Here is a 42,612-nt window from a genome sequence, read left to right as displayed (position 1 = left end):
TTTTGGTTAAACCTCAAAATACGCCAAAAAATATTAATGTAAATTGTAACATCAATCATTAAAATTTTGGCAGTTGATAGATTTTAAAACACATTTTTAATCATTCAACCATACAACAGTGTAACAATAAAGCCGTGTTCTGTTATTAATGGCGATAAGATTTAAAAATTCAATTTATTGGGCAAATTATTTGTTAATGAATCCTGTACCCAGTGGAGTTTATATAACCCAGCCTCTATCTGCCAAAATGCGTTTGATTTGGGCATAAATCACTGGCGCACTGATGAGTCCCGCCAACCCAAACGTCGCTTCAAGGACCAAAATAAATAACAACAATTCCCAAGCAGACGCTCGGATTTTGTGACCAATGATTTGCGCATTTAAAAAGTATTCAAGTTTATGAATGCTCACCAACCACACCAGCGATAAAATGCTGATGCCAAGCCCGTGAGTCAGGCTAAGCAAGACGATAACAATGTTTGAGACCAAATTACCAACGACAGGAAATAGTCCTGCGCAAAAGGTGATAAGCACAACGGTCCAAGCCATCGGTAGCGGATGACCGAGTAGCGGTAATATCCCTAGCAAAAACACCGAGGTTAAGATGGTATTGATACTAGAGATTTTGACTTGCGCAAAAAATACATCATTAAACCCCATGATAAGTTCATCAAATTTTTGGCGCAAATGTTGGGTAAATGGGGTTTTATGCGCTGCGCTATTCACAGGTACCTGCAGGGCCACAATACAACCAATCACGACACCGGCTAGCACATAACCAAGCCCGCGTAACGTATGGATACCCACTAGCTGTAGTTGTGGCGCATGACTTTTGATAGTGCTCATGAGCATAGCTTGAAATGAACTAACTGAAATGGGTAGATGCTGAGAGATACTTGGAGGTAGTAGGGTATGAAGCTGGTCAAATATATCCAATATCTGTCGAATAAGCTTGTTGAAGACCTCAACACTGGTTTTATCAGCAATCCAATCGCCAAATACATACACAGTAAGTGAAATCAAAGTCGCCAAAACAGCAATAGCAAACCATTCTGCAACTTTACCCATACGCTGCTGACGCGAGGCGCTATGCATATAGGCAATGACATGCCGATGAATCCAGCCGGCAATACCGCGAATCAGCGCATAAGTAATTAAGGTAGCAAAAAGCACTAAAGTAAGGTGGAGCAATAGCACAGGCAGCCAGACAACAATCACACTGCTAATCGCTAACAAAAAACTTTTCATATCTGACCACTGTAACCGATCATTGGTCAAAAAAGGATCGCCCAAATGAGCACTGGTCGAAGTATTGTTTTTATTGTTGAGTGCCGGTTCAGGATTGTTGCCAAGGGGTTCAGCGGTCATAAATAACATCTTAACAAGATAAAAAAAGATGAGATAAAACTAACACAATTTTAGTGATTAAAGTATTAGATTTATGACAAAATTTTGTCAAAATCGCGCGCGCGATGCGCAATAATAACCCGTGAAAATCGCAATCAAACGTAAAATCGGCTACAATATGCCATCTTTTTTATTCTTTCTTTTATCGGTTATCAAGCCTCGCTACTTTTAAGTCAAACACTATGTCACTACATTCTGAAATCGCCAAACGCCGCACTTTTGCTATCATCTCGCACCCCGATGCCGGTAAAACCACCATGACCGAAAAATTACTGCTGTGGGGGCAAGCAATTCAGCGCGCAGGTGAAGTCAAATCACGCAAAACCGACAAACACGCGACATCTGACTGGATGAGCATGGAGCAAGAGCGTGGTATCTCGATTACCACTTCTGTGATGCAGTTTCCCTATGCCGACAACATGGTCAATCTGCTAGACACCCCAGGTCACGCCGACTTTTCAGAAGATACCTATCGTACCTTAACCGCAGTAGACAGCGCACTGATGGTGATTGATGGGGCAAAAGGGGTCGAAGAACGAACCATCAAGCTGATGGAAGTATGTCGGATGCGTGACACGCCGATTATCTCATTTGTTAACAAGCTTGACCGCGAAATCCGTGACCCGTTATCACTGCTTGATGAAATTGAAAACGTCCTCAAAATCCAATGTGTGCCGATGACGTGGCCGATTGGTACAGGTCAGCATTTTGTTGGGGTGTACAACATCAGCGAGGATAAAACCTACTTTTATCAAAAAGGTCATGGTACTGAGATTGTCGAGATTGAGAGCCGTGACGGCTATGACTATCCAGATGTCCGCGAGAGAATCGGTGAAATTGCCTTCCGTGAATTTGAAGAAAGCCTAGAGCTTGCAAAAATGGCACATGAAGATTGGGATGTCGATGAATTTTTGACCGGTAAACAAACGCCTGTGCTGTTTGGTACGGCATTGGGTAACTTCGGGATTAACATGGTGCTTGATGTACTGACCCAATACGCCCCAGCGCCTAAAGACCATGACACAGTCGAACGCACCGTCAAAGCCGATGAAGAAAAATTCTCGGGCTTTGTCTTTAAAATTCAAGCCAACATGGATCCAAAACACCGTGACCGTATTGCCTTTATGCGAGTGTGTTCAGGCAAGTACGAAAAAGGCATGAAAATGAAGCATGTGCGCTTGGGCAAAGAAGTACGCATTTCAGATGCCTTGACCTTTTTGGCAGGTGACCGAGAAGCGCTGGAAGAAGCATATTCGGGCGATATCATCGGCTTACATAATCATGGCACCATCCAAATTGGCGATAGCTTTACCGAAGGCGAAACTTTAAACTTCACAGGCATTCCCCACTTTGCGCCAGAATTGTTTCGCCGTGTGGTACTCAAAGACCCACTAAAATCCAAGCAACTGCAAAAAGGCCTACAGCAGCTATCAGAAGAAGGTGCCACCCAAGTATTTATGCCGCAAATCAACAATGATTTGATTTTGGGCGCGGTAGGGGTGCTACAGTTTGAAGTGGTCGCGCATCGCCTGCTTGAAGAATATAAAGTGCAATGTACCTTTGAGCCTGTGTCGATTGCGACGGTGCGCTGGGTGCATTGTGATGACAAAGTGGCGTTTGAGAAGTTTAAGAAAAAAGCCCACGACCAGTTATCTGTTGATGGCGGTGGGTATTTGACCTATCTTGCCCCAAGCCGGGTTAATCTTAAATTGATGGAAGAACGTTATCCAGAAATTACCTTTAGCGCCACCCGTGAGCATTGATAAATTGATACAGTCATCACCATAACCGCAGAGAAGCTGACAAACCCTGTCAGCTTTTTTTTAACCTTAAAAGGATTTTACCCAATTTACCAAACGATAACCCAATGAGGGCAAATAATAAATATTGGTAACCTAATTACTTTAGTAAAACGCTTAAGTTTTGGCTACAATAAATCCATTAGCGATAATTATTAATTTAAAATTTTAACAACTACAACAAAAGTGAGGATACTATGCAATTTCCTAATGGTGTAAACAAATCAAACCTTATTAAACTTGGCGTACTCGGTGCCGCTTACTATATGTTAAAAGGTCGTAACAAAACCCAGCCGACCATTGAAAACAAAGCAAATAATCCAGCACCGGTTGATAATGAACCTGCTGACAATGCTGCGGCAAATTCAAATGGCAAGAAACCTGCCAAAACTACGGCATTTACCATGGGTAAAGAGCTAGCTGCTAAAGTATTAGGTAAAAAATTCTAATAGTTATCGAATACTTATCGAATTACGTTATTATATAACAGCTATTTACTATAACGGCATTTGAAAAAAGCCCATTAGTCCACCATTAAACGGGTATCGACTGATGGGTTTTTTTATGGCAATACTGTTAAAAGCTAAGGTTTAAAAACTAAGGCAGGGAAAGGAAAGGTATGAGAATGTCGAGGGTAATTAAACTAGGGGTTGCTGCCACAGCTTTATTGCTGCTACCTAGACGTAGTAGACCACGGGCTGATAAAGTTACCAAGTCGCCTAAAAGTCTATCCGCTAAAAACACAGTTGAGCCGCCTATCAATAAAAATACTGAGCAGGATAACCATAACTAAAACAATGGCTAAAGTTTTTATGTAAACCTATGGGTAGATAACAAATAAAGGATAAATAGATGACGTGCGTGGGCTGCACCGCAATTGACGGTGCCTTACAGCGAGCTAAAAGGCATTGTCAAACCACAGTATTTGAAATGATATGACATGAAAAATGACACGGCTTGCTCGTTTGATTTGCCATTACCATTACCATTACCATTAATTGATACGCACACCCATTTTGATGTGGGTAGCTTCGATCATGACCGCGAAATGCAATCCCAGTTAGCATGGGATAACGGCGTTCGTCATCTGGTTTTGATAGGTTTCTTAGCAAAGTATTTTGCACAAATGGTGGCGTGTCAACAGCAAATGCAAGGCTATGGGCAGCAAGGCAAAGCCACACCTTTGGCACATTTAGCCTTTGGCTTGCATCCTTTTTATATTACTGAGCATAAAGACAGCGATTTGCAGCGGCTAGAGCAGTTTATTCAGCAATATTCACCCATCGCGATTGGGGAAATCGGGCTTGATACCTTTACTGCGCCGATGAAAACTGCAGAGAACTATACTCGCCAGCAGGATTTTTTTGGTCAGCAACTTGAATTGGCAAAGCAGTACCAACTGCCTGCGCTGCTACATATTCGCCGCGCGCATGGCGATGTGATTAAGATGTTAAAAGCACAAAAATTTACCCAAGGTGGGATTGCCCATAGTTTTAGTGGCGGTATCCAAGAAGCCAAAGCGTTGGTCAATCTGGGCTTTAAAATCGGCATCACCGGGCAAGTGACCAATCCAAATGCCAAAAAACTGCGCCACACCCTTACAGAGCTTGTCAAAACTGTCGGACTTGATGCTATTGTGATTGAGACGGACTGCCCAGACTTTACGCCGCTGCCCTGTCATGGGACGCACGGTAGGCGTAATGTACCTGCCAATCTGCCGTACGTGTTGACAGCGTTATCAGACTTATTAAAAAAAGATCAATCCCGGCTTGCCGAACAGTTGTGGCAAAATAGCTGCGCTGCACTACAAGTCAGCTGGGAGTATCCTATCCCAAACAAATTGAACATAAAACCTGACCAAGATTAAGATAAACCATGACAATGACAGCTGATATGATGCCTGATGTGACATTAATTGACACCCAATACCAACGCCGTTTTGCTGGCACCCAAAAGCTGTATGGTGCCGCGCAATTTAGTAAGTTTGAGAATCTGCATGCGTATGTGGTGGGCGTGGGCGGGGTGGGCTCATGGGCAGCTGAGGGACTGGCTCGTACAGGTGTGGGCGAGATGACATTAATTGACATGGATGTGCTAGTAGCTTCCAATGTCAATCGACAATTACCCGCTACCGATAGCAATTTTGGTAAAAGCAAAATTGAAGCCATGGCCGCACGTATCAAAGAAATCAATCCCCACATCAAATTACATTTGATTGACGATTTTTTGAGCAAAGATAACGTACAATTATTAATGCCTAATCGTGCTTTGCAATCACAGCTTAAACAGTCAGGTAAACAGCTTGTGGTGTTAGACTGTGTCGATGATATGAATGCCAAGCTTGCGCTTGCCCTGCATTGCCGATTCAATAAATTAAAGTTAATTATGGCGGGCGGGGCAGGTGGCAAGACGGATCCGACCCAAATTCAAGTGGCAGATCTTAAGGATACTTACCAAGATCCGCTACTGGCTAAAGTCAGACAGCGACTTCGCCAAGATTATGGTATCAATCGTGCGATGAAAGAAAAGTTCGGCATTCGTTGTGTATTCTCATCACAGCCACCGATTGTTGATAAGTCCTGTCAAACAGGTGGTTTGCATTGTGGCGGTTATGGGTCAGCCGTTGCCGTGACCTCAGTGGTGGGGATGATGTTGGTGGCTGAAGCGTTAAAATAACCTCAGTTTTTGAATTTTATCACGTAGTAGGAAGCTGTTAATGAGATGATATCATATCCTATAGCAAGCAATGAAAAACAGCGTCTAGCGGTATTGGATGAGTACCATATTATCCAAACAAATACAGAAGCCGAATTTGAGCGTATTAGCGCATTGGCTAAGGCGTTTTTTGGTACTAAGATTGTCGCTATTACTTTTTTGGATGCTGATATCCAGTTTTTTAAGTCAAGAATTGGTCTAAAAGAACCTTCAACCAGCCGTGATGTTGCTTTTTGCAATTACACTATTACACAAAATGACACCTTTGTCACGCTCGATACTCACCAAGATACGCGATTTAAAAACAATCCTTTGGTTACCGGTTACCCTTATATTCGGTTTTATGCTGGCGCACCCATCATAGTTCACGATAGTCAAGGTAGGGAATTTGCTTTGGGCGCGCTGTGTGTGATTGACGACCAGCCGCATCAAGATTTTGATGCCAATCAACAACGCGTGCTAGCAGATTTGGCAGCGATGGTGAGTGATACCTTAAAATTACGTCAGCAGCGTTACCAAGCTGAGCGTGCTGATGAGGTGAAGACCGCATTTTTGGCTAATATGAGCCATGAAATTCGCACGCCGATGAATGGTATCATGGGCATACTTGAATTACTTGAGCAGACACCGCTCGATACGCAGCAGCAACACTATATCAAATCGATTAAAACATCCAATGAGCATCTGCTTACCATCGTCAATGATATTTTGGATTTATCCAAAGTAGAATCAGGTAAGATACGTTTTGAGAGTATTCCGGTTGATTTAGCACAGCTATGCCAAGACGTGTATCAATGCTTTTTAGCCACTGCAAAAGACAACAGCGTGGAGCTAGTCTTCGATTACTCTGACAACTTGCCCAAATATGTCAACACTGATCCTGTGCGGGTGCGACAGATTTTAATCAATCTAGTCAATAACGCCATCAAATTTACCCCAAAACTGGGTAAAGTGACCATGCAAGCCATGAAGGGCTGTGATAAGCACCAAATCAAATTCAATGTGATTGATACAGGTGTTGGTATCAAGCCTAAATCATTGGCAGTGATTTTTGATGCGTATAATCAAGCCGATAAGTTTACCCATCGTGTATATGGTGGTACAGGGCTAGGGCTATCTGTGTGCAAAGCGCTGGCAGAAGGGATGGGTGGTACGATTAAGGTAACCAGTGAAAAAAATAAAGGCGCAACCTTTACCCTAACTTTACCAATGATAGCAACCGATGAAATCAGCTATCAGCAGTGGCACCAACGTCATGATGAAACCACAATACAACCGCTAGAACGTCTGCCTGCCCATGTTCTGCTAGCAGAAGACAATGAGCTAAATGCCATGGTCGCGGTCAAAAGCCTAAAAAAATATGGCTATGAAGTCACCCGAGCCAAAGATGGGCTTGAAGCCGTCAATTTTTATAAAGCTGACCCTAGCAAATATCATATCATTTTGATGGATCATCAAATGCCCATCATGGATGGGGTGGAAGCTACCAAGATGCTCAAGCAATCGTACAATGAGTTGCCGCCTATCATTGCGGTGACAGCACACGCCATGCATGGGGACAAAGAAGTATATCTTAAAGCGGGTATGCAAGATTACTGTACCAAGCCCTATAAGCCTGAAGCACTCGATGTGATGATTCAGCGCTGGCTGCATCATGTCGCCAACACGGTTTAAGAGATATTAATCAAAAAATTTGCTTGCATTTGCGCAAACAATTGCTTACGGTAAAACCCTACCACAGTTTGTGGTAGGGTTTTCTTTTTGTTGAAGTATTTTTGCTTGGTCATGGCTAAAAATGGCTTTGGCGACAGTGTTTTATAGAATTAAGAGCTAAAAAAACGCCTATGGGAAATTTTATTTTTTTACAAATTTTGGCAGCCGTCTGTGCCTTGTCCATCATTACCACGCTATTTAACAAGCGGATTTTGGACTTTCCACAAGCCATTGGGGTGCCCATTGTGTCGGCGGTACTGGTTTTTATTTTGCAGTGGAGTGCAAGCCTGCTCAATGGCAACGAGTTTATTACCATCAATATCACCAGTATCCAAAATGCGGTGCGTGATATTGATTTTTACGATTTTCTAATCAATGGGGTGATTTGTTTTATTTTGACGGCATCGGCGCTGACGTTTAAGGTGTCCGATCTCAAAAACTATTGGAAACCGATTGGGATTTTGGCAAGTATCGCATTGGCACTGTGTGCGCTGTTTTTTGCAAGCCTTATGTTTGGCTTTCAGTGGCTTATAGGGGCAAGTATTCCGTTTGCGGTGTTGTTGTTACTGGGTGCAGCACTGGGCGCGACTGACCCAATTGGCATCAAAGGCGTGCTTAGCTCTATCAAAGCGCCGCGCCATTTGATGATTAAGCTAGAAGGTGAGTCGCTGTTCAATGATGCAGTGTGTATTGCGCTATTTATGACTATTTTGCATGGTCTGCAAGGTAATGGCTTTAGCATCGTGACCACAGTAGAAGTATTGTTGTATGAAATCGTAGTTGCAGGGATTATTGGTTGGTTTTTTGGGCAGATGACGCTGCGGATTTTAAGCGGTAAACACGAGATGGAGTCACTGATTTTGACTACGGCATTTTTGGCGTGTGGGTCGTATTTGGTGGCATTGTATGCGCATGCTTCCGCGCCGATTGCTTGTGTGGTCGGTGGCTTGATTGTTGGTAACCGTTGGCACCAGATTTTAGACGAAGGGGAAATCACCTATGTGAATCACTTTTGGCACGCCATTGAGGGGATTATCAATTCATTCTTATTCACCCTTATCGGTCTGGAGCTATTTATTTTAGAGCTGAATACCTCGTTGATTTTGGGCGGTGTGGTGGCATTTATTTGTCTGCATTTATCCCGTTTTTTGGCAAATTTTGCGTCATTTAGCCTATTATCCGATGTTCGAAAAACCAGTTATAACGGCAGTTTGACGATTTTATCGTGGGGCGGGGTACGCGGGGCGATTTCTTTGGCGTTGATTTTATCGGTTTCTAACGTGCCTGAATTGCAGCCTTATAGCAGCTTTTTGGTGGGTTATACCTTTATCGTGGTATTGATGTCGGGCGTGGTATGTGGTCTTGGGCTACCTGCAGTGATGAATGCGTTTTATCATAACCCCAACGAACCCACGACAGGTTTTGCGGGTTGGTATCAAAGGCTAGTTAAACGCTTTAATCGCAAAGGCTACCAGTATGTGCTCAGCGAGGATGAGCAGGGCAATGAAGTCATTACCCGTTACCAGCCGCCGCCTGTGGTGATTCAAGAGACGCCTAGTAGTGTCGGTATGGCATTGCCACTGCCAAAAGTGATTGATAAAGATGGGCATGATGAATTGGCCCATCCCAATGGTTTTTAACTGTTGCTACCACAAAAAAAGACCTAGCCAATCGCTAGGTCTTTTTTTATAGCATTAGATGATTAGATAGCTGCGCGCAAAATCCGCTCAGACACTGCCAAATCATTGCTACGATGTTCACCCAGTTTGACCATATTATGTTCTTCTAATTGGCTTAAAATTGGCGCGATTGCAGACGCATCAAGGTCGGCATCTGACAATCTCACCGGTAAGCCAAGCTCGCGGAAAAAGTTTTCGGTGTTAACAATCGCTTGCTCGATTTTATCCTCATCGCTACCTTCAGTGAGATGCCAAACGTTTTTGGCGTACTGTAGCAACTTGTCTTTTTTGCTATCTTTGAGCTCACGCATCACTCCAGGCAACACAATGGTCAAGGTGCGGGCGTGGTCAATGCCGTGTAGGGACGTGAGTTCATGCCCAATCATATGGGTGGTCCAGTCTTGTGGTACGCCAGTGCCAATGAGACCATTGAGTGCCATTGTCGCTGTCCACATGATGTTCTTACGCGTTTCCATGTCGTTAGGGTTGGCTTTGACGGCACGGCCTTCTTCAATCAAGATTTTGAGCAGACTTTCAGAGAAACTATCTTGGACTTTGGCATTGACTGGGTAAGTAAGATACTGCTCCATCACATGCACAAACGCATCGCCTACACCATTCATCACTTGACGCTCAGGTAGCGTTAAGGTTTTGGCAGGGTCAAGAATCGAAAACTGCGGGAATACTAGCGGGTTACCAAAAGGCAATTTGGCATGACGCTCACTATGATTGATAACGCCGCCTGAATTCATCTCTGAACCTGTTGCAGGAATAGTCAATACAGTACCGAGCGGTAGCGCATTTTGAATATCACGGGTATATCCTTTTAATGCTTCCCACGCTTTTTCATGGTCTTTGTCGTCATCTAAGGTGGCAGTCAATGCAACAAATTTGGTGCCATCAAGTACTGAACCACCACCGACAGCGAGCAAAAAATCAATGTTGTTGGCATGTACCATATCGACGGCTTTCATCAAGGTATTAAATTCTGGATTTGGCTCAATACCGCCAAATTCAAAGATTTCACGCTGTTTACCTTGTAGCGCGGTTTTCACCTCATCGAGTGTGCCGGTTTTTTTGGCAGAGCTACCACCATAGGTGATAAGTACGCGGGCATTATCAGGGACAAGATTGGCGAGTTCTTTGATTTGACCTTCGCCAAATACGATACGCACAGGGTTGTAATATTGGAAATTATTCATGCCGATCCTTAAGAATTTGTTATTGTTAATACATTGCCACTTGTAAAAATGCACCATGGCACTTATTAAGTAAACGTTACGCTCAAACACAGCGCTATCATAGAATAAAATACTGAAAGCAATTGCAATAATTTGTCTAAAACTCGCAACAGCTTTTTAAAAACAAATGTGTTTTAGAAACAGATGCTTGCTAAAACGTAGTCTTTGCTCAAGCTTCTAACAGCAGATTAACCTGTGAAAATTACGCTGTGACGAAGTTTGATAGCAACGTATATAAGTCTAAAATCCTTATAAACAAGGATGCTGCAACAATTTTTTTATCAAGTTTGTTATGACTTGAAGCTAGCAGCGTCCAATAACTCAACGAAAGATGAATCAACCATCCCGAGGAATGTATGTCTTACTCCGCTCTTTTATCACCGATTAACGTAGGCGCGATGCGCTTGCCAAACCGCGTCTTTATGGCGCCATTGACCCGTCTGCGTAGTGCTGATTTGCCAAATGGAACAAAAAATATTGGTGGCTTGCCAACGCCACTCATGGCAACCTATTATACCCAGCGCGCTAGCAGTGGTTTGATTATCACGGAAGCCACGGATATCGCAGCCGATGCCAAAGGCTACGCAGGTGCGCCCGGTGTTTTTAGTGACGCACAAATTGCAGGCTGGAAAATGATTGCTGATAGCGTACACCAAGCAGGCGGTCATATCGCTATGCAGCTATGGCACACAGGGGTAGTATCGCATTATAGCTTGCGCCCACAAGGTCAGCCGCCTGTATCAGCATCAACCGTGGATTTGGGTGATGCGGTACGCACTTCGTTAAGAGATGACGAAGGCAAAGTATACCGTGTGACTGCCACGCCAGCGCGTGAGATGACCACCGCAGAAATCAAACAAACCGTCGATGATTTTGCCAGCGCCGCGCGTAATGCGATTGAAGCGGGCATGGATGTTATTGAAATCCACGGTGCACACGGCTATTTGATTCATCAATTCTTGTATGAGAGTGTTAACCAACGCAGCGATGAATACGGTGGTAGCTTAGAGAACCGTATGCGCTTTTTGAAAGAAATTCTAACCGCAGTCACTAGCGCGATTGGCAGTGACAAAGTGGGTATCCGTATCTCGCCACTGGGTCAATTCAATGGTGTGGATGCCGGTAGCGAAGACGATGCATTAGCAATCATCAAACTGATTGATAGCTTTAACCTAGCCTATTTACATATTTCTGAGCCAGACTGGGCAGGTGGAAAACCCTTTACCGCAGAATTCCGTCGCCAAATTCGTGATGCTTATCACGGCGTGCTTATCGGTGCTGGCGGCTATACCGCAGAAAAAGCAGACACGCTAATTCGTGATGGCTTAATTGATGCGGTCGCTTTTGGTCGCAGCTATATCGCAAATCCAGATTTGGTTGAGCGTTTTCACCAAAATGCGCCGCTTAATCAACCAAACCCAGCCACTTTTTATGGTGGCGACCAAGAAGGCTATACCGATTATCCTGCGTTAGCCCAATAATCCTACTAGCGAAAATAATCGTATTAGCGAATATGAAAACCCCGATTGTGTGATGACATGAGCGGGGTTTTTATTGTGCCGATAAAACAAACAAATGTTTTTTACTAAACTTATCATGAAAGTGACTAGAAAATCTGCTAATAATAATCAAGCGGCAATAGGAAATTGTCATATTAAAAAATAGTCAACCAAAGACAAGGAGAATAAGATGAAAAGACGTTTTACAGCCCCCTTATTTGGAGCTATAGCCATGCTATCGGTAGCGGCAACCACCCAAACTGCCACTGCCGCGACAGCTACCAAAATTATTTTTCCAAAGGGTAGCTACTGCGCCAGTTATTCAGGCGATTTTAGCAAAACTAAAACTTATAGCCTGTATCTGCTAAAAAATCAAGATTTTGAAGTGAAAGCCGCCAATATGGAAGACGGTATCCACATTAGAGATGCACGGGGTGTGCTGCGAGGTCAATGGATTGACGACAACACCTATCGTATTCACACGCGCATGAAAGGTCTGCATTATGTGACAGTACGCAGTCCGTATGGCGACCAACAAGTTGAGTTTTGCGCGTATTGATTTAATAAGGGTTGTGGGTTGTGCTATTAGCCAAAACTTGAAAATACCACCATTAACACCGGTGAGATGATATTGACCAAAAATCCAAAGCTCATGGCAAGCGGTACCACTTCATTTCCCCCTGAGCTTTGGATGACCGGCAAGGTAAAATCCATGGTGGTCACCCCGCCCAAACCCACCGCCGTGGTTGGGTATTTGCGAATCAGCATAGGGATAAACAGTAGCGCCGTGAACTCACGTAACAAATCATTGAGCAATGCCACACTCCCCCAAACGGCGCCATACGCATCAGTCATGATAATCCCCGACAACGAATACCAGCCGTAGCCAGAAGATAGTGCTAAGCCTTGGGTGAAGGTCACATCAGGCATTATCAGTGCGTACAGTAAACCACCGACTGCCACACTCAGACAAAAAATCACACAGGCTTGTACGCCGCGTTTGTTGACCAATACCTGCCGTAACGTCATTCCTGAATGCGACAACTGAAAACCCACCAATAAAATCAGCAAAATCAACAAGCCCTTGATGATGCCATCAATCGGCAAATCCGTTATTGGCATCAATTTGCCCAGTACAAAACCCAACACCACACAGCACAACTGAACGAGGCTTCCGGTGATGCTAAAACCTGCTTGACTATGCTCATGGGGAAGGGCTCGTTGCCAAGGATGCAGCCTGTCAAATATCAGCAAACTGATAAAACCTGCACCTAGGGTACAAATCGCCAATACCGCCACATTGGTGCCAATAAACCCAATCTGCGCGCCTAAGTCAGGAATCTGCGACAACGAAAGACCAATAAAGGTTAAAATCACAAACACCAAGTTGGTCAGTAGCTTGTCTACCAGCGGCATGAATCGTTGCGGTAATGGCAGCAAAAACCCGACCACCAATGGGGTAAGAATCAGAACAAGGGTGATAAAGTTTTCTAACATGCCGCGACGCTTCCAGACAGGGTTTAAACACAGGCTAATCGCAATATTTTGCAGTTAGCGCTTGGTTTAAAAAATTAAAAGTGGCTATTGTACCCATAAATGCATCAAGTTGGCGAATATTTGCCATAATGCGTGATTTAAGCGTGCAATCAATTGCTTAGTAACACATTTGTAGTATGATTGAACAAATAGTTGTGTAAGATAGTCACATCCAATCATCTTATGCGTTAGATGACTCCATAAAACGTTAATTTTTTCAATTTGTAGGATTGTTATGAGACATTTTTATTTTGATATTGTCTTTACCACGATTGCATTGGCAATTGCAGCGTGGTGGGGTTTTTCGCATGGTGGTGTCAGTGCCATGCTTTCAGCGTTATTTATCACCTTGATTCTGGCAGTGATGGAAATCTCGCTGTCGTTTGACAATGCCGTGGTTAATGCCTCGGTACTCAAAACGTGGGATAAGTTTTGGAAAATGATTTTCTTGACTGTGGGTATACTCATCGCGGTATTTGGTATGCGTCTGGTATTCCCGATTGTCATCGTCGCAGTGACTGCCGATATGGGCATGATGGATGTCATCAACATGGCGCTTAACAGCCCGAAAGAATACTCTGCCAAACTGATGGAGCATCATGCAGAGATTGCCGCATTTGGTGGGATGTTCTTGTTGCTCGTCTTTTTAAACTTCATCTTTGATGAAAAAGAAGTGATGTGGTTTGAATGGCTAGAGCGTAAATTGGCACGATTTGGCAAGGTCGATGCCATGAGCGTGTTTGTGGCATTGGTACTATTAATGACCGCCTTATATTGGGTGGAAGACGCCAAAAAATCGGTGGTGTTAACCGCAGGGGTATTTGGTATTTTGATTTATCTAGCCACCAATGTGTTATCAAGCCTTTTAGAAGGGGCGGACGATGATGATGAATCAACCCCCAATGTGATTGAAGGCAAAGAAGTAGCGGGCGCGATTGCCAAAGGCGGTATCGCAGGTTTCTTGTATCTAGAAGTACTCGATGCATCGTTTAGTTTTGATGGGGTGATTGGTGCGTTTGCCATTACCAATGACGTGATTATCATCATGCTAGGCCTTGCCATTGGTGCGATGTTTGTGCGATCCATGACCATTTTCTTGGTAGAAAAAGGCACGCTTGATGAGTTTGTTTATCTAGAACATGGCGCGCATTATGCGATTGGTGCGTTGGCGGTCATCATGCTATTGGCAACCGTGCATATCGAAGTGCCAGAAATTGTGACGGGTTTGATTGGGATCGCCTTTATCGTATGGGCAGTGATTAACTCTATCAGCTACCGTAAGCGCGAAGAAGCCTTGGCGAAACACTAAAAAGAATGGGTCTCATGCCTAACAGTAAAGGCATTTAGGATGCTGGCCTGAGCTTAATATCCCTTAAGCTTTTGACACATAAATATAACAGCTTAATGTAGCCGAATGGTGGACAAATTCTATCACCAAAGGTATAGTTAAAACGTGGGTTTCGGCTCACGTTTGGTTTTTTTAGGCGATTTTTTACGGTGTTTGAGTCTTTTATTCTGGGCGTTTTTAGTCTGGGCGCACTTTTGGTCTAGGCACTTGTAGTCTGAGCGTGAAAGGCGCAGCGCATGACAACGGACATCGATTTTCTTATTTGATTTCAAAAATTTATTACAAAGGATAAAACAATGGCAATTAGCTTAACCAAAGGTGGTAATGTTAATTTATCAAAGGAAGCACCGAATTTAACCAACATGGCCGTTGGTCTTGGCTGGAACCCACGTGCCACTGACGGGCAAGCCTTTGACTTAGACGCGGTCGCGTTTTTGGTCAATGAATCGGGTAAAGTACGGGCCGATGCAGATTTTATTTTCTTTAACAACCTAAAATCATCTGATGGCTCGGTAGAGCATACGGGTGATAACCGCACCGGTGAAGGCGATGGCGATGATGAAGTCATCAAAGTAGATTTAACTAAAGTCCCAGCCGATGTAAGCAAAGTGGTATTTTGTGCGGTGATTTATGAAGGTCAAGCGCGTAACCAAAACTTTGGTCAAGTAGCAAACGCTTATATTCGTATCGTCAATACCCAAGGCGGCGCTGAAGTGGCTCGTTATGATTTGTCAGAAGACAGCAGCACTGAGACAGCGATGATTTTTGGTGAGCTTTATAAGAACAATGGCGAGTGGAAATTCCGCGCGGTTGGACAAGGTTTTGCTGGCGGTTTAGGGCCATTGGCTGCGTCATATGGCGTTGCTGTTTAGTTTTTTGGCTAAAATTTTTTAACATTTTTTTAACAATGGGGTGGCATCGGCTTGCCCCTTTTTTTCAGCATAACCATTTTTTCAGCCTAAGCGCTTTTTAAGCTTGAGCGTTTTTTTAAGCCTAAGCACTTTTTTCAGTGCAGCTGCTTTTATTATCATTTTTGCCACCTAGTCTATAAGGATACATTAACCTATGGCAGCGACGTTTAGTATGATTGGGACGATTGAGCCATTTTTGCATTGTAATCTCAAAAAAGGCGATTCGATTTATTGCGAATCCAATGCCATGGTCATGATGGAGTCAAATCTTGAGCTCAAAGGTCAAATGCGTGGCGGCGTCATGCAAGCTTTGATGCGCCGATTTGCCAATGACGAGTCGATTTTTCAACAGCAAATTGAAGCGGTCAATGGTGAGGGTGACTGCTTACTGGCGCCTACACTTGATGGCGATATGCAAATTTTGGACGTCGGCGCCAATCAGTATACCCTTAGTGACGGTGCCTTTGTGGCAGCCACCCATGGTGTTGATTTGCGTGCCAATATCCAGCGCAATTTAGGCGGCGCTGTATTTGGGGATACGGGTGGCTTTATGGTCATGCAAACGCAAGGTCAAGGTCAGCTCGTGGTATCGGGCTTTGGCTCTTTGTTTGAGATTGATGTCACGCCTGATAAAGATGTAATTATTGATAATGGTCACGTGGTATGCTGGGATAGCCGACTGCAATATAGCCTGTCAATGGCAACGAGCCAGAAAAAAGGCTTTTTGGGCAATATCATCAATTCAGTCACGAGCGGCGAAGGCATGGTGCTAAAGTTCTCAGGTCAAGGCAAAGTAGTGATTTGCTCGCGTAACCGTGATACTTATCAAGGCTGGATTCAAAGTTTACTGGGGTCAAACTCAGGCGGACGCGGTGGCAATGAAGGTATTTTAGGCGGTTTTTTATAGTCAGTTTCTGCCAAGCCTTTATGAACCGCTTAAAACATAGCTAAATAGAATAGTAAAAAATATAGTAGAAAATAAGGAAACCAACATGGCAGTGAATTTATCGAAAGGTCAAAAAATCTCGTTAGAAAAAGAAGCAGGTGGCGCACTCAGCCAAATCAAAATGGGTCTGGGTTGGGATGTCGGTGCTGCGCCGCAAAAATCAGGTGGATTTTTGGGTGGCTTGTTTGGCGGTGGCGGCAGCGCAGGCGGCAGCATTGACTTGGATGCGTCGTGTATCATGCTTGATGCCAACAAACAAATGGTGGATGCGATTTGGTTTGGACAATTGCAGTCAAAAGACAGTAGCATACAACACACAGGCGACAACCGCACCGGTGCTGGCGAGGGCGACGACGAAGTGATTAATGTCAATTTATCTCGTATCCCTGACCATGTGCAAGCCTTGGTTTTTACTGTCAATAGCTTTACAGGTCAAACTTTTGCCACGGTCAATAATGCGTTTTGTCGTTTGGTGAATGCCAGCAATAACAGTGAAGTTGCCCGTTATGATTTGTCAGCCCAAGGCAGTCATACCGCGCTGATTTTGGCAAAAATTTATCGCCATAACGGTGAGTGGAAAATGCATGCCATTGGTGAAACCGCGTCAGGTCGTACCTTTCATGATTTGATGCCTGCGATTTTACCGCACGTGTAACCGCGCTTTTTAATCTGAAGCCATAAAAAAAGCCCTGTGACATACAGGGTTTTTTATTTTGATAGCTATTTTTGACAAGTTTGTGTGGATTTTGCGTTGGTGGGTTTTGCATACGGTGTGGGTTTGCTAAAATAGCGGCGATTTAGTTTTGCACTGTTGAATTTTACAGTCATTTTTTTACAGTCAGTTTTTTCAAAGTCGTTTTTTTTAAGTCACTTTAGCGAATTGACTCAAATAATTTTATGACAACAACCCACCGCTACAAAGGAATCCAACACCATGCCATTTAATCGTTTACAGCCGATTTTGATAGCAAGCTTGCTGCCGCTGCTGGTTTTTACTTGGTTTAGCCGTGACTACATTGGGCAGATTGATTTTTGGTTGTTGTGGCTGGTGGCGATGACCTTGGTCGGGTTGCCATTGGTGTTTGCAGAGATTGGTTTGGCGCATCGTAGTGGTACGTCGCCGCTGGTCGGTCTGCCCATACTAACCCGTGAAGCTGACGTGTCAACGGTTTGGCGCGGGTTTGGTTGGCTGACTATTGTGCTGTTGCTGGCGGTTGTGGGGCATTTACTGGCGAGTAGTGGCGAGATTATCCATCCGCTGGTGAGCAATATTGCTCTGCCTGCTTTGTTAGCCATCATGGTGCTGATAGTGATTGGTTTGAGTTTTATCAAGCATTTGGCAGGTTGGTTGGCGGTCGGTTTTGCCGTTGCCGCGTTGGTTGTCAATGTCATGCAAGGTGGGTTTGTGGCGTGGCAGATGACAGCGACCTCCTTGACGGAGTGGGCGGGGGCGGTCGTGTTGGCGCTGGTCTGTGTGGGCGCAGGTACAGGATTATACTGGCACGCGCGCACCCACCAAATGCTCACGATGAACACTACGGCGACAGATCAAGTACGCGAATCCGCGAGTCGGTATGTATTACCGGTGTGGAGTTTTCAGTTACTAGCGGGTGCGCTGATTGCCATAACTTTATCGCCAAACAGCGCGATGGCGGCAGTGCTGAATGGATTGGCAATGTTGGCAGGCGCGGCGTATTTACTGCATATCTTGACCCACCAAGTGTCACTACGCTGGCAGCAACAGCAATTTAACTTTTTGGCATTGGTGGTATTGGCAGTGCTTAGTCTTGCGCTAGCCATGGTGCCAACCGCTTGGCTCAATCAGCTGATTATCGTGATAAGTTTAGTCACGGCGGTATGGCTAGCCGTATTTGCAGGCTGGCAAATGAAAATCAGCCATTTGCGCAAATCATTGAATTTTAGCTCAGAAGGCTTATATAACCTTTGGCGCATTGCGGTGCGTATCATTGTGCCATTGGCGGTGATTTTGGCGATGGTGGGGTGGGTGCTAGGATTGGCAAAATGATTACCGTAGATATAGCGTTTGCGCCCGATAGCCAAACACAATTGCGGTTAACCCTGCAACTCGCCGATGATAGCCGAGTGATTGATGCAGTCAATGCCACAGGCTGGCAACAGCAGTATCCGCAGATTTTTAGCTATAGTGTCGGTGTGTTTTCCCATAAACTAGACTGGCAAAGTGCGATCAACACAGGCGATAGAATCGAAATCTATCGCCCTTTGACCATCGACCCGCAAAACAAACGCAAATTACTGTCCAAAAAATCCAACCGATGAGGGCGTGACCCAGTATTATTGTGTAGCGCACAAAAAAAGCCAATCACAGCATCACGGCAATGATTGGCTTTTTTAATCAGAAAAATTTACTGAGTCACCGCTGGGCGCTCGATACGGGTGACAATACCATTTTGGTCAAAATAAATTTTGGCGTATTGTTGGGCGTTATGAATCGCTGGCTTGTTGGCGCGTTTGGCGTTAGTACCTGGGGTAAAATCGTACAGATAATCCCAACGTACCGGATTTAGGGTGTCTCTAAAAGTTGGGCTACCTAGTATATACAGCACTTGATTGGCATTCATACCCACTTGCACTTGGCTTAATTTGTCTTCATGAATCGGCTTGCCTTGTGGGATATCGATTTTGTACACGCTAAACCATGAGCAACCTGGTAATACGGTGACGCTGCTAATTACGGCAACCAAAGGCAGGACTGCCAGTTTTTTTGATACTGTTGTGATAGATGTCATTTGTCAAACCGCTTTGAGATGGTGAACGATAAAATTTACGACTTATCATACGTGATTTGGTTTTTTTTGCCTACCTATTGACCCCAAAATTTAAATTATTTTACATACAGTTAAAGTTTGGGTGTAAAAAACTGCGGTGTTTTGGTGTTTGGCGTTCTGGTGGTTGGCATACGTTGTCTATAGCCTGCATTCGCCTGTTAACTGTCAACGGGCGCTTTTGCCAGTGGTTTCACGTTTTTTTACTGTGGGATTTTATCGAATTTGTTATTATAGTCATAATGTTCAGTTTATAAGCGACACCTGATAGGTGCGAGGATTTGTATGTCGTCTTTTACCAACCAAGATTTGCGTCGTGCCGGTTTGAAAGTCACGTTACCGCGTTTGAAAATTTTAGAATTGCTAGAAAAAGCCGAATCCCATCACATGAGCGCAGAAGATGTGTATAAAGCCTTGATGGAGCACGGTGAAGACGTAGGGCTTGCGACTGTTTACCGCGTGTTAACCCAGTTTGAACAAGCGGGGATTGTCGAGCGTCATAATTTTGAAAACAATTTGTCGGTGTTTGAAATCGCCAAAGATGAGCACCATGACCACTTGGTATGTGACCAATGCGGCAAAATCATTGAATTTCACAATGAAGAAATCGAAGCATTGCAAGAAAAAGTCGCCAAAGACTTTGGCTTTACCCTAGCAGGGCACTCGCTGGTGCTATATGGAATTTGTGATAATAAAGACTGCCAAAATTCAGTAAAACGCTAATGCCTTGGCGCTTTAATGGGTGAATGGGTTAAAAAACTAAAGTCCACAGATCAGTCACAAAACTCAATTACAAACTTCAGTTAAAAAAAGCGGCTAGATAAATTTTATTTAGCCGCTTTTTTTGTCCGTCGTCTATTGTTTATTGTTTATTGAACGCTATGATGTGGCTTTAGTTCTGATAGCTTAAAGCCAGCGATTAGTAGCGCTGCGCCATACACCACAGCGCCCACCACACACAGCGCCAATAGTGCAGCAATGCGAACACCTTGATGCGCGGTGATGGGGAAAAAATGAATACCAGCGGCAAGTGCCAATCCCATTGCCCCATTTGCGATGGCAAAGATAACCGCTAATCGTCGCCAAGCCGCACCAAACCGATAAATACCTTGGGTGTGTAAATAAAAATATAACAGCGCCGCATTGATAAAAGACGCCAGTGTATTGGCAAGTCCTAGTCCGGCATGGGGTGCGATTTGCCACTTTTTAAATAACCCAGCCAGTATTAGGCTTAGCACGACATTGGCAATCACGCTAATCACACCGACTTTGACAGGGGTGCGACTGTCATGACGGGCAAAAAAAGCCGGGGCAAATATTTTTATCAGCATAAATGCCAAAATGCCACCCGCTAAGCACTGTAGCGCAAGCCCACTCATCATGGCATCTTGCCGCACAAATTCCCCATGTTCAAACAGGGATATCATAAGCACATTACTAATCATACCAAGCCCGATGGATGCAGGTACGCCGACCAACACCGTTAGCCGCGTCGCCCAATCTAGGGTATGTCCAAATTGTTGATGGTCGTCGCTTGCGATACTTTTGGATAGACTGGGCAAAATCACCGTGCCAATCGCCACCCCAATCAGCCCTAGCGGCAGCTCACTCATCCGCTCGGCGGTATATAGCCAAGAGACCGAGCCATCGACCATGGTTGAAGCCAGTACCGTGTTGACCAGCATATTGATTTGGGTAACCGATACCCCAAACAGCGCAGGCAGCATGAGTTTTAAAATCCGTCGCACGCCAGGATGACGAAAGCTAACCTTTGGCATCACGAGCAGCTGATGGCTGTGCAATTGCGGTAAGTGAATCAATAGCTGCAGCAAACCTGCCACCGCAACGGCATAACCGACCGCCAAAATTGGCTTGGCAAGCAGCGGCGCTACCCAAATCGCGCCCACAATCATACACACATTTAAAATCACCGGTGCAAAGGCAGGCAAGGCAAACCGCCCCACGCTTTGCAAAATACTACTAGCAAACGCGGTCATGGCGATAAATAACAAATAAGGAAAAGTGATACGAAGCAGCTCAACTGCCGTTAAAAATTTGTTAGGCTCATGCAGATAACCGACCGCAAACACAGCAATCACGGCGGGCGCGAAGATGACTATCACGGCAGTTAGACCTGATAAAATCAACAATAACGTACCTGCCACACGACTGATTAGAATTTGAATACCAAGCAAGGCTTTTTTGCTATCGGTCATGTCGTTATTTTGGGCTTGGTGTTGATAATCGGATAGTACAGGGACAAAAGCTTGGGCAAATGCGCCTTCCGCGAACAGCCGCCGCAAAAAATTGGGCAATTTGAATGCCACCAAAAACGCATCCATCATGCCCCCCGTGCCAAACACACTCATCAATACCATGTCGCGAATCATGCCCAAGATACGTGAAAATAAGGTAAAAAAACTAATAATAGCGGTGGATTTGATAAGTTTTGACATGAAAGAATCGCTGCAAGTTCTGCCGAGAAGTGGGTGTGCTAATTGGATTTTATAGCTTGATTTGGGCACTATTATCTTGCAAAATCGTTATTTTGCAAAATTGTCATCTTACAAAATCGTTATCCTACAAAATTGTAATACGATAAATTTTGGAAAATCATCTAATGGCTGATGTCATTTTTATTGACCATGTTTCTATTGACCATGCTTCTTAATTTCACCCAATCAAAATACAGCCCCGGGTCGGATTTGCGGCCGCGCGCGATATCGCTGTGACCGGCTAGATGATTGATGGTTTTGGGATAAGCTTGATAAATCGCGGCAATCACGCCACTTAACGCTTGGTATTGCCTGTCATCAAACTCGCTATAATCATCACCTTCTAGCTCAATCCCAATCGAATAGTCATTGCAGTTTGGCACGCCCAAATAACTAGATTTGCCAGCATGCCAAGCACGCTCATCAAAGCTCACAAACTGCGTGACCCTACCATCGCGCTCAATAAACAAATGCGCGGAGACCTGCTGCTGATAGATGGTTGCAAAATACGGATGCGCTTTGGGGTCTAACTGATTTTGAAAAAATGCACGAACAAAATGCTCGCCTTGGTCATCTTTTAGACCAAATTCACTCGGCGGCAAGCTGATATTATGAATCACAATCAGGTGAATATCGTTAGGGTCGGGGCGCTCACCAAAATTGGGTGACGCCACAAACTCGCATGGGCTTAACAAACCCTGCTCAATGCTAAATTCCGACATAACTATACCCCGCCCAATCATCAAAATGGTGTTTCAAATAGTTGGTAAAACGCTACTCAATGCTGTGGCTAATTTAGCATAAAATGGGCTTATCATCACCTTAACCGAAAGACACAGTTAAAAAAAAGCAATTTTGCAAAAAAATGGTATGCTATCGCTAAGCTGACAACAAGGGTAGGACATCTGATGGATACGATTATAGCGGCGTTGATAGTGGCAGTGGTGGGGGCGCTTTGTAAAATTTTTGCCCAACAAAAAGCAATTACCCGGCTTGAATCCAAGCTCGACAACCTGCAAAAACAACTCGCTGACGTCATGGCAACTGTGTATATCCTAAGCAGCAAGGCAAAGCCATCATCTACCCAACAATCGGCAAGCGATATTCGCCAAAATCAGCCTGTCACTGACCCTGTTACTGACCCCATCACGCAGCCCATGGGTCAAGCCCCTGTCCCAGCACCCCTTCCAGTGCCCCTCCTAGCCCCCCTCCCAGCGGCTGAATCTTTGCCAATGACGAACACGCTTGACGCTTCGGTTAGTTCAAATCCGCCAACGGCAACACAGCCGTCAGTGAATGACTCAGCCCCACCGCATCAACCCACTTTGTCACAGCCATCATCTCATGCTTCTCATTCTTTAAGAGATGATGAAAGCGCTACCAATGTTGTGACCTCGCTTTGGGCAAGTGCCACCCAATGGTTTTTTGGGGAAAACTTGGTGGTGCGTGTCGGTGCACTGGTGTTGCTAGTGGGCGTGGTGCTATTACTCAAACTTGCCAGCCAATATATTGAGGTATCGATGCCCGTGCGCATGGCGCTGGTAGCGTTGGGCGGCTTGGTGATAACGGTAATCGGTTATCGCACCACTGCCAAAAAACGCAGTTACGGTTTAACCTTGCAAGGTGTCGGCTTTGCGGTGATTTATTTGACGGTGTTTGCAAGTTTTAAATTGTATGGACTACTGCCATCAACCTTAACCTTTGCCGTGCTCGCGTTACTGGCAGGGTTAACAGTGATGTTTTCGGTGTGGCAAAATGCGCTGCCGCTTGCGGTCTTGGCGTTCGGTGGGGCGTTTTTTGCGCCGATACTGGTCAGCCGACCTGACGGTAGTGTGGTGATGCTATTTAGTTATTATTTATTACTCAATATAGCGGTTGCGGTGATTGCCCATTATCGCACTTGGAAATTGCTCAATGCGCTCAGCCTAGCAGTGACTTTTGGGCTTGCGTATGTGTGGGGATTTCGTGCATTTAGTGGCAATAGTGCAGGTGCAGGCTGGCTGTCATTACGCTGGCAACTGCTGGGATTAGTGGTTGGGCACATGGCGCTATATCTGTTTATTGCGGTTAGATACTCTCAGCAGGTCGTGAGTTATAACCAAACGCTGCTACAAATGAACACTGGGGTAGCCAAACGCCCGATTCTATCGATAGATTCAGGCTTGTTGTTTGGCACCGCGTTACTGGGGTTTGGGCTGATGGCAAGCTTGCTCAATGATTTGCCTTATTATCTGGCCTTTGCGAGCAGTGCGTTATCAGCTATTTATTTGAGTCTAGGATTGTGGCTGCTCAAACATCATCGCCGTAGCATCGCAGGTGACCCACAAGCCAACAACCAATTTGATAACAGCTTTGAGCTGCTCATTGAAGCCAGCCTTGCGCTCGGCTGTGGGTTTTTGGCTTTGGTGATACCACTGGCGCTATCAGCCAAATGGATTAGTATCGGTTGGGCAGTACAGGGTGCTGCATTGGTGTGGCTCGGTGCGCGTACCCAAAGACGCTGGACGGTATATTTTGGGTTGGCATTGCAAGCCTTTAGTATCGTGTTATTGGTGGGCTTTGATACCCTCATGCGGCATTGGTATGGGCTACTGGATCAATTATCTGTCCCGCACCAAACGTCTATAGTGGCGGCTTCATCCACCTTGCCACTGACCGTATTGACAGCGTGTGTGCTGCTGTCTGCTTTTATTTTGCGTCACCGCAGGGTCAATATCGCGGCAGCCACATCCCAAACGGCAGCCACACTCCAAGCTAAAGCCCAGCCTCAACCTCAGCCTCAAACTCAACCTGCGACAGTCAAAACGACGCATAAAAGGGTTCAAAAAATTGCTGATAATGCCAGTCACAGCTTTGTTGCGACCGCGCTTGTGGTTGTCGGGTTTGTGCTGTATCTGTCGGCGATTTTATCCGCTGACCCCTTTTGGAACAACGGTGGCAAAACCACCACTATCAAACTTGCCGTAGGTATGGCGGTATTTTTAATTGTGGGGCAACTGATGCATCAGCGTTTTGTTTGGCGCAGTATGCGTAAGGTGAGCCGCTTGATTTTACCGTTCGCGATGATGAGCTGGGTGCTAGTCTGTCTCACCCATGTTAAGGTCGAGACGGTTGTAGACCTAAACGATTATCACATCAAAGCATTTAGCGGGTTGGGGCGTTATTTGCTTGCCATGCTCGGCTGTTTAGCCATCGCAAAATTGCTAGGGGGGTGGCTGCTTAGTCGCTGGCACCGCGACCGACTCGATACAAGCGTTGACGCGCTCGTTTGGTTTTTGACACTGATTGCCATGCTAACTTGGATGCTGCAACAAGTGCCATTTAACTATTGGCAGCATGCCCAAGAGCTTCGAGCCATTATCACTATTTTACCGACCGTGCTGGCTGTGCTTGGGCTGATGAGTTTGTTGTTGCTGCCAAAACTTCAGGTGCTCGGTAATCGTTTGCTTGGTTGGTTAGAGATTGATACGCTACTTAAACACAGCGCTTATATTTTGGTACCGATAACTTTTATTTGGAGTTTATCTGCGAATTTCTCGTTAGACGGTCAGCTATTGGGCGTTTATCTGCCGCTGCTCAATCCGCTGGATTTGACCTTAATCAGTATTTTAATGTACCAATCTTATGTGGCACTCAAAGTTGATACCAATTATCGTACTATCGTTTTGGTGGCTTGTGGTCTAGGGGCATTCGTGACGGTCAGTAGTATGTTAGTGCGTGGATTTGCCAGCGTTTGGGGCACACCGACGTGGGAACATGGGGCTTGGTCAGTCAGTATGGTACAGACGGGGCTTACTATTTTATGGACCGTCATTGCGATGGTATTGATGTTCTTGGCAAACAAAAAAGCCATTCGCTTGGTATGGTTTGCTGGTATCGCATTATTGACCATTGTGGTTGCCAAGTTGGTATTGATTGATATGTCGAATACCAGTGCGGTACTGCGTGTGGTGTCTTTCATTGGGGCAGGCTTGTTGATGCTAGTCATTGGCTATCTTGCACCCTTACCGCCTAAGTCAAGTAAACCTAAGGCAGGTAAACTCAAGTCAGATAAACTTAAGTAAGACAAACCCAATGCAGCCAAAAAAAGATAAGTAGACCCCTGCTAAAGCTCGTGAATAACGTGGGTTATTTTTCGTATTTACGGCAGGCGGGCTTAGCTAAATGCACAAGGGCTTGCCGCCTAATTGTCTTTAAATTGTAACATCTGGCTAGAATTTATCCAAAATATCGGTTCTCTTGTTAGTGGTTTGTAGCACGGTATAGAAGTTTTGAGTGGGTATTGTTAATATCGTTATAGGGCAAACGTTCATATCAACTAAATTATAAATCTAATTACTATCAATAAGTTAGAAAAACACTTATCGCGTTTCTAACATAAAAAATTAATGTTGTTACTGTCTACTGATGCTTACAATGCGAGGCCATGGTTTTTTTAAATTTTTTTAGATTAACTGCAACTGATGGCTTTATGTTGATATCCAAACATACGCTACGCTGCTTCTTGGGATGATTAATCTGGTAGGTCGGGGTTTTGTCAATGTGCTTCGCAATTTGCTAAGGTATAAAGCAACATAAATTATCAAGTAGCTATGCAGCTAAAATGAAGTAACAATGAAGCTAAAATGAAAAACAATAAGCACTGTCCCGTTAAATTAGCCAAACACCGCGCCTGTATTTTATCGGCAACTTTAGTTTCGCCGCTATTGTTGATAGCTATCATTTACACGCAAGCAGATGCCCAAAACCCCACGCAAACGGCATCCGTCACTGTTGCCTCGCAAAAAGCCACCACGACCACGGTAGCGCCTGCCATCGTTGACAATTCAGAGCAAGAGCATGACACTGACAGTATCAACTATGGCTTTGAGGCATTGCAAAATAGCTTTGCAATCGACATTGATTTACCGGGAGAAAATCAAGAGGACAATCCCAACAGCGCCCAACTGGTAAAATTTTCATCGTTAACGCCCAGTTTGTTAGCTTTAATCATGCAGCAAAATGGGGCAACTATTAGCGATAAACAAAATTACCGCTTGATTGATGCCAAAGGTCATATTATGCCGATGGCGATTCGCCCTGTCAGTAAACAATCATCTGTCAATCAAGTATTGCAAGTAGTGAGCGTAGAGACAGATAACCCCAATGCGGTGGAAAAATTACGCCATGCGTTGACCGTACAGCTTGATAATCCAGACAACCAACAATCGATTAATATTGACCTTAGCAATCTACCCTCAAACCCAGTCGCCGCCGTTACCAATAGCCCTGTCAGAACTTGGTGGTTAACCAATCCCAACTTTGCCAAAAACCAATCTACTTTATCAACCGAGCAAGCGGTCAATCTTTGGCTAAAATTTTTACCAGTGAATTCAGCCCAGCCCAGCAAGCGCCCACTGCAACTGCAAATTTATGGCAGTGATGACTTGCAAAGCTGGCAGATGGTCAGCCAAACGGTGGTCAGCCCCTTTGACCCTAGCCAACGTGGTCAACCTAGCCAGGCTACTCAACATAGCCAAATGGTAGCGCCGCACGCTGACGGTACTAATCAGCCGATAGCGACAGGCAATGCTATTGCCATCGAGCCACAGCAAGCCAATTATCGGTATTGGCAAGTGGTGGCAAATCAGCCTATCAATCTTGAGGCAGCAAGCTTAAATCGCATGGTGAGTGAGGCAAGTTTCTTCTTGACCCGTGCCAGTTTTTCAAAAACCAAAGATGACGCCAACCAATGGCGGCTTAGCCTTGCTCAGCTCATGTTGACCACAGGGGTGAGTTTTTTTGTCCCCGAAAATCAGCTGTGGCAAGTGAGCATCAATGTACCTGAGCAAGAAGCCAATCAATTGGCTAAAATCAACAAAACCGCCAATGTGAGTAATGATAAAACTTTAGCCAATTCACAAATTGATAAAAACCATACCACGGTCAGTTGGCAACCCACATTGACCAAGTCGCTGCAATTGGGTGGTCAAATGCAGCAAGATGATTTGCCAGTTGATTTATTAACGCCCATGTATGAGATGTACTTTTTAGCACAAGGCACAGCGCCTTACCGACTGGTGATTAACGAGCCACGCGTATTACAACAACCCAATATCACGCTATCCAACCAACAACTTACCAGCCTCGGCAACACCGTTGAAGGACAAATGCAAAATATCGAGGCATTGAATAATCCCAACGCGTCGTTTGGACGCTACAAAACATGGGCGCTGTGGGGTGTACTCGCCGCGATTGTAGCGGCTTTGGCGTTGATTGCCCTGCGTTTATATCAACAAACTACTACCCAAGTCCCCAAAGAATAGGCGATAATACAATTAAACATACCTCATCGAAAATGCCCCATCGACAATAAGGGATTATTTGCATGCCTGCTGCTAGCCAAACCATTAGTGACACTTCGACCACCACACCCCAAATCACCTCACTACTACGTATTGAAATCGCCAAACAAGTCGCACTTGCGCTGCAAGAAGACATCGCCACTGGTGATATTAATGCCCAGTTAATACCTGACACACAGCGCGATACGGCAACCATTATTTGTCGTGAACCGATGGTGGTTGCGGGTAAGGCATGGGTGGATGAAGTATTTCGCCAGCTTGATCCCAACATGCAGCTTGATTGGGCAGTCAAAGATGGTGATGCTGTGGCAGCCAATCAAATTTTGGTGACGCTCATCGGTAACACCCGGGCGCTACTGACGGGTGAACGTACCGCGCTCAATTTTTTACAGACTTTATCATCCACTGCCACTGTGGTTGCCAACCATGTGGCGGTTATCGCGGACCTGCCGACCAAATTGTTAGACACGCGTAAAACCCTCCCAATGCTGCGCCATGCGCAAAAATACGCCATGTTATGTGGCGGCGGCAATAATCACCGTATCGGGCTATACGATGCCTTTTTGATAAAAGAAAACCATATCATGGCGTGTGGCGGTATCGCCCAAGCAGTCAGTCAGGCGCGTCAGATTGCCAATAAGCCAGTAGAAGTTGAAGTAGAAAATTTTGATGAGTTGCATCAAGCCATCGCTGCCAATGCTGATGTCGTCATGCTCGATAATTTTACCATTGAAGATACCCAAAAAGCGGTCGAGCTGGTTGCTAGTCTTGGCAAGCCTTGCCAGCTTGAAGCTTCAGGTGATATTAGCCTTACCCATCTACGCCAAGTGGCAGAAACCGGGGTGGATTTTATCTCAATGGGTGCATTGACGAAGCATATTAAAGCCATTGATTTATCGATGCGTTTTCAGCAATAAATCGGTTAAAAATAAATCGATTAAAAATAGTCAGCTTTTTTAATGCCATTCACGATAGGCCATAGCATGATGCAAACCATTTTAATGATTGGACTGGGCAAAATTGGTTTACCTGTTGCTAAGCAATTAGCGGCGCAGGGCCATTGCGTGATTGGTGTCAGCCGCTCCACACCTACAGATTTGGCTTTCTGCAGCCCCGTGACAGCCAAGCTGCCACCCGATAGTGATAATCTATATCAGGAAAATCTACATTTTGTTGCTAGTGATGCGCGCACGTTAGCTATTGCGCAGCTAAGTCAATGGTCAAGCCAAATCAGCCAAATCTGTATCATTGTCAGTCCAGATACCTTGTCGCTACAAGGTTACCGTGACAGTTATTATGCGATTGCCGAGCATGTGGTGCGATTGGGTGACCATCTGCCAAACCTTAAGCGTGTGGTATTTATTTCTTCGACAGGCGTTTACGGACAAAACGCGGGCGAAATCATTGATATCAATACGCCTGTGTTCGCGCCAGCGAGTGCAACGTCTCAAGTGATTTTACAGACTGAGCAGTTGTTGCAGCAGCACTTTGAAGATGAGAGTGTTATCATTCGCCCAAGTGGGATTTATGGGCAGTCACGGCTGCGTCTACTGACTATGGCGAAACAGTTAGCAGCGCAGTCGCCAAATACGGCTAGCGATTATCCTAATAACACATGGACTAATCGTATTATGGATACAGATTTGGTGAGTATCATTGTCACTGTCATCAATGCAGGTCAAACCGTGCCAGTTTACTTGGCGACAGATAACGCGCCAGTCCCGCTCTATACTGTGCTAAACTATTTGGCGACTGCACAGGGCTTGAACTTATCGCTGCCCTGTATGGAGCCAACAACGGGCAAACGCATTATCACTAATTTGCCAGCTAGTTGGTTCAACTACCCAGATTGGCAGTCAGGCTATCAGCATATTTTGTCGACTTTAGGCGATTAGTGATGGGTGGTGGGTTTCAACAAAAATTTTTCAGCATTTACCTATTAGTGATTTTATAGCCGTGTATGCCATGACGTATTCCAACACCGAGCGCCACGCCGCAAAAAACCAAGTGGTTAAAGACAGAGACCAGCTACGCCATCCCAATGTGATGACTGAGGCAGAAAGATTGGCTTTGCCCGATCCTTGTCGCCCGATTGATAAGCGCGTCATACCCGCGCGTCATACCATTGACGTCTATATGCAAAAACCGCTTTCATTGCCAGTGGCGGATACCAACAACAACCTCACCGCTAGTGTAAAAGACGTTGCCAAGCCATACCCAATGAGGGATAACACAACAAAAATCGCTAAAAAAAGTCCGCAAAGTCATCAATCTGACATGCTAGAGCAGTTATTATCTGAGCAAAGCATTGAGATGCGGCACTTTATCCAGCAGCAGCAACAGCAGGCCAATAGCAGCCAAAGCAAACACGCGTCATTGCATTTACCGCTGTCTTTGTTGCCACAGCTCGTCAATGACAGTAGTATTTCACTGATGAAAGAGGTGATGGGTCAATACCCACATTTAGCGAGTATGAACACGCTTACAACATCCTTGTCACAGCAGACATTGCAAAATTCCTGCGCACATCAAGCTAACGATACCCCCAGCACACAGTCTGACGCCACCTATAACCAAGCGCTACTCAATATCGAAACCAAACTGTATCTGATGGGACAAATGTACCATATTATGCTTTGTGTGTTTTTGCTATGCCAATGCAAATCACGCAGATCACTCAACCCACAAATCACCTTGCAAGACTTGGCTGATGCTATCAATCAATACATCGAGGCGCATCGCACGCAATTGCATTTTTTGACCCGGCATAACGATTTATATATCGAGCCGACGCATGTTGCACTCGCTGCGCTTGCCATCGACTGGCAAGTGGGTAAGCAAACAGCCATCAGCAAACGTACTATTACCATTAGCTCGCAAAACCCAATCACAGGCGGCTAATGGTATTTTTTAACTTGTTCTTTTTTGGAGTGGCGTATGTCGCAATTATCTCAAGCCCAATCATCTCATTCACCGCAGTTTATTCCCCAGCATTTTATTGAGGTGGCACTCAAAAACAATGTATTAAAATTTGGCGAATTTACCCTAAAATCAGGTCGTATAAGCCCGTATTTTTTTAATGCAGGTTTGTTATCAACAGGTGAGCTATTGTCGGTGTTGGCAAATGGTTATGCTGATGCGCTTGCCAAGCAGCTACAATCTACCGAAAGTAGCGATTTGGTAATTTTTGGGGCAGCATATAAAGGTATTCCGTTTGTAGCGGCGACTGCGCAAGCACTGTGGAACAATCACCAAATCAATGCCGATTGGGGCTACAACCGCAAAGAAGCCAAAGACCACGGGGAAGGCGGTATGCTGGTTGGAGCCGATCTCAAGGGCAAATCGGTTTGGGTGATTGATGATGTGATGACCGCGGGTACGGCGATGCGCGAAGTCGTTGCGCTCCTAGAAAAATCAGACGCCAAAGTCGCGGGGATTATCGTTGCGCTAGATCGTAAAGAAAAAGGTCAAAGCGAACAGTCTGCCATTCAAGAATTGGCGCAAAGCCTCAATGTACCGGTACTTGCCTTGGTCACGATGGATGACATTACTGAGTATGTCGCCAAAAATGGCACGCAGGAGGAACTTGCCAAAATGCAAGCCTACCGCGAGCAATACGGTGTTCAATAAGCGGTTGCCATCATCGTGGGTGATGATTATTTAACAAAATAGTTTTTTACATCATGTTATATAAACGTCATCACCCAACCCCGCTAATCATAGATTGTTTTTAAATTAACCATTGAAGAGGACGGCTATGTTGACAAAAGCCTTGCCCACCACACTAACAACGGCACACCTTTTGCGTGTTGGCACAGGACTTACCTTATCGGCAATATTATTTGCGCTTGCCGGTTGTAGCAGTATCAATGAACTGATGGGGGAGGGTAGTAAACCGCCTGCGATTGTCAATGTGGCAACTGACCAACAGCCGTTTTATGATGCGTTAAATAGCCTTATCTTGCCGCCAAAATCGCCACAAGCTGCGCCACAAGGCATTGCCGATGGTCCTTATAATGGCGTGATGCCAGAAGGCGAGCAATTTACCACCTTTGTGAAAAACGGTTACTTCGATGAATTTTTGGTGGTGTACTACCCAAACTTTGTGACCCAGCTTCGCACCGATTTGGTTAACGGTTTATATAATGGTTGGGTAACGTATCGATTGTCCGATAGCCGTATCAAACAAAAAGTGTTATTCCGTCAGGGTGTGGTACAAGAAGCAATTGTTTACAGCCAAGCCGGAAATCCTGAATACCATTTTTGGTTTACCAATGAACAACCGACCAGCGGTATGCGCTACGATAGTAATGGCAATGCGGTCGAATCGATGTTTTAATAGCAAAACAAACAATTGATAAAAATTGAACAAGGATCATAATGAAACCACTGAATTTTCTGATCGTCATGGACGATATCCACACCATCAACTACAAAAAAGATACCACGCTCGCGATGCTATGGGCGATTGCAGATCGTGGTCATACGGCGCATTATTGCCAAATTCACGATTTGTGGCTCGATAATGGCGCATTGCAAATTGATAGCCAATCGCTCAAAACGTTTAAAGACCCTGCGCATTTTTATGAGCTGGGTGAAAAAACCACGCAGCCTGCTACGGCGTTTGACGTCATCTTGATGCGTAAAGACCCGCCGTTTGACATGCAGTTTTTGTATAGCCTGTACTTGCTAGAATACGCTCAGCGAGCAGGCGTATTGCTAGTCAATAACCCAGAAAGCGTACGTGACTGTAACGAAAAACTGTTTGCGACGCAATTTCCTGAGCTGATGACACCGACGATTGTGACCAACAAACAGACCCATATCCGTGATTTTATCAAAACCCACCAAGATGTCATCGTCAAACCGCTTGATGGCATGGGGGGGATGGGTATTTTTCGTCTGACCGCCGATAGCCCTAATATCGGCTCAACCCTTGAGATGCTAACCCAGCTTGAAAGCTTGCCTGTGATGGCGCAAAAATACTTGCCTGAAATCAAGGACGGCGATAAACGCATTTTAATTGTCGGTGGTAAGCCCGTGGATTATTGCTTGGCGCGTATTCCAAGCCAAGGCGAAACGCGCGGTAATCTAGCCGCAGGTGGTCGTGGGGTCGCCATGCCACTGTCAGCGCAAGAGCGCCAAGTTGCTGAGCAAGTGGCGCCTGTGCTACTACAAAAAGGCTTGTACTTTGTCGGACTCGATGTGATTGGTGGCAAAGTGACAGAGATTAACGTGACTAGCCCCACTTGCGTGCGTGAGATTGACGACCAATGTGGCACGCATATCGCAAAGGATTTTATTGCGTTTATTGAAACTCAAATTAATTAAACTAATTTACGTTAAAAAGAGGGTAACTTTATGAATATGGTTATCCTCCTTTTAGTTTGATTATTTAATAACTGATGCAGAAATAATGCATTTTTAAGGCTTGTAATACCAAAGGTATTGTTAAAAAACACATACCTTTGCCCTTTAAAATCTTCAAACTTTTTAGCCAAAGCTGTCGGTTCATCTTCGCAATATTCCAATTTGAACATTTTTGGCATGCCATGCATCCCATAATATAATGTGTCGTCATTGTTGATAAGGACATCATCAGGGATTTGATTATCCACACTTTTAAGCAGAATCGACACCCCAGCCATCACAATATTGGCTTCTTTAAGTGCGATTTTAACCTCATCACATCATCAGCGCACAAGACGAAATTCAACTACATTGATAAATCTGCTGTCGATAGTAGCAACTACCTTTTGCAGATTTTCGTCAGTATATTTGAACGAGGGCGGCAGCTGAAACAACAAGCCCGCCAATTTATCCTGCAATCCTGCATAAATATGCTCGCAAAACTCAACCGTCATATCGTGGGTATCAACCAATTTTTGCAGATGGGTGATGGTTTTTGGCATCTTAATAAAGAATTTGAAGATAGTAGGGGTGGCGTTGTACCAGTTTTGTAAGGTCTTTTGGGTCGGTTTGCGATAAAACGTGGAATTGATTTCGACTGCGCTTAAGTGCTGCGCGTAATAGCTTAAATACGCTTTAGTGGCTAATGCTTCGGGATAAAAAAAGCCTTGCCATAGTCGCTCAGAAAATCCTGAGCAGCCGATATAGTTCATGATGTGTTCTCTATTATTTTTATCAGATAGCTAAGTCGCTAAAACCCTGTAATTCGTATGGCAAACTGTATTAATTATAAAGGATTTAATCAACCTGTCATATAACGGTCAATGATTTGTCACATTATCTTGCTACTCTTTTTCCATAATTTTATAAGTGTGTCTAACAGCTTACTAACTTATTTCATGAATTTATCAATTATTAGCTTGAGGTATCGCCATGACCCAATATAACCATTTTGACCATGACTTTGTAGAAGATTCTAACACATCAAATAACCCAGAATTTAGCCAAATTGTTGCCAAACGGATGAGCCGTCGTACCATGTTAAAAGGTGGTACAGGTCTGACTGCAGCAGCGTTTTTTGGTACATTGCCGCTCGTAGGCTGTGGTAGCGATAACGATAGTAATACAGGTTCAACGGGTAATGGTACAAGCCCTGCTATACCCGCTACTGGCGACATGAAACGTCCTACGCAGCTGAATTTTACTGCTGTGGCTCATTATACCGGTAACGATATGATGGTTGCTGACGGCTACAATGCTGAGGCTATCTTACATGTTGGTACACCTTTTATGAGCGGTATCGAAGATTGGAAGGATAACCGTGAACAAACTGGTGAATCTTTCCAATATCGTATGGGTGATAATCATGATGGTATGTGGTTCTTTGGTAAAAACGGCGAAAAGTATGATCCAAAATCGTCAAACAATGCTTTATTAGTCATGAATCACGAATATACCAATGAGACTATTAACCCTGCGGGTACTTTTTCTACACCAAATCCAGATACCACTGCGCCAGCTATTTTCAAAAATATCCGTAAGGCAACTGATGTACGTCGTGAGTGCTATGCCCATGGTGTGAGTGTTGTTGAGATGAAGCGTCGCGCCAATGGTGTCGGCTATGAAATGGTTAAAGATTCAAAATTTAATAAACGCTATACCAGTGCCTCAGAAGTTAAATTGTCAGGTCCAGCCGCTGGTTCAGATTTGTTGAAAACCAAATATGATCCAACAGGTACAAAAACCCGCGGTATCAACAACCAATGTGGTGCAGGTCTTTCACCTTGGGGTACTTACTTAACCACCGAAGAAAACTTCTTAAACGTCTTTGCCCGTGGTGCAGACAAAGCCATTATTAGTGCGAAAGAAGATACTTCTCGTGTGCGTTATGGTTTACCAGAAAATGGTTTGGGCGGTGGTTACTTATGGCATACACCATCTAAAGTTGATGAAAAATTTACAGATGAATTTGCACGTTGGAACAGTGCAGCCACGGGTGGAAACGCGCTAGAAGACTATCGAAACGCATTTAACACCTTTGGTTATATCGTTGAAATTGATCCATTTAATCAGTCAGCAATGGCAGTTAAACGCACAGCGCTAGGTCGTTTTGCGCATGAAAACTGTGCCTATGCACCTGTCGTTGAAGGCAAACCAGTTGTGATGTATATGGGTGACGATGCGCGTGGCGAATATATCTATAAATTTGTCTCAGACGCAAAATGGTCAAACGCTGATATCGGTGGTGGTCTAAAAGCAGGTGATAAATACTTAGACAAAGGTACTTTGTACGTTGCAGTATTTAAAGATGATGGTACAGGTGAATGGAAAGCGTTAACGCACGGTCAAGGTGCATTAACCAATGCGAATGCAAAATATGCCTTTGCTGACCAAGCCGATGTTTTAATCCATGCGCGCTTAGCGGGTGATGCATTGGGTGCAACCAAAATGGACCGTCCAGAATGGGTATCAGTAAGCCCAGTAACGGGTGAAGTGTATGTAACACTGACCAATAACTCAAACCGTACACCTACAAAACATGGCATGAATGCTGCTAACCCACGTAACTACGCTGGCGATAAGGGTAATCGCAACGGTCATATCATTCGTTGGGCTGAAAAAAATAACGACCATACAGCTACCAGCTTTAACTGGGATATTTACCTATTTGCAGCGCCAAATGACTTAACCGCAGAAAATCTGTCTGGTTTAAATGCCAATAACGATTTGTCTTCTCCAGATGGTCTATACTTCGACCCACGTGGCGTATTGTGGATTCAAACCGATGACGGCGCTTACACTAGCAGAACCAACTGTATGCTACTAGCTGCGTTGCCTGGTAAAGTCAATGATGGTAAAGAAATAACTACATCAGCGGGTATCAAAACTCGCGTCGGTATGCAAGCCAATGACCAAAACATCAAACGTTTCTTTGTGGGTCCAAAAGGTTGTGAAGTGACGGGTATCACCTTAACCCCAGACTTTAAAACCTTATTTATCAATATCCAACATCCAGGCGAAGATCAACCAGGGGTCACATGGGGCGCGATTTCTGGTGGTACTACACCACGTTCAGCGACGGTGATGATTACCAAAAAAGACGGCGGTGTGATTTTAGGTGAGTCATTAAAATAAGTTAAACACGCAACAAAGTTATCAAAAACCCTTGAACAGTGATTCAAGGGTTTTTTTATTAAATAACCTTTTATCTTTTAAAGGTATAAAAAAAATGCTATGATTTTGCCATTTTTATGGTGATTGTTTTTCCCGATAAATGGTCAGGTATGCGGGGTTTTCTAATCCCCACCTCACCTAAATTGGATTGGATTGGATTGGTCAAGGATAATAAGATGAGTGAGCCAACGATGCAAAAACCGCGCGTGCTAATGATGGCAGCAGGCACGGGTGGGCATGTGTTTCCAGCGATTGCGGTGGCTCAAGCGTTACAACAATCAGGTGCCCAAGTGCATTGGCTCGGCACCCTAGTCGGTATGGAAAATGAGTTGCTACAACATTACGACTTTACCTACCATGCCATCAATATGCAGGGGTTACGCGGTAACGGTATCAAACGCTTATTTAAAGCCCCGTCAACCTTACTCAAAGCAACATTAGCGGCTATCAAAATCATCAAAACCAATAAAATCGACATCGTGGTGGGGTTTGGTGGTTATGTGACCGCACCCGGCGGATTGGCTGCCAAATTTTGTAAAATACCAATTTTGATTCATGAACAAAATGCCATCGCAGGCATGAGTAATAACTATCTATCTAAGCTTGCTAATCAAGTGTTAGAAGCCTTCCCAAATACCTTCACCGAACTACCTTCTAGTAAAGTGATGACAGTGGGCAACCCCGTACGTGAGGCTATCGTACAAGTACCGCCACCAAAAGCCCGTATCGATGTCAATGATACCAGTCCTTTAAAGTTATTGGTCATTGGCGGTTCTCTGGGTGCTCAGGCGCTAAATAATCATATCGCGCCCACGCTAAAAAAATTAGAAAGTATGCCAGATGCCAAGTCATGGCAAGTGCGGCATCAATGTGGCAAAAACAACCAAGAGGCTACCCAAGCGGTATATAGCGAAGCACAACTCCAATCAACCCAGTATGAGATTTTGCCATTTGTCAAAGATATGGCAGAAGCATACAGCTGGGCAGATGTCATTGTCTGCCGTGCTGGGGCGCTCACGGTCACAGAAGTTGCCACGGTTGGATTGCCTGCGGTGTTTGTGCCGCTGCCCCATGCGGTAGATGATCACCAAACGGCAAATGCCAAAACCCTATCACAACATGACGCCGCGTTTTTAATGCCGCAAAAAGAATTAACGGCAGAGAGTTTAAGTGCCATTTTAGCCAAGCTCGACCGTCATCAAATCTTAGCGATGGCAGAAAAAGCACGTGAATTTGCCAAACCCAATGCCACACAGCTGGCTGCCGATGCCATTTTATCCCAGTTAAAACCTTAATTATTTTTTACAACTTATAAGTCATTTATCATTGAGCCTGTCTATGTCAAAATCAGCCAAAACTGCCACTGCCCAATCCACTGAAAAACCTGAAAAAACCAACCGTGTCACCAAAAAAATTGCCAAGCGTTTGGTCGAAATCCCAGAGATGCGCCGTATTCGCCACGTGCATTTTGTCGGTATTGGTGGGGCAGGAATGTGCGGTATTGCCGAAGTTGTCCATAATCATGGCTATATGGTTAGCGGTTCAGACATCAAACAAAGCCCAGTGACCGACCGTTTGACCCAAATGGGCATTCAAGTGTTTATCGGGCATGATTCCAAAAACATCAGTGAAGCCGATGTGGTCGTGGTGTCATCAGCCATTGATCATACCAATCCAGAAATCCAAGCTGCCTTGTCAGGACGTATTCCTGTGGTACGCCGCGCCGATATGTTAGGTGAGCTGATGCGTTACCGTCATGGTATTGCAGTAGCGGGCGCGCATGGCAAGACTACCACCACTAGTCTGCTTACCATGATTTTAACCGAAGCGGGTTTGGATCCTACTTATGTGATTGGTGGTAAACTTAACGCGTCAGGCAAAAACGCGTCATTAGGTCAAAGCCGTTATTTGGTGGCAGAAGCGGATGAGTCAGATGCGTCATTTTTATCGCTGCGTCCGATGGCAGCGATTGTCACCAATATCGACCAAGACCATATGGAAACCTATGGTGGCAGTTTTGACAAACTAAAAGCCGCGTATGTGCAGTTTTTACAAAATATGCCATTTTATGGGTTGGCAGTATTGTGCGGTGATGACAAAGAGTTGTACGGACTGATTGATAAAATCGCGCGCCCTGTGTTGACTTATGGGTTAGAAAAACATAACGATGTGCAAGCCATTGATGTGGTGGCAGACGGCACCAAAACCCATTTTACCGTACTGCGTAAAGACCGTGAGCCACTGCCGATTACTTTGAACATTCCTGGTATTCATAATGTCTATAACGCCTTAGCGGCTATCACCATCTCCACCGATGAAGGTGTCAGTGATGAAGCCATTTGCCAAGCGGTCAAAAAATTTGCCGGCGTGGGCAGACGTTTTGAAAACAATGGTAACTACCCTGTAAAAGATGGCGCAGGCGATGTGCTATTGATTGACGACTATGGTCACCACCCAACCGAAGTGGCAATGACTATCAAAGCGGCTCGTCAAAGCTATCCCGATCGCCGCTTGGTGATGATTTTCCAGCCTCACCGTTTTACCCGTACCCGTGATTGCTTCGATGATTTTGTGGACGTATTGTCACAAGTCGATGTGTTAATGCTACTTGATGTGTATAGCGCAGGTGAAGCGGTGATTGAAGGCGCGGATAGTCGTAGTCTTGCCCGTACCATCCGCACCCGCGGACAAGTTGAGCCAATTATGCTGAACATCAATGACATGGATCAAATCCGTCAGGTGCTAGGTAGTATGTTAAAAGGCAATGATTTGCTGATTACCCAAGGGGCGGGTAACGTGGGTCAACTTTGTCTAGATTTGGCAAAAAACAATTTATTTCTCGCGGACAAATAACCGTTTGATTGAACAACCGCTTGACTGAACAATCACGCGGTAAACGGTTAGCAAACTTAAGGTATTGAAAAGCTATTTTAGCTTGCCCCTACTGCCAGCAGACGATTATTCTATGGGTGAGCTAAAATAGCCAAGTCATAGACAAGTTATATCCAAGCCATAGCCTAGAAATTTGGGTGAAATAAATATAGCAATAAATTCGGTTAACAAAAGATTAGGAATCAATATGTCAGAGCTTATCGATGTCAAACAATTTGGTAAAGTGGCGGTCGTCTGTGGCGGCTGGAGTGCTGAGCGTGAAGTGTCACTGACGAGTGGTCAAGCCGTGCTTGATGCGCTACTCGCTAAAGGCGTAGAAGCCCATCACTTTGACCCCAAAGAAACAGATATCTCACAACTGCGCGACTATGACCGCGTATTTAATGTGCTGCATGGCACTTTTGGCGAAGATGGCAGCCTACAAGGGGTGCTAGACGGTTTTAATATTCCGTATACCGGTTGTGGCGTGTTAGCCTCTGCAATTGCCATGGATAAGTTTCGCAACCGCCTAGTTTGGCAAGCGTTAGATTTACCAAACGTACCTTATGTCGTGCTTGACGACAATACCGATTTTACCGCTATCGAACAGCAGCTAGGTTTACCACTGTTTGTCAAACCTGCCGCTGAAGGCAGTAGTGTCGGTGTCTTTAAAATTAAAGAAGCGGGCGAGCTTGCCAAGACCTACCCACAGCTCAAACAATACCACGGCGCTATTTTGGCAGAAAAAGCCATTACAGGTGGTGAGTATGCTTGCTCAATCCTCGGTGATGAGGTATTGCCTAGTATTCGTATCATCCCAACGACCGAGTTTTATGACTACGAAGCCAAATACAATCGTGATGATACCGTCTACCAATGCCCATCAGATTTGAGCGAGGCGCAAGAACAAATCATGCAACAAATCGCAAGAAAAGCGTTTGCCGCCATTGGGGGCAAAGGTTGGTCACGTGTGGATTTTTTACGAGATGACGAAGGCACGCTATATCTGCTTGAACTCAATACGGTGCCAGGTATGACGAGTCATAGTCTGGTGCCGATGGCAGCAAAAGCGCGTGGCATGGATTTTGCGACACTATGCGTGCGTATCTTAGAACAAACGTTGAGTGAATAAGTCGTTTTCGTTTATATTTGTTTACAAAAAAAGTACTTGAATTGTCTAGAAGCGTATTATCTATTTACCATTCATTTCATTGAATTTGCTATGATATGCTTCTAAACATAAATCCTTGTAATATTTTTATTTATTTTGATTTTTGTTGTTGAGATTTTAGTAATTAATAATTTTAGACCGAGTTATGATTGGTCAATATGGCAAATTCATTTGTGGCAACTGCTTCTCTAGATACTACGCTCCCTAATCGCTTTCATCAGCTGCTGCCAAAGTTGTTAATGCTTGGCGTTGTGTTATTGTTGCTGATATTAGCGGCTTTCGCGATTAATGTGTTCAATAAATTACCCAATGCAGCCATCAGTTTGCAGCATAAAGGGTTAAATACCCAGCAAACCCTGCAGCTTCAGCAATTATTGGGCGAAAAAGCAGACACAAATTTACTCAAGGCTAATTTGCAAAGCTATGTGGCAAAACTTGAGACGGTAGATTGGGTAGGGCAAGCCGATGTGCGCCGCGATTGGCAACAAGGTATTGTGGTTAATGTAGTACCGCGCCAAGCCGTTGCCAAGTTTGGTAGTGAACGTTTAGTCGATGCCAATGGCACGGTATTTAAGCCCGCCGATAGCAATGACCTAAATAATACCAGCCTAATGCAGCTACAAGGCGATAGCCAAAATGCCGTTGTCATGATGCAGCAAATCAAGCAAGTCAGTGATTGGTTTATGCCACTGGGTATGAAAATTGAAGAAGTCATCGTAACGCCTAGAATGGCATGGCTATTTCGCTTTGATAACGGACTTCGGGTACTGGTTGATAATGACAATACGTCAGAAAAACTGTATCGACTAAGCATCATGTTACAAAATCAGCTTAAACCACAGCTTAAAACGCTGCAAACGGTGGATCTACGCTATAAAAATGGCATGGCAATTACCAAACGACCTTTGATACAGCAAGCAAGTGATACAACTGCCGTCAATGCCAAATCCGCTGATACTAAACCCGTGACCGATGCCAACTCAGCAACCGATTCGAAAACTAACGCCTTAAAAACCCCAGCCATTAGGTGAAACATAATTTTGTAGTGTTCTATGAAAAAGCCAGATCTGATCGTCGTCGTCCACCTAAGTGCTACCGCTATTCATACTGTGATTGGTCAAATCCACAGTGCGCAAGATATTCGTATTATCGGTTTATCTACCGTTAAAAACCATGATTTCGCGCAAGGTACCATTCGCCACCGCGAACGTCTAAAATCTGCCATCAAACAATCTATTCAGAACGCTGAAGACATGGCAAATTGCCGCGTAAACAGTGTTTGGCTGAGCTTTTCTACCCCAGATTTGCAAAGCGTCAATAGTGTGGGCGAAGTCAAAATCAAACACGATATCGTACAAGCCAAAGACGTGGTCGCCGCGCTGACCCAAGCCAAAAACAAACATCTCCAAGATGATTTGTATTTGATGCATTATGCCCAGCAAGGTATTGCTTTAGATGGCAATGCTGAGATGATTGATGATGCGATTGGGATGCAAGCGAGTGACTTGATGGTACTCTATCATCTGATGATGATGCCGGTCAAAGGTCGC

At 44.7% G+C, this 42,612-nt stretch carries 37 protein-coding genes (1 of these 37 running past the window's edge); 29 read left to right on the top strand and 8 right to left on the bottom strand.

Annotated features, from left to right (window positions below; all coding sequences use genetic code 11):
* Positions 1-219: 219 nt before the first annotated feature.
* Positions 220-1,368 (bottom strand): AI-2E family transporter, encoded by a 1,149-nt coding sequence (locus RT143_RS00725; protein WP_313090429.1) that lies wholly within the window; start codon positions 1,366-1,368, stop codon positions 220-222.
* A gap of 221 nt (positions 1,369-1,589) precedes the next feature.
* Between RT143_RS00725 and RT143_RS00720 the strand changes: the two genes are divergently transcribed.
* The 6 genes from RT143_RS00720 (at position 1,590) to RT143_RS00695 (ending at position 9,274) form a co-directional block, all read left to right on the top strand.
* A complete protein-coding gene (locus RT143_RS00720) occupies positions 1,590-3,170 on the top strand; it encodes a peptide chain release factor 3 (RefSeq protein WP_007115798.1) in 1,581 nt (526 codons plus the stop codon).
* 233 nt (positions 3,171-3,403) lie between these two features.
* On the top strand, positions 3,404-3,655 hold the full coding sequence (locus RT143_RS00715) for a hypothetical protein (protein WP_313090428.1): 252 nt from the start codon (positions 3,404-3,406) through the stop codon (positions 3,653-3,655).
* A 491-nt stretch (positions 3,656-4,146) separates the two neighbouring features.
* Complete coding sequence (locus RT143_RS00710; RefSeq protein ID WP_313090426.1) at positions 4,147-5,073, top strand: TatD family hydrolase; 927 nt, start codon at positions 4,147-4,149, stop codon at positions 5,071-5,073.
* A gap of 29 nt (positions 5,074-5,102) precedes the next feature.
* Positions 5,103-5,882, top strand: a complete 780-nt coding sequence (locus tag RT143_RS00705) for a tRNA threonylcarbamoyladenosine dehydratase (RefSeq protein ID WP_472796609.1) — start codon at positions 5,103-5,105, stop codon at positions 5,880-5,882.
* A gap of 45 nt (positions 5,883-5,927) precedes the next feature.
* The gene (locus tag RT143_RS00700) at positions 5,928-7,595 is read left to right on the top strand and encodes a GAF domain-containing hybrid sensor histidine kinase/response regulator (protein WP_313090422.1); all 1,668 of its coding nucleotides are present in this window, start codon (positions 5,928-5,930) and stop codon (positions 7,593-7,595) included.
* A gap of 170 nt (positions 7,596-7,765) precedes the next feature.
* Positions 7,766-9,274 (top strand): cation:proton antiporter, encoded by a 1,509-nt coding sequence (locus RT143_RS00695; RefSeq protein WP_007115790.1) that lies wholly within the window; start codon positions 7,766-7,768, stop codon positions 9,272-9,274.
* A gap of 62 nt (positions 9,275-9,336) precedes the next feature.
* On the opposite strand, the gene RT143_RS00690 is transcribed toward RT143_RS00695, so the two are convergent.
* Positions 9,337-10,515: an iron-containing alcohol dehydrogenase gene (locus RT143_RS00690; RefSeq protein WP_313090420.1), complete on the bottom strand. Its 1,179-nt coding sequence runs from the start codon at positions 10,513-10,515 to the stop codon at positions 9,337-9,339.
* Between the two features lie 395 nt (positions 10,516-10,910).
* Between RT143_RS00690 and nemA the strand changes: the two genes are divergently transcribed.
* Together nemA and RT143_RS00680 are read left to right on the top strand one after the other, a co-directional pair.
* Complete coding sequence (gene nemA / locus RT143_RS00685; protein ID WP_313090419.1) at positions 10,911-12,035, top strand: N-ethylmaleimide reductase; 1,125 nt, start codon at positions 10,911-10,913, stop codon at positions 12,033-12,035.
* A gap of 208 nt (positions 12,036-12,243) precedes the next feature.
* Positions 12,244-12,612, top strand: coding sequence for a hypothetical protein (locus RT143_RS00680; RefSeq protein WP_040403396.1), 369 nt, complete (start codon positions 12,244-12,246; stop codon positions 12,610-12,612).
* A gap of 26 nt (positions 12,613-12,638) precedes the next feature.
* On the opposite strand, the gene RT143_RS00675 is transcribed toward RT143_RS00680, so the two are convergent.
* Complete coding sequence (locus tag RT143_RS00675) at positions 12,639-13,550, bottom strand: LysO family transporter (protein WP_313090417.1); 912 nt, start codon at positions 13,548-13,550, stop codon at positions 12,639-12,641.
* A 274-nt stretch (positions 13,551-13,824) separates the two neighbouring features.
* Between RT143_RS00675 and RT143_RS00670 the strand changes: the two genes are divergently transcribed.
* From RT143_RS00670 to RT143_RS00645, 6 genes are all read left to right on the top strand, one after another.
* A complete protein-coding gene (locus tag RT143_RS00670; RefSeq protein ID WP_313090415.1) occupies positions 13,825-14,898 on the top strand; it encodes a DUF475 domain-containing protein in 1,074 nt (357 codons plus the stop codon).
* 335 nt (positions 14,899-15,233) lie between these two features.
* On the top strand, positions 15,234-15,809 hold the full coding sequence (locus RT143_RS00665; protein WP_007115783.1) for a TerD family protein: 576 nt from the start codon (positions 15,234-15,236) through the stop codon (positions 15,807-15,809).
* 193 nt (positions 15,810-16,002) lie between these two features.
* On the top strand, positions 16,003-16,755 hold the full coding sequence (locus RT143_RS00660; protein WP_313090413.1) for a TIGR00266 family protein: 753 nt from the start codon (positions 16,003-16,005) through the stop codon (positions 16,753-16,755).
* Between the two features lie 85 nt (positions 16,756-16,840).
* The gene (locus RT143_RS00655; RefSeq protein ID WP_313090411.1) at positions 16,841-17,449 is read left to right on the top strand and encodes a TerD family protein; all 609 of its coding nucleotides are present in this window, start codon (positions 16,841-16,843) and stop codon (positions 17,447-17,449) included.
* A gap of 279 nt (positions 17,450-17,728) precedes the next feature.
* Complete coding sequence (locus RT143_RS00650; protein ID WP_313090409.1) at positions 17,729-18,820, top strand: hypothetical protein; 1,092 nt, start codon at positions 17,729-17,731, stop codon at positions 18,818-18,820.
* Positions 18,817-19,092 carry an RnfH family protein gene (locus RT143_RS00645; RefSeq protein ID WP_065262955.1) on the top strand — a complete coding sequence of 92 codons (276 nt, stop codon included), beginning with the start codon at positions 18,817-18,819 and terminating at the stop codon, positions 19,090-19,092. Before RT143_RS00650 ends, RT143_RS00645 begins: the two co-directional genes overlap by 4 nt.
* A gap of 86 nt (positions 19,093-19,178) precedes the next feature.
* Here the strand turns inward: RT143_RS00645 and RT143_RS00640 are convergent, their stop codons facing one another.
* Complete coding sequence (locus tag RT143_RS00640) at positions 19,179-19,562, bottom strand: outer membrane protein assembly factor BamE (protein ID WP_313090407.1); 384 nt, start codon at positions 19,560-19,562, stop codon at positions 19,179-19,181.
* Between the two features lie 321 nt (positions 19,563-19,883).
* Between RT143_RS00640 and fur the strand changes: the two genes are divergently transcribed.
* The gene (gene fur / locus RT143_RS00635; protein ID WP_076775118.1) at positions 19,884-20,321 is read left to right on the top strand and encodes a ferric iron uptake transcriptional regulator; all 438 of its coding nucleotides are present in this window, start codon (positions 19,884-19,886) and stop codon (positions 20,319-20,321) included.
* A gap of 146 nt (positions 20,322-20,467) precedes the next feature.
* Here the strand turns inward: fur and murJ are convergent, their stop codons facing one another.
* A complete protein-coding gene (gene murJ / locus RT143_RS00630; protein ID WP_313090406.1) occupies positions 20,468-22,054 on the bottom strand; it encodes a murein biosynthesis integral membrane protein MurJ in 1,587 nt (528 codons plus the stop codon).
* 161 nt (positions 22,055-22,215) lie between these two features.
* Entirely contained in the window at positions 22,216-22,815 is a 600-nt protein-coding gene (ampD, locus tag RT143_RS00625; RefSeq protein WP_313090405.1) for a 1,6-anhydro-N-acetylmuramyl-L-alanine amidase AmpD, read from the bottom strand.
* Positions 22,816-23,001: 186 nt separating this feature from the next.
* On the opposite strand from ampD, the gene RT143_RS00620 reads away from it, so the two are divergent.
* The 8 genes from RT143_RS00620 to gshB all read left to right on the top strand — a co-directional run bounded on the left by RT143_RS00620 (position 23,002) and on the right by gshB (position 33,768).
* Positions 23,002-26,157 (top strand): DUF2339 domain-containing protein, encoded by a 3,156-nt coding sequence (locus tag RT143_RS00620; protein WP_313090403.1) that lies wholly within the window; start codon positions 23,002-23,004, stop codon positions 26,155-26,157.
* Between the two features lie 561 nt (positions 26,158-26,718).
* Positions 26,719-28,398, top strand: a complete 1,680-nt coding sequence (locus tag RT143_RS00615; RefSeq protein WP_313090401.1) for a DUF3999 family protein — start codon at positions 26,719-26,721, stop codon at positions 28,396-28,398.
* A gap of 62 nt (positions 28,399-28,460) precedes the next feature.
* Complete coding sequence (gene nadC, locus RT143_RS00610) at positions 28,461-29,354, top strand: carboxylating nicotinate-nucleotide diphosphorylase (protein WP_313090398.1); 894 nt, start codon at positions 28,461-28,463, stop codon at positions 29,352-29,354.
* Between the two features lie 66 nt (positions 29,355-29,420).
* Positions 29,421-30,332 carry an NAD-dependent epimerase/dehydratase family protein gene (locus RT143_RS00605; protein WP_313090396.1) on the top strand — a complete coding sequence of 304 codons (912 nt, stop codon included), beginning with the start codon at positions 29,421-29,423 and terminating at the stop codon, positions 30,330-30,332.
* 70 nt (positions 30,333-30,402) lie between these two features.
* Positions 30,403-31,338, top strand: a complete 936-nt coding sequence (locus tag RT143_RS00600) for a hypothetical protein (protein WP_313090394.1) — start codon at positions 30,403-30,405, stop codon at positions 31,336-31,338.
* Positions 31,339-31,374: 36 nt separating this feature from the next.
* Positions 31,375-32,067, top strand: a complete 693-nt coding sequence (gene pyrE / locus RT143_RS00595; RefSeq protein WP_313090391.1) for an orotate phosphoribosyltransferase — start codon at positions 31,375-31,377, stop codon at positions 32,065-32,067.
* 127 nt (positions 32,068-32,194) lie between these two features.
* A complete protein-coding gene (locus tag RT143_RS00590) occupies positions 32,195-32,776 on the top strand; it encodes a hypothetical protein (protein WP_313090389.1) in 582 nt (193 codons plus the stop codon).
* A gap of 41 nt (positions 32,777-32,817) precedes the next feature.
* Positions 32,818-33,768: a glutathione synthase gene (gene gshB / locus RT143_RS00585; protein WP_313090387.1), complete on the top strand. Its 951-nt coding sequence runs from the start codon at positions 32,818-32,820 to the stop codon at positions 33,766-33,768.
* A gap of 11 nt (positions 33,769-33,779) precedes the next feature.
* Here gshB and RT143_RS00580 read toward each other — a convergent pair whose 3' ends face one another.
* Positions 33,780-34,085, bottom strand: a complete 306-nt coding sequence (locus tag RT143_RS00580; RefSeq protein WP_313090385.1) for a DUF72 domain-containing protein — start codon at positions 34,083-34,085, stop codon at positions 33,780-33,782.
* Positions 34,086-34,130: 45 nt separating this feature from the next.
* Positions 34,131-34,559 (bottom strand): DUF72 domain-containing protein, encoded by a 429-nt coding sequence (locus RT143_RS00575; RefSeq protein ID WP_313090383.1) that lies wholly within the window; start codon positions 34,557-34,559, stop codon positions 34,131-34,133.
* A 220-nt stretch (positions 34,560-34,779) separates the two neighbouring features.
* Here RT143_RS00575 and RT143_RS00570 point away from each other — a divergent pair, with 220 nt between their 5' ends.
* From RT143_RS00570 to ftsA, 6 genes are all read left to right on the top strand, one after another.
* Positions 34,780-36,981 (top strand): PhoX family protein, encoded by a 2,202-nt coding sequence (locus RT143_RS00570; protein ID WP_313090382.1) that lies wholly within the window; start codon positions 34,780-34,782, stop codon positions 36,979-36,981.
* A 215-nt stretch (positions 36,982-37,196) separates the two neighbouring features.
* Complete coding sequence (gene murG, locus RT143_RS00565) at positions 37,197-38,315, top strand: undecaprenyldiphospho-muramoylpentapeptide beta-N-acetylglucosaminyltransferase (protein ID WP_313090380.1); 1,119 nt, start codon at positions 37,197-37,199, stop codon at positions 38,313-38,315.
* Between the two features lie 148 nt (positions 38,316-38,463).
* Positions 38,464-39,873 carry a UDP-N-acetylmuramate--L-alanine ligase gene (gene murC, locus RT143_RS00560; RefSeq protein WP_060995614.1) on the top strand — a complete coding sequence of 470 codons (1,410 nt, stop codon included), beginning with the start codon at positions 38,464-38,466 and terminating at the stop codon, positions 39,871-39,873.
* A 226-nt stretch (positions 39,874-40,099) separates the two neighbouring features.
* Entirely contained in the window at positions 40,100-41,023 is a 924-nt protein-coding gene (locus RT143_RS00555) for a D-alanine--D-alanine ligase (protein WP_313090378.1), read from the top strand.
* Between the two features lie 197 nt (positions 41,024-41,220).
* Positions 41,221-42,093: a cell division protein FtsQ/DivIB gene (locus tag RT143_RS00550; protein WP_313090376.1), complete on the top strand. Its 873-nt coding sequence runs from the start codon at positions 41,221-41,223 to the stop codon at positions 42,091-42,093.
* A gap of 21 nt (positions 42,094-42,114) precedes the next feature.
* Positions 42,115-42,612, top strand: partial view of a cell division protein FtsA gene (gene ftsA, locus RT143_RS00545; protein WP_007116179.1) — the start only. 783 nt of this gene lie beyond the right edge of the window; 498 of the gene's 1,281 nt are visible here — the first part of the coding sequence; its start codon is at positions 42,115-42,117; its stop codon lies off the right edge, out of view.

Source organism: Moraxella sp. CTOTU48268 (genome assembly GCF_032069585.1).
Classification (GTDB): Bacteria; Pseudomonadota; Gammaproteobacteria; order Pseudomonadales; family Moraxellaceae; genus Faucicola; species Faucicola cinerea.
This window is presented reverse-complemented; position numbering and strand designations above follow the sequence as displayed.

Excerpts from the sequence above, each read along its gene's own strand:
- RT143_RS00725 (WP_313090429.1), bottom strand. The coding sequence starts at position 1,368 with ATGACCGCTGAACCCCTTGGCAACAATCCTGAACCGGCACTCAACAAT.
- RT143_RS00720 (WP_007115798.1), top strand. The coding sequence starts at position 1,590 with ATGTCACTACATTCTGAAATCGCCAAACGCCGCACTTTTGCTATCATC.
- RT143_RS00715 (WP_313090428.1), top strand. The coding sequence starts at position 3,404 with ATGCAATTTCCTAATGGTGTAAACAAATCAAACCTTATTAAACTTGGC.
- RT143_RS00710 (WP_313090426.1), top strand. The coding sequence starts at position 4,147 with ATGAAAAATGACACGGCTTGCTCGTTTGATTTGCCATTACCATTACCA.
- RT143_RS00705 (WP_472796609.1), top strand. The coding sequence starts at position 5,103 with ATGCCTGATGTGACATTAATTGACACCCAATACCAACGCCGTTTTGCT.
- RT143_RS00700 (WP_313090422.1), top strand. The coding sequence starts at position 5,928 with ATGATATCATATCCTATAGCAAGCAATGAAAAACAGCGTCTAGCGGTA.
- RT143_RS00695 (WP_007115790.1), top strand. The coding sequence starts at position 7,766 with ATGGGAAATTTTATTTTTTTACAAATTTTGGCAGCCGTCTGTGCCTTG.
- RT143_RS00690 (WP_313090420.1), bottom strand. The coding sequence starts at position 10,515 with ATGAATAATTTCCAATATTACAACCCTGTGCGTATCGTATTTGGCGAA.
- nemA (WP_313090419.1), top strand. The coding sequence starts at position 10,911 with ATGTCTTACTCCGCTCTTTTATCACCGATTAACGTAGGCGCGATGCGC.
- RT143_RS00680 (WP_040403396.1), top strand. The coding sequence starts at position 12,244 with ATGAAAAGACGTTTTACAGCCCCCTTATTTGGAGCTATAGCCATGCTA.
- RT143_RS00675 (WP_313090417.1), bottom strand. The coding sequence starts at position 13,550 with ATGTTAGAAAACTTTATCACCCTTGTTCTGATTCTTACCCCATTGGTG.
- RT143_RS00670 (WP_313090415.1), top strand. The coding sequence starts at position 13,825 with ATGAGACATTTTTATTTTGATATTGTCTTTACCACGATTGCATTGGCA.
- RT143_RS00665 (WP_007115783.1), top strand. The coding sequence starts at position 15,234 with ATGGCAATTAGCTTAACCAAAGGTGGTAATGTTAATTTATCAAAGGAA.
- RT143_RS00660 (WP_313090413.1), top strand. The coding sequence starts at position 16,003 with ATGGCAGCGACGTTTAGTATGATTGGGACGATTGAGCCATTTTTGCAT.
- RT143_RS00655 (WP_313090411.1), top strand. The coding sequence starts at position 16,841 with ATGGCAGTGAATTTATCGAAAGGTCAAAAAATCTCGTTAGAAAAAGAA.
- RT143_RS00650 (WP_313090409.1), top strand. The coding sequence starts at position 17,729 with ATGCCATTTAATCGTTTACAGCCGATTTTGATAGCAAGCTTGCTGCCG.
- RT143_RS00645 (WP_065262955.1), top strand. The coding sequence starts at position 18,817 with ATGATTACCGTAGATATAGCGTTTGCGCCCGATAGCCAAACACAATTG.
- RT143_RS00640 (WP_313090407.1), bottom strand. The coding sequence starts at position 19,562 with ATGACATCTATCACAACAGTATCAAAAAAACTGGCAGTCCTGCCTTTG.
- fur (WP_076775118.1), top strand. The coding sequence starts at position 19,884 with ATGTCGTCTTTTACCAACCAAGATTTGCGTCGTGCCGGTTTGAAAGTC.
- murJ (WP_313090406.1), bottom strand. The coding sequence starts at position 22,054 with ATGTCAAAACTTATCAAATCCACCGCTATTATTAGTTTTTTTACCTTA.
- ampD (WP_313090405.1), bottom strand. The coding sequence starts at position 22,815 with ATGTCGGAATTTAGCATTGAGCAGGGTTTGTTAAGCCCATGCGAGTTT.
- RT143_RS00620 (WP_313090403.1), top strand. The coding sequence starts at position 23,002 with ATGGATACGATTATAGCGGCGTTGATAGTGGCAGTGGTGGGGGCGCTT.
- RT143_RS00615 (WP_313090401.1), top strand. The coding sequence starts at position 26,719 with ATGAAAAACAATAAGCACTGTCCCGTTAAATTAGCCAAACACCGCGCC.
- nadC (WP_313090398.1), top strand. The coding sequence starts at position 28,461 with ATGCCTGCTGCTAGCCAAACCATTAGTGACACTTCGACCACCACACCC.
- RT143_RS00605 (WP_313090396.1), top strand. The coding sequence starts at position 29,421 with ATGATGCAAACCATTTTAATGATTGGACTGGGCAAAATTGGTTTACCT.
- RT143_RS00600 (WP_313090394.1), top strand. The coding sequence starts at position 30,403 with ATGACGTATTCCAACACCGAGCGCCACGCCGCAAAAAACCAAGTGGTT.
- pyrE (WP_313090391.1), top strand. The coding sequence starts at position 31,375 with ATGTCGCAATTATCTCAAGCCCAATCATCTCATTCACCGCAGTTTATT.
- RT143_RS00590 (WP_313090389.1), top strand. The coding sequence starts at position 32,195 with ATGTTGACAAAAGCCTTGCCCACCACACTAACAACGGCACACCTTTTG.
- gshB (WP_313090387.1), top strand. The coding sequence starts at position 32,818 with ATGAAACCACTGAATTTTCTGATCGTCATGGACGATATCCACACCATC.
- RT143_RS00580 (WP_313090385.1), bottom strand. The coding sequence starts at position 34,085 with ATGGCTGGGGTGTCGATTCTGCTTAAAAGTGTGGATAATCAAATCCCT.
- RT143_RS00575 (WP_313090383.1), bottom strand. The coding sequence starts at position 34,559 with ATGAACTATATCGGCTGCTCAGGATTTTCTGAGCGACTATGGCAAGGC.
- RT143_RS00570 (WP_313090382.1), top strand. The coding sequence starts at position 34,780 with ATGACCCAATATAACCATTTTGACCATGACTTTGTAGAAGATTCTAAC.
- murG (WP_313090380.1), top strand. The coding sequence starts at position 37,197 with ATGAGTGAGCCAACGATGCAAAAACCGCGCGTGCTAATGATGGCAGCA.
- murC (WP_060995614.1), top strand. The coding sequence starts at position 38,464 with ATGCGCCGTATTCGCCACGTGCATTTTGTCGGTATTGGTGGGGCAGGA.
- RT143_RS00555 (WP_313090378.1), top strand. The coding sequence starts at position 40,100 with ATGTCAGAGCTTATCGATGTCAAACAATTTGGTAAAGTGGCGGTCGTC.
- RT143_RS00550 (WP_313090376.1), top strand. The coding sequence starts at position 41,221 with ATGGCAAATTCATTTGTGGCAACTGCTTCTCTAGATACTACGCTCCCT.